The organism is Actinomadura oligospora ATCC 43269, assembly GCF_000518265.1.
Taxonomy (GTDB): Bacteria; Actinomycetota; Actinomycetes; order Streptosporangiales; family Streptosporangiaceae; genus Spirillospora; species Spirillospora oligospora.
The window spans coordinates 113,383-168,776 of record NZ_JADG01000008.1 but is presented as its reverse complement, the minus strand read 5'-3'; the positions used below and the strand labels follow the sequence as shown (position 1 = coordinate 168,776).

The window sequence follows — 55,394 nt, the reverse complement described above, 5'->3', positions numbered from 1 at the left end:
GCTGCCGAAGCGCTCTTCGGGGCGGGGGCGACCTTCGGGGCGGGCACGTCGTTCACGGGTCTGGGCACCGCCTTCAGGCACCCGGCGCCGTCCAGCAGCCTCGGCGGACGCACCGGATGCACCCCGACCAGCCGGACGTCCACCTTCCGCGCGCCCGAGCGCAGCCCGCCGACGTCCACGCTGGCCATGCGCCTGCCCACGACGCGGAACATCCCGCCCCGGTCGAAGAACGCCGCCGTCACGCGCCCCACCCCGAGCCGTCCGAACCGCTTGACGCGCCCGCTGCGCGGATCGATCCGGACGAGGTCGCCGCGCGCGTTGTCCACACCGAAGATCTGCCCGTCCTTCGGGCGCACCGCGAAGTCGTCCAGCCTCACCTCCCGTCCCACGTCGAACGACCGCACGACACGCCCCTTGTCCCGGACGTCCACGACCTGGACCGTGCTGCGTCCGCGCACGTAGAAGAGCCCGTCCGGGGCGACGGCCCCGGCGGTGTACACGTCCTGGGGCAGCTCCACGGACTCTTCGGCGCTCCCGTCCTTCGGATCGATCGTGAGGACGCTGGGCGCGTCGGGATCGTTCTCGACCCCGTACAACACCCCGCGTCCGACGTCGTAACCGAGCGCGTCGAGACCGGGCTTGGGGACGATCGGCCTGACCACGCCGGTCACCATGTCCATCCGTCCGAGGACACGCCGCCCGTCCCCCCGCGTTCGCCGCGTTTGCCGCGCCCCGGCGACGCGCATCTCGGCCACCACATAGGCGACGCCGTCACACCGCGCCGCGCTCTCGGCGGCGGCCACGTCCAGCCCCGCCCCGAGCACGGCGAGAACCGCACACCCACAAGCCGTCCGAACCGTCCGCACAAGCCCACGCAAGGTGTCCCCCCGCCACATGGAACGCTCTGCGGACGTGCTTCCCGATCAAGAAACCAAGCGAACCCAAGCCCCGGTCAAACCGTCCGCCGTCCTGTCGGACCCGCCTGCCACGATCCCCCCGTGACCGACCACGACGACCTTCTGGAACGCGTCGCGCGCCGAGCCGGCGGCGACCTCCCCTGCGCCACCGCCGCCCAGATCAAGGAAGCCGAAGCCGCCCTGGGCTTCCCCCTGCCCCCACTCCTGGCACGCCTCTACCAGGACGTCGGCAACGGCGGTTTCGGCCCGGACTACCAGCTCATGCCCCTCATCGGCCCGAAGCCGCCCACCGCCGTCGACGCCTACCAGGCCCAGCACGCCGAGGGCGACTGGCCCACCGGCGTCCTCCCCATCCTCGAGTGGGGCTGCGCCATGTACGCCGCCATCGACTGCACCGCCCCCGAAGCCCCCGTCCTCCTCTACGAACCCAACGCCGTCACCGACGACCGGGCCCACGCCTGGTTCCAGGACACCGGCTCCCTCGCCACCTGGCTCCACAACTGGCTGACCGGCGAAGGCTGGTACGAGAACGACGACCCCGACCTCCGCCTCTGGCCGGACGCCCGCCACCGCATCCCCTCAGCGCCGCCGACCAGCCATCACCAGCACCACGACCAGCACGACGACGAACATCACCCCGAGCCCGAGCCCCAACAGCAGAATCAGAATCTCAACCAACCCCAGCGACAAAACGACCTCCTCTAGGCCATTCCCACCGGACATTCCGGGATCCTAGCCACGCAGCCGCCACATGGCCCACCTCCGGCTAACCCCACCTGGGACCGGACGGCTAGCAGGCTTCTCCCGTCCACCGGAAGCCGGAAGTGTTGCCCCCAGGCACCATCACATCTATGGGGGCAATACGTGCGCAAGCAACCAGGGCACCGTTCGTCCGAGCGTAAGAGCAGCCGACGAGCGAGAGCGGCGGCCGCGGTCGCCGTCAGCGCCATCACGCTCGGCGTCCTGGCCTCACCCGCGACCGCCGCGACCAGGCCGCACACCATCCAGCAGGGCCTGGACGACCTGGTACGAACCGACGGCGTCCCGGCCGCGCTGGCGACCGTCCAGGATGGTGACGGCCGCTCCGACACCTACACCGCAGGAGTCGGCGATCTGTCCACCGGCTCACCGGTGCCTGTGGACGGCCAGGTCCGCATCGGCAGCAACACCAAGACGTTCACCGCCGTGGTCATGCTGCAACTGGCCGGTGAGCGAAAGATCCGCCTGGACGCCCCGGTCGACACCTACCTCCCGGGAGTCGTCCGCGGCGACGGAATCGACGGACGTGTCATCACCGTCCGGCAGCTCCTCCAGCACACCAGCGGCCTGCCCAACTACGTCTACTACCTCAGCGACGACGTCCGGTACTACGCGCCCCGCGACCTCCTCGGCCTCGCGCTCCAGCACAAGGCCGACTTCGCCCCCGGCACCGGCTGGAAGTACAGCAACACCAACTACGTCCTGGCCGGTCTGATCATCGAGAAGGTCACCGGCCACCCCATCGCGGACGAGATCACCCGACGCGTCATCGACCGCATCGGACTGCGCCACACCTATTTCCCCGCCGCCCACGAGCTGACCATCCGCGAGGCCCACGCCAAGGGCTACGACCGCGCCTCCCCGGACGTCCCCTACACCGACGTCACCAACCTGGACCCCTCGTGGGGCTGGGCAGCGGGCCAGATGGTCTCCACCAACTCCGACCTCAACCGCTTCTTCACGGCGCTCCTGGCCGGACGCCTGCTCCGTCCGGCCCAACTGGCCCAGATGCGGCACACCGTCCCCGCCGGCGCCCCCTTCGCCGAAGGCTCCCGCTACGGCCTCGGCCTGGTCAGCACACCGCTGTCCTGCGGCGGCGTCTACTGGGGCCACGGCGGCAGCACCACCGGCTACGAGACCCGAGGCGGCGTCACCAAGACGCTCCGCGCGGCCAACATCGCCGTGACCACCCAGCCGGGCACCCCCACCATGAAGCACGCCGAAACAGTCATCGACCAGGCCCTCTGCCGCTGACGCCGGGTCAGGCTTCCAACCCGGTCAGCAGGCGCGCCACGTCAAGCCCCGTGTTCAGGTAGTCCACGAACAGGGAGTTGTTCAGGGCCCACTTCGACCGCCGGTAGCGGACCAGGAAGATCGCGTCAGCGGTGTCGTACCCGAGCATCGTGAGCGCGTGGACGACGACGAGACCCGACCGGTTGTAACCCGAGTGACAGCGGACCAACACCCGCCGACCTCGCTCGACCGATCGCGCCACCGACTCGGCGGCGTCGGCGACGGCCGCGATCTGCTCGGCCGCGAGCGGCCCGTCCGGAACCTCCACGCGCCGATGCTCGACCCCTCCGCCGGGGCCATGTCCCTCACGCGCGTAGAGGCTGACCACCAGGTCGAACTCACCACCGACGACGACCGGCACCCGGCTCCCCGCCGCGTCCCGGTAGAAATGGCCGCCCATCCACAACGACGGAACGATCTCGTCCCAGGGAGATCCCGCGTCGGGCGCTCCCCTGCCCTCGGTCCTCATGGCCGCGCTCCTCGCGGAATCGCCCGGCCACGGGCCAGGCAAGATCAACCTGTCACACGTTCACCGTACAACCGGCCCGGCCGGTTACGGCACCGCCCACGAGCAAGGCGGCGCCGTCTACCCCTCGGTCGGATCCGACGGGGACACCGTTGGGCCGTCGACAGGTGAGGGGCCCGAACTAGACGGCCCTCCTGGCGGACGCGCGACCTGCACGTAGCTGGGCTTGCCCGGAAGGTTCTGGTGGATCACCACGCGGGTCGGCGGGCCATCGGCCACCAGCCACACCGCCAGGGTGCAGCTCGTCCCCCGCACGAATTCCTTGTGCGCGCACTCGTCAGCGGCGACCAGCACGCCCTCGCTCTCGGACGCGATGTTCCCGATCCGCAGCGGCGCGCCACCGGTGCTCTTGAGGATGACCGTCTTCAGGCAGCCCCGGCCACGACCGGCACAGGTGAGCTCCACGCTGTCCGGCGTCACCTCGATACCCGGCCGCGCGTCGGTCTCGGTGAGCACCGACCCACCCGTCTTGCCGGACGAGCCGCTGCTCTGCTTCGCCTCCCCCGGAAGCGGCAGGTTCTTCGGCTTGTCGCCGGAGAACCCATAGGTGATCGAAAAGCCGCTGTAGGCGATGGCCAATCCGATGGCCGCCGCCAGCACCGCCACACTGAGCCTGAGCGCGTGGAACGGCCCGGCGGTGGCGATCAGCGGCGGTATCGCCGCCCCCAGAATGGTCGCGAGCAACGTCCCCAACGGCGGCGCGCCCGCCCCGCTCGCCAGCAACGTGGTCAGGACCGACCCACAGACCGCCGTGAGCACCGCCACCACCACGGGCCGCATGCTCTGCCCGCCCGCCGCGGACCCTTGCCGAGTGCCGTTCATCCGCACCTACCCCAAGCCCGAGAGCGAGTCCCAACCCGCGAATCGCCTGCTTGGACGGGTGCCTACCACCCCCAGTTCAAGATCACCCCGGCCACTCCCGGACACCCCACCACCGAACCCCGCAACAAGGACGAAACCCACACACAACCGACGCCCCCACGCTCGCCAGCACCCGCAGCCCGGACAGGGCCGCCACCAATGCACACCCGAGCACGCCGAACAAAGGTCGCCACGACGCTCACCACCACCGCCCACCCCCGCTTCCCGGTCGCGACCACCACTGCCAGCCGCCACCACTCTCAGCAACTTGATCGCTACTATTCGCGATACATCGGTGACAGAAAGCCAACTCTCACGGGAGGTCCCATGCGAACACCAGTCCGCCTCACACTCGCCACGGCCGCCATCGGCGCCACAGCCCTGCTCGGCCCGACAGCCCACGCCCACGCCCCCACGTCCGTCAACTGCAGCCGCGAGTTCTGTGTCTGGACCGACGCCAACTTCAAGGGAGACAAGGAGGGGTTCGACACCGAGACGTCCGGCCGCGACCTGAGCGCGAAGGGGCTGGACATGAACATCAGCAGCGTCGTGAACCGCAGCAAGGAAATCTGGTGCCTGTTCGACGGCAAGGACTTCAAGGGAGAAGGCCGCATCATCCCCCCAGGGGCTGAGGTCGACTACCTGGGCACCATGGGCTTCAACGACAAAGCCCGCTCCCTGAAGGCCTGCAACTTCTGACCCGACCAACCTCGTTCGCCAAGCGTCCAGCCCCTGCACCAGCCGCACGGGCAGGACGGTCCGTCACGCGCAACGCACGCCACCGCGCCACGGACCTGACCGCACCCGCCAACCGTCCGGAGTGCCCGTTCACGCAATCGGCCCGCCGTCCACGCGACCGGGCACTCCGGCCCACAGCAGTCGTCTGACGACTGGATGCATATGAGGGTCCTGTCCAGGGCGCTCGTACTATGCGACCATCCCCGGATGGTTGACGTGACGTTGGATAAGGACGCCGATCCGGTGCCGCTTTTGATGCTGCAGGCCGACACATGGGAACTGCATGTCTGGGCACCACTTGCGGATCTGTCCCGGCTGAGCGACATCCATTCGGCAAACTGGGATGAGCGGCAATCACTTCAGGTCGGTACTTGCGGAGACTCGCCGGTGTTCTGGGTCGCCGAGGGTGAACAGGCGACGGTGCTGATCGGGCAGGATGACGAGACCTGGGACCTCGCGCTGACGATCCCACTCACGATCGTGGGCGAGATCGTTACCCTCGCGCGCTGACCTCGCCTGGCCGCCCACCCCATCAACTCCAAGCCGAGCGCCCCAGCGATCACCCTCCAGCCGAGCCGAAACCGGGACAGCGCCAAGGTGCAGTCGGTCGCACAGGGCCAGTGACCGGTACCCACGCCACACGCTCCGACCGCGCCAACGGCGCTAGGACTCCCCGACCTGACCCTTTTCAGGCCCTCTCTAGCCGGCCGTGGTTCCCGCGGTAAATACAAAGGCCCCTCCCGGTAATCGGAAAGGGCCTTTGGAATGTGCGCACCCGAAGGGATTCGAACCCCTAACCTTCTGATCCGTAGTCAGATGCTCTATCCGTTGAGCTACGGGTGCTCGCTTCAGGTTTTGGCCTGTTGCGTTGTCGCCGTGGGGAGTCTACCAGCTTCGGACCATGGGGCCGGAGTGGGCGGGTTCCGTCCTTGCGACATGCACCAGTGTAGGGCACCGGGGGATGTGGTCGCGCCGGGATGTGCGGGGAACCGAACGGGGGCGATGTGCGCCAAAGGGGGACCGAGTCGGATGTCGGACGGACAGGCCAGACTCGTCCAGGACTCCTGCTCCCCCCAACCAAGGAGAATCATTCAGATGCGTATGACCGCCACCCGGCTGATCGGGACCGTCGCCCTGGGCGGGGCCCTGCTCGCGTCCGCCGCCTGCGGGCCGCTCGACAGTGTCGCCGGCGGGAAGAAGAAGACCGCGTGCAACAACATCCAGTCGGAGCTGTCCTCGATCAAGAGCAAGATCAGCCAGCCGGACACCACCAACCTGCGGTCCAGCTCGGCGGCCAACGCCCGGCTGTACCGGAGCACCGCCAGCAAGATCCGGAGTGAGGGCGCCAAGGCGGGCGGGGACGTCGAGTCGTCCTCGGACAAGGTCGCGAGCGACCTGGAGTCGCTGGCCACGGTGCTCGGGAACATCGGGTCGGGCAGCACCCGGACCCCGGACATGAGCGGCAGCCGGAACTTCATCCAGGACGCGGCGGACCTCGGCCGGGCCTGCGGCTACACCGGCTGACGGCGACGTGAACGACCGGAAGAGGCTATCCTCGTATCGGCTTTGCCGGTTGGCCCGCCGACCGGTAGCCTGTGCTGAGCCTGAAGGGCTCATCTGGAGGATTCGCCTAGTCCGGTCTATGGCGCCGCACTGCTAATGCGGTTTGGGTTTACCGCCCATCCGGGGTTCAAATCCCCGATCCTCCGCCTCTGATCAGCGGGGTTGCGCCACACGGCGCAGCCCCGCTGATCGTTTTCCGGGGCCGAGTTGCAGTTCTAGTTGCGGTTGGGCTTCTCGGGGGTACCCCAGAGGGCTCCACCCATCCGCTGTCCGGCGTCCTGGACGAGTTCCTGGGGCGGCGTGACGTAACGCTGGGTGGTGGTCACTCGGGCGTGCCCAAGGATGTCCTGGATCACTCGGATGTGGACGTTCTGCGCGGCCAGCAGCGACCCTGCGGTGTGCCGTGCGTCGTGCAGTCGACCGTCATGGACGCCCGCGCGCTGCAGGAGCGCCTTCCACGCCTTCCAGTCCTCGGTGCGGTCCAGGGGCCGTCCGTTCGGCTGGCAGAAGATCAGCCCCCATTCCTCCCAGGCGTCGCCCATCCGAGCGCGCTCGGCTCGCTGGCGGTCGCGGTGCTCGCGCAGCTGCGGAAGCAGCTCGGGCGGGCAGATGAGGATCGGCTTGCGCTTGCCCTTTCGGCGGCGGAACACGGCCTCGCCGCCCTGGCGCTGTGGGCAGCGGTGGGCGTGACCGGTGCAGTCCTTCGGGCACGGCCGTTTGGGGCAGCGGTGCCCGCTCCTTGCGCAGTCCTTCGGACAGCCAGGCTCGTGCCGATGGACTCGGCAGTTCTTGCGGCACCGCGGCTTGTGCCACTGCTCGCCGCACGCGTGCGGGTCGGAACAGCCGTGCCGCCATGCGGCCTTGTTCAGCTGGAACCACGGTCGGATCTCGCCGGTCTCCAGGTCCACATACTCCCAGCGGAGGCCGATCACCTCGCCCTGGCGGAGGCCGAGGGCGAGCGCGACCGACCACCGCGCGCTGTTCCGCCTTCCCTCAGCGGCCTTCAGGATGCGACGGGCGTCCTCCAGGGCGAACGGCTTGGGCTCGAAGTCGGCGGGCTCCGGCGAGTCGATCAGGGTCGCCACGTTGCGCCCCAGGAGCTCCCGCCGGACGGCGATTTTCAGTGCCCGCGAAAGGATCCGATGAATCTTCAGGACCGTGCTGGACGAGAGGCCGGCGGCGTACATCTGCGCGTAGGCGGCCTCCATGTGCTCGGGCAGGAGCCGGTCAAGCCGGTGCATGCCGAGCAGCGGGACGATCCACAGCCGCGCCTTGCTGCGATAGTCGTCCAGAGTGCGGGGCGCGAGCTTCCCTGAGGCCACCAGCAGCGGACAGATCGTCTCCAGGTAGGTGGTCATCCACTCGGTAACCGTGGGGGCCTTCCCAGGCTTGCGGGTCTTGCCCGCGTCGCGCTGCCGCTCGAGCACGCGGACCTTCTCGGTGACCTCGGCTTCGTCTTTCCCGATCCGGTGGCGTCGGTCGGGTGACCCGTCGCTCTTGACGCCCATCGTCACCCAGCCGTGCCATTTGCCGTCGGCCTCGCTGAAGAAGATGGAGGAGCGACCGTTGGGCTTCCGCTTTGCCGGTTCATTCCGCGCCATGATCAAGCGATCTCGGGTGCGCCGAGGGCGCGGGCGCAGGGCGGGCAGGCTCCGAAGGTGACCAGGACGAAGCCGAGGCGGATGACGGCCGTGTCGATCTCGGGGGTGTGCCGGTTGCACCGGTCGCAGATGTGGTCTTCGCCGGGGTCGGGTTCCAGGGTGTCCAGGCACTGCGGGCAGGCCAGGGCGCCGGGCCGCCACAGCGCCGCGTAGGCCACGGCGGGGCCGGTGGCCAGGTGCTCGCAGCAGCGCACCGTCCCGGTCTCGACCGCGCGGCGCAGCGCAGCGATCTGGTCGTTCAGCCACGGGTCCTCGCTGACCGAGCTGCCGCTGCTGAGGAGCTGCATCTGGTCGACCTGGTGGGTGGCGTCGCCGATGGCGGCGTCGATCTGGTCGTTCAGCGCCACGCGCGCCGGGGACGGGACGGTCATGACGAGACTCCTTCGGGGGTGTCCGAATGCTGGGTTTGGTTCGCGGGGTGTGGTGACGGTTCGTGGTCGGGGTCGGCCAGTCCGGCCACAGTGCGGCCAGTGCGGCCAGGGCCCGGGGGTTGGCCGGACTGGCCGGACTGTGGCCGCACTGGGAACGCGGTCGACGGAGCGTGATCGACCGAAAGACGCCAAACGGTCTTGGCGGGGAACCCGGATCGCTCGGTCACCACCCCCGCCCGGGACCGCGCTCTGCGCAGGGTCCGTTCGCTGATGCCTTCGGCGCGGGCCGCCTTGAGCAGGTCGGGGAAGGCGTCTTCGCCGCCCTTGCTGGTCAGGTAGTCGCGGAGCCAGTCGGCGGCCTCGCGGCGTTCGGAGTGGTCGGCGGGGTCTCCGGCCGCGTCCGCCAGGATGTCGGATACGCCTCGCTCGGACTCGCCGGTGAACTCCAGCACACCGACCGACGCGTCGCCGTCGCTGGTGGGGACGGTGGCGGAGTTGATCCGGTAGCGCAGGTTCGCCACGTCCAGCCGTCCCAGGTTGCTCTTGGCCTGCGACAGCACGCACGAGCCGTCGTCGGCGTCGGGGTCGCGCGCGACCGCCAGGACGGCCCGGGCCACGGCCGAGAACGCCCGCGAGCCGGTGATCAGGTTCAGCGCGTCGCCGCTCCCGGACTTGTTGAAGTGCGCCAGCCCGACCACCGCGCACCCGGTGACGTCGGCCAGCCGCGCGAGCGGTTCCAGCGCGGTCCGCAGCTCCCGGTCTCGGTGGGTGTCGATCCGCGAATGGATCAGCGACAGCAAAGGGTCGGCGGCCAGCAGCGCCACCCCCAGCCGGGAGATCTCGGTGACCAGGGCGGAGGTGTCGCGCGGCAGGGTGAGCTGATCGACCGTTCCGTCGCGCTCGACGTCGACCCGGAACACCAGGTCCAGGTCCGCACCGGCCGCGAACAGGCGCGGCGCGATCGTGTAGGACCAGGAGTCCTCGGTGGCGGCGTAGATGACCGGGCGCGGGGTCCCGTAGTGCAGGCCGGGCAGCTCCCCGCGCGTGATCCGCGCGGTCAGCCACGCCAGCAGCAGCGACTTCCCGATGCCCTCCCGGCCCGGCAGCACCGAGATCGCGCCCCCGGGGATCCGGTCGCTCCACAGCCACTGAACGGCCCGCATCCGCACCTTGGACGCGGGAGTGAGCAGCAGCCGAGAGCCCTCCAGCCCGTCGGCGCCCTCGCTCTCGGCCGGGCCCTCCCGGTCAGGTCCGGGAACCGGTCCGCCCGGGGTGGGGGATGCATCCCCTCCCCCCAACGGGCGGAGGTCCGGACCGGTCCCGCTGGCCGACCCGCTGGGATGGCTTGCGGCCTCGGGGACCGGTCGCAAGCGCCGGGTCCCGGGACCGGTCCCGTCCTCGCACGGCTCGATGCCAGGGGCCCGGGGCGGGGTGTGGTCACTCATGCATGTCCCTTCGAACGGGAGGACCGAACCGGTGCCACGAACGCGGGCCGGAACTGTGCGGTGGAGGTGTGCGGTCTCGCGTGGGCGTGCGCGCGCGCACGCGTGTACGCCCGCGTTGGAGCCGCTGTGTGGCTTGCCGAGGACGCGGATCGCACTCTGCGATGCACAGTGTGGTTCCGGCCTCCCCGCCCCAGCCGATCGGGCGGCGCACACGCGGGCATCACGGGGCCTTGTTGTGTTCGTCGGCGGCGTCCCACAGCCGCCGGATGGCGTGTTCGGCGATCTCGACGGCCGCTCCGGACGGATCCGAACCCAGCGCAGCCCGGAGGTAGTCGACCGCGACCGTGAGCCGACGGCTGGCGTCGCCTGTCGCGTCCAGCTCGGTCCGAACCTGGGCGCGGTGACGTGCCACCCACGCGCGGTCTCCCGCCTGGAGCAGCTCCGCGACCACACCCGCGACCGCGGTCGCATCGGCGGACTTGCCGAACGTCGCACGCACGAAGTCGGCGGTCGCAGCGATCCGGTCCGGACTGGTGGTCGCATTCGCCAGCCGTCCCCAGTAGTGCTCTCGACGGCGGGCCGCTTTGAGCGCTTGCCGCGTCGGCTTGCCCGACGCACGACGGTGCCCTGCCACCTCAGATCGCTCCTTCTGCGGTCTGTGCGGCGGCTGCGGCTTCCAACCGAGCGACGTACTCGGTGATGGCGGCGGCCGGGACACGCCGGACGGTGCCGTCCATGACGTAGCGCAGGCGACCGGAGGCCATCCGCTCGTAGACCACCGTGCGGGACATGGAAAGGATCTCCATGACCTCGGAGATCTTGTAGAGCTGTTTGGTCAGGTTCGGGGCCTTGTCGAGAGCGCGGACCGTCATCATGGGTGAGCTCCTTCTGTGAGGGGTTGAGCCCGGCGCAGTGCTTTGGTCGGTAGTGCGCCGGGCTCGTCGTGAACACGGGCAGAGTCGAGATCGGGTCGCATGAAGAGCGGTCTGAAGAGCACCCTGAGGAGCGCGACAGAGGACGCGGTGACGAGCGCCGCTCTTCGCCTCGCATGAGCGCGGCAGAGGACACGTGGCCTGGCGTCTCAGGCCACCTCCGCAGCGGCGGCGGGCGCCGAGTAGCGGCCATGGGCGCTCTTGGTCAGTAGCCCGGCCTGCACGTCCTCGCGCAGCCACCGCCTCACGGTCGCGCGGTGGCTGGTGAGCTGGTCCGCCAACGCTCCGGACGTGATGCCCTCGGGACCGGCCTGGGAGACCAACTCCCGCATACGTAGCCGCGGATGCTTCGCGGGCAGCTCTCGTCGTGCGGCTGCGTGCCGCGTCTGGTCCAACCAGGCGGCCAAGATGATGTCGCAGGCGTCCGGTTCGGCAGCCACCTCAGGGTGCGCCTCGTCCAAGCCGCAGCGCTCGTAGCCCTGTCGGTACTGCCCATCGAGGGTGAACTGTCTGGATGGGGGAACGTCGCACAGGCGCAGTGCCTGCGCCATGTCGTAGGCGTCCCACGCCCCATAGATCTGCGGGCGGGCGGAAGCCAGCTCGGCCAAGAGCTTCTTGGAGTGCAGCCGCTCGGCCCCCAGCCGAGCGAACACCGCGCGGGCATCGGGCAATACGACCTGGGGGACCTGCTCGGCAGTCAGTACCGCCGCCACCCGGGGCCGGAGCCCGAACCCGTTGCTGCGCTGGTCCCTGCGCAACCCGTGCGGGGTCTCGTGCTGGTGCCACAGTTCCAGCACTGCCCGCCGCGCATTGTCGATCCGGCTGCTGAACGCGCTGTAGGTCAGTCCGAGCGCGCCTGCGGCCTTGCTCCGGTCCTGATACAGCGCAAGTGCCAGCACGGCTTCGCGCTGCGCCAGCGGCAGCTTCGCAAGTACCTGCGCCAACGCGATCCGGTCGGTGATTGCGGCCACAAACGGGGCCTCAGTCTGCTTGACCTGGCTGCCCAGCCAATAGCGGGCGAACTGGGGACGCAGCGACTTCTCACCGTCCGCCCGGCCCGACGACGGGACGCCGTGGGTGTGCAGGTTCGCGCTCGACAGTGCCCACAAGCCCTGCCGCGCCGCATAGATCAGGTCCTTCGCCGCTGGCGGTTCCGCGGCGGGGTCATACAGCCGCTCCACCACCGCGAACCAGGCTGCTTCCCAGCGGTCATCGGGGTCCAGTCCGCAACCGCTGGCGTCGGCCTTCATCCCGGCCCGCGCGTACCGCTCCAGGTCGTCCACGGTGAACCCGTGGCGAAGCACCTCACTCGCCGCCCGCGAATGGGCATGCGAAACTAGAGCCTGCATCGAGAGTCCTTTCCAAAGATCCGATGCATCGGCCCGAGATCGGCGGCTACCGATCTCGGCCACTTCCACGGCCCTGGCGGGCGGCTACCCGCCGGGGCCGTCTTACGGTGTCCGCGAGCGTCCGTATCCATCCGCTCGTAAACGCGAGCCTAACACATATGTTTTAAGTGGCAAGGCTTAGGGGGAAGTAAGCTCCTGACCTGCGAATACATGAATGTTCACCCTGGACAGCTATGGTCGGTGTTATAGGTCCAGCAGCCCCAAGGAGTCGCTCGTGCCCATTCAGCGCCCCAGATCCCGCTACGCGCAGGTGGCGGACGACCTGCGGGAGGCCATCAAGCGCGGGACGTATGGGCCAGGGGCAGCGCTCCCCAGCCAGCCAGAACTCGCGCGGAAGTACGGACTGACCCAGACTTCGATCAATCGCGCGATCGGACTTCTGGAGACCGAGGGCTTGATCCGCACCGAACGTGGCATCGGATCGTTCGTGCTGGACATCCCCACCGTCAAGCGCGTCCGGCGCATCCCGCCGCGAGGCCGCGGCTCCGGCAGCAGCTTCGCGGAAGGTCTACAGAAGGCCGGACTCAAGCCGACCACGAAGCTCGTTCAGGCAGAAGCCATCGTTCCCCCACCGGACGTCGCGAGGCGCTTGGAGCTGGGAGAGGGTGAGCTTGCCTTGATCCGCAAGCGCGAGATGTTCGCGGACGGACGGCCGGTCCAGCTGGCCGCTTCGTACGTGCCCATGTCTGCTGCGGGGGATGTGGGCATCGCGTTCCCGGACACTGGGCCATCTGGCCTCTACGAGCGCCTGGCGGAGCGCGGGCACCGCGTCGTGCGGTTCATGGAGGAGATCGAGTCCCGTCGGCCGACCGAAGAGGAAGCCGACTTCCTGAAGATCGGCAAGTCGCAACACGTGCTTGAAGTGGTCCGGTTCGCCTTCGACCGGGTCGGCCGCCCGCTGGACGTCGTGATCAACGTCTTCCCGACTCAGCTGTGGAAACTGACCTACGAATGGGCGGCTGAAGAGTGAGCGGCACCGACCTACCACGGCACTCGGTGAGCGTCACCGGCATCGTTCTGCGCGAGGACGGAAGGATTCTCGCGATCGAGCGGATGGACGACGGCCGGTGGGTGCCACCAGGCGGCGTCCTGGAGCTGGACGAGGATCCGCGCAATGGCGTCGTCCGGGAAGTCCTGGAAGAGACGGGCGTCAAGGTCGAAGCGGAGCGGCTGACCGGCGTTTACAAGAACATGAAGCTTGGCGTGGTGTCGCTGGCCTTCCTATGCCGCCCTGTGGGTGGAGAGGCGGGTCCCTCCGACGAGGCGGCTGAGGTGCGATGGGTGCTGCCGGAGGAAGCGGCGCGGATGATGCCAGAGGCGCGGGCCGCACGCGTGCTTGACGCTCTCGCGGACGGAGGCCCGTTCGTCCGCGTGCATGACGGAACAGTGCTGCTCTGAGAGTCACGGAGCGTGCATCTCACACCGGAAGCGGAATCGTCTCAATCGGATCGTCTCAATCGGCTCACTGGGAGTGGGGTCGTCCGCCACGCGCGCGCGTGGAGTGCCGGTGAGCCGATTCATGAGCCGATCGGGTGAGCCGATCGGTGAGCCGATTCCAGCCTCGCTCGTGGTTACTGTCCGTACTCACCAATCGGCCAGTCATGCCGAGCGGCACCCGAGACTGGTGCCGTCAGAGTTGCAGTTCTTGTTGCAATCCGGGGGTGTCCGCCCCTGTCCGCCGGTGGTCGTCACCGCAGGCGGTACACACTCACGGACGCCCACGGACCGGCGCAACGGTAACTGCTAATGCGGTTTGGGTTTACCGCCCATCCGGGGTTCAAATCCCCGATCCTCCGCCTCTGACCAGGGGCTTCGCCGAGAGCAAGATCCTCAGCGGAGCCCCTGTCGCGTTCCTGAATGTCGCGGTTTGATGGGACTGGAGTGCACAGGGTGTGCACAGGATGGCGCTTGACCGCCTCCCTCCCCACTTCGAGACCCGCTTGGGATCACCCGCAGACCGTCACTCAGCGTGTTCACACTTCCCCCTCAGGCATCGTCAGGACTCGTGCCGCCCGGGGCCGCGTGACTGAGTTCACCCAGGTCGGCGGCCATCTCTTTCGTGAAGGTCCAGGTGTCTCATGGCGCGAAACTCCTCGGGGGCCGGCCTCTGGCCGTGAACGATCAAGATGAGTTCACTCGTGTGCGGGGTGCAATGAGGCTTGAAGCTTGCATTACTGCCCGACCCTGGTCGATAGCCGATTCCCGACAGGAGCGGCCGAGATCTCCGGACAGGCCGTCGGCCACCGCTCCAACTGTGCCTGGCGCCAAGCCGCGGTTGCTCAAGTGAGCACCCAGCCGGGGAGTGGTGTGACGTCCACGGGTTCCTCGATCAGGTGCGTGCCCGCCCCGGCCTGTTCGTGGGCGCGACTTCCTGCAGGTGGCGCCGTCGTGGCGTCAGGGGTCGGCGCGGCTGCGCCGTGGACAGGTGGTTGGGGAACGGCCGCTGACAACATCGCCATGGGCGGCACGCTGGGCGACGATCAGGTGCGCCAGCCGTCGAGCACGCGGCGCAGGTGGCCGGAGCGGACGAGGTGATCGCCGAGCACTCGCAGGGGTCGGACACCCTGTTGGGCAAGCGGTTCGAGGGCGGCGGGGAGCTGTCAGGCAGCCAATGGCAACGGCTGGCGGCGGCGCGCGGCTTCTACCGGGACGCTCCCTTGCCGATCTGCGACGAGCCCGCCGCCGCTCTGGACGCCCGCGCCGAGCACCGCCTGTTCGAGCAGATCCGTGCCCACGCCGCCGCCACGGCCGCACCGCCCTGTTGATCATCCGCCGGCTCGCCGGTGTCCTCCACGCCGACCACATCCATGTTCTGGAACGCGGCCAGGTCACCGAGCACGGGACGCACACCGAGTTGATGGCACGAGCCGACCTGTGCGCCGAGTTCCAGGGTCTACAAGCCTCCGCCTACCGCGTCAGCGAGACCGATCCCGTCCCCGCCGCACCACCGGTCACGCGTACGGGCAGCCCATCCGCGGGCAACGGCCATGTTCGCTCGACGCCGACCATGTCCTGACATGCTCACGAGAGCCTTCACCCGCCCCGGCTGCCATACGAGCGAGGCGCGGCCACGTCTGGTCGACCAGCTTCGCGAACTTCGTACCTCGGCGAGCATCTCGGGGATCGCACATCGCCGCTAGTGGCTCCATCGCGCGCGCCTGCAGCGACGGGCCGCCGGCTGGTATGCGGCGGGCCGCGCCGTCGGGCAGCCAAGGGCCCCGGTGACGGCGGCCTGGTCGTCGGCGACCAAGTCATCGTTCGCCGTGTCCTTCTGCTGGACCGTGGTCGGCTCGCAGGTGGTCTGCCCGATCCGCTTCTGCGCCGCTGGTCGGTCCAGCGATGGGTTCCGGTGCGCTCGTTCAGCGGCTCGGGCGGGCGTCGATCCCGTTCCAACGCCCTTCCAATGCCGTTCCAACGCCCTGCCTCGATCGTCATCAGTACCCGAACAGGGACGAAAGAGGAGGTTTGAGATGGGGAAGGGCGCACAGGCCCGGATCCTGACGAAGACGGCGGCCGGGATCCTGGGCACCGCGGTCGCGAGCGGCATCCTGGCCGCCCCGGCGGCCGCCGCCACGGCCGCCGGCGGAGGTGCGGGCGGCGGGCGGCAAGGTGGTCCTCGACATCGCCTGGGAGCGCGAGCAGAAGGGAACCACTTCTACTCGACCATGAGCTGACGCGCGACAGCGCGTCCCACACCGCGCCGCGCCCACCGCGCGTCGCCGCGTCCCTGCCGACGGGCTACCGGCGCAGCCCTCACCACGACGGCTCGTGCTGTCTTCTCCCGGCATCGCCCGCCGTCGGCTTCGACCTGCCCGAAACAGGCGTTCCGCTTGCGATCCGCCCACCATCCGGCGTTGGAAGACGCCCATGAAAGGACATCCCATGAAGCAGTCCACCCGCTCTCGCCCGCGCCGTCTGACCGGCGTGCTCGCGGTCGCGGCCGCCGTTCCGGCGGCGGCGCTGGCCCTCCAGGCCATGCCCGCCACGGCCGCCCCCGCCGCCCCGCAGTCCCCGGCGCAGGCCGCCTCCGCGCTCCGGCGGCCGCCCGGCCCCGACATCTACACCCTCATCACCAACCGCGCCAAGGCCGAGGCGAAGAACACGTCGCGTAACAAGGCCAACAACAAGGGCCGCTACAACTGCAACTTCTACAGCGGCTACTGGCAGACGTCCGGCAGCGGCGGTTGCTCGACCAAGGGCTGGCGCGCCAACGAGTGGTGCGCCGACTTCGTCTGGTACGTGTGGCGGCAGGCGGGCGCGTTCCCCAAGCGCCCGCTGCCCAGCGAGGGCGTCTCCAAGACCTGGAAGTATTACGCCCCGACGTTCGCCGGGTCGTTCTACCGGGCGGGCAATGCCGAGCACCTCTACAGGAGCAAGGGCTACTACACCGGCGGCCGGATGCCCGTCATCGGGTCCGCGGTGATGTTCGACTGGGGCGGCGGCAAGCCGGGGAACGACGGCTGGGGCATCGACCACGTCGGCATCGTGGTCGCCACGGACTCCGCGGCCAACAAGATCACCACGGTCGAGGGCAACTCCTCGGGGCAGGCGATCCGCACCAACACCTACAAGCTGTCCGACCGCTACATCGTGGGCTACATGCTGCCCAGGTAGCGGCGGACGGGCGTCGGCGGGCGCGCTTCGCGGGGTTGCGCGCCCGCCGGTCCTTATCGGGGGTCACGTCGACAGAATCAGGCCCGGCGCGGTGTGCGTCGTCAGCGCCGGGTCGTGGCACAGGATCGCCGCCTCCAGGGCCGTCAGCTCCGGGCCGGGGTCCAGGCCCAGTTCCTCGGCCAGCAGGTGGCGGCCTTGGCGGCACACCTCCAGGGCCTCGGCGGTCCGGCCGGTGCGGTAGAGGGCCAGCGCGAGCCGCGCGCGGGGGCGCTCGCACAGCGGGGTCAGGCGTACCAGGTTCCGCAGCCTGCCGATCAGGTCGGCGTCGCAGCCGAGGGCCAGCCGGGCCTCCAGGGACTCCTCGACCGCGCTCAACCGCAGTTCCCCCAGCCGCAGGGCCTCCTGGTGGACCGGCGCCAGGTGGTCCTGCTCCTCGTAGGCGGCGCCGCCGCGCCACAGTGCCAGCGCCGTCTCGAACGCCTCGGCCGCCTCGCGCGGGCGGCCCGCCGCCCAGGCGTCCCTTCCCCGGCCGACGGCGGCGGTGAACGCGGCGGCGTCCAGTTCCCCGGCGGCGACGTGCAGCACGTACCCGGCCGGGTGGGACGCCAGCCGGCCGGGGCCCAGCGCCCGCCGCAGATGGTGGACGTAGCCGCGCAGCGTCTCGGCCGCCGCGCCCGGCGGCCGCCCGGCCCACAGCACGTCGGCCAGCCGTCCCGGCGAGACCGGGCGGCCCGCGTGGCACAGCAGCGTCGCCAGCAGATCGCGGAGCTTGGGCGACAGCGCCACCGGCCCCTCCGGGCCCTGGACGTCCAGTGGCCCGAGCACGCGGTATCTCATCGGCTCCCCCTCGGTGGGTCCCGGGGCGCTCCGGCGGCGCCCCACGACCAGGTCTAGGCAGCCGCCGGATTGTCCGAAATCCCTGGTCAGAGGGTCCGGACAAAGGCGTCTCAATCTGATTCGCGCAGCTCGCCCCGGTCCGGGCGGGAACTCCTTAGGATGATGCCGCCCAACTTGAACAACAGCGGTCGCCGGGGAGCAACCAGGCCATGGGGAGACCCGAACGCCCCCTGGACCCGCACGCGGGTCCCGTCGAACGGCTGGCGTGGGAGCTGCGCGGGCTGCGCGACCGCGCGGGCCGCCCCAGCTACCGGGAGTTGGCCGCGCGGGCCCACTTCTCCCGCAGCACCCTGGCGGAGGCGGCCACCGGGCTGCGCCTGCCGACCCTGGAGGCCACTTTGGCCTACGCCACCGCCTGCGGGGGCGACGCCGCCGGGTGGGAGGCCCGGTGGCGGGCGGCGGCCAAGGAGCTGGAACGGTCGCGCCGCCGCTGCCCCTATCCGGGGCTCGCGCCGCTGGAGGCCGCCGACGCCGACCTGTTCTTCGGCCGCGGCGACCTGGTGGAGCAGGTGCGCGCGGCGGTGGCGCGCGGGCGGTTGACGGCGGTGTTCGGGGCGTCGGGCAGTGGAAAGTCGTCGCTGCTGCGGGCGGGACTGGCACCGACGCTGACCGCCGAGGGAGTCCCCGTCGCGGTGCTGATGCCGGGCGCGCACCCCTGCGCCCCGCTGGACGAGGCGGTCGAGAGCCTGGGTGGGGACGGCGTGCTGGTCGTGGACCAGTTCGAGGAGGCGTTCACGCTCTGCGCCGACGCCGGTGAACGGGTGGCGTTCCTGGACGCGGTGGCCGCGCTCGCCGACGGCGGAGGGCCCCGCGTGGTGCTCGGGGTGCGCGGCGACTTCTACGGGCACTGCTCCCGGCACGCGGGCCTGGTGGCGGCGTTGCGGGCGGGCGCCCAGCTCCCGATCGGGCCGCTGACGGCGCGGGAGCTGCGCGCCGTCATCGTGGAGCCCGCCGCCCGCGTGGGGCTGGAGGTCGAGCCCGCGCTGGTGGAGGCGGTGCTGGCCGAGGCGGCGGGCGAGCCGGGCACGCTGCCGCTGGTGGCGCACGCCCTGCGGGAGTCCTGGCGGCGGCAGCCCGGCCAGGTGCTGCGGCTGGCCGACTACCGCACAGCGGGCGGGGTCCGGGAGGCCGTGGCGCGCACCGCCGAGGAGCTGTACGAGGACCTGGACCCTCCCCAGCGGGACCTGCTGCGCGCGGTGTTCCTGCGGCTGACCGCGCTCGGCGAGGGCACCGAGGACACCCGCCGCCGGGTGGACCGCGACGAGCTGGCGGGCCTGGCCGACCCCGGCGAGATCGACGCGCTGCTGGACCGGCTGGCCGCCGCCCGGCTGGTGGTGGTCGACCGCGGCACCGCCGAGCCCGCCCACGAGGCGCTGATCGACGCCTGGCCCCGGCTGCGGGGGTGGCTGGCCGACGACCGCGCCGCGCTGCTGCGGCACCGGCGGCTCACCACCGCCGCCGACGACTGGCACGACCACGGCCGGGACGCCGAGTTCCTGCTGCGCGGCGGGCGGCTGGCCGAGTGGGACGAAACCGACCCCGGACCGCTCAACGAGCGCGAACGCGCGTTCCTGGCCACCGGCCGGGCCCGCCGCGACGCCGAGCATGTGGCCGAGCGCCGCCGTGCGCGCCGCCGCTTCGGCGGGCTGAGCTTGGTCGCCACCGTGGTCGCCGTGCTGGCGGTCGTCGCGCTGGTCCAGGCCGATCGCAACGCCGACGCCCGCGACCGCGCCCGGTCCCGCCAGCTCGCCGCCGAGGCCCGCCGCCAGTTCACCCTGGACCCCGCCCTGGCGTTGTCGCTGGCGGCCGAGTCGCACCGGGTGGCGCCGACCGTCGAGGCGGACACGGTGCTGCGGCAGGCCCTGGCCGACGCCCGGCACCGGCCCGCCCCCGCCACGGGCCTGACCATCGTGACCGGGATGGCGGCCGCCCCCGACCGGACGCGGATCGCGGTGTGGGGTCCGGGGCGCGGCGGGGGGACGTCCGTGCGGACGTGGCGGTGGGAGGACGGCCGGCTGGTCCAGGACGGGCCCGGGCTGGAGATCCCCGCAGTGGTGAGCGACGCGGCGTTCGGTGCGGATGGCCGGACGCTGGCGGTGGGCGGTGGCAAGGGGGCCGTCGAGGTGTGGGACGCCTCCGGCGGTCGCGGGCGGATCCGGACGCTGTGGGACGAGGGCGGGTCGCCGGTCCAGACCGCGGTCGCGTTCGCGGGCGGCCGGGTGGCGGCGGCGCGCGGCAAGGAGGTGCGCGTGTGGGACCTGGACGAGCCGGACCGCGCGTTCGTCCGGCTCGGTGCGGCCCGTGACGTGGACGCGGTGGCGTTGAGCCCCGACGGGCGGCAGCTGGTGTGCGGCGGCTTCGGGATGGCCCAGCGGATGTTCACACTGACGCGGACCGGCGCCGAGACCCTGCGGACCGCTCTCGACAGCCGTCCGAGGGACCTGGCGTTCAGCCCGGACGGCGTGTGGATGGTCTCCACCCAAGGCCGGCAGGCGCGCCTGTGGCGGACGGACCGGGAGGCCGGACGCGGGGACTGGCAGGCCGAGGCCACCTGGCGGATGGGGGCCGAGACGTTCCGGGGCGCGGTGTTCAGCGCCGACGGCGGCCGCGTCGCGACCTTCGCCGACGACCGCGCGGTCCGTGTCTGGGACACCGGCAGCACGCTGGACCCGCTGACGCTGCGCATCCCATCGGGGGTCCTGCAAGCGGTCGCGTTCGCCCCCGACGGCCGCGGCCTGGCGGGCGTCACGGGCCAGGGCGCGCTGCACGTCTGGGACGTCACGGCGGGCACGGGCGAACGGTCGGCCCGGCTGGAGGGCCACGACGGGATGGCCGACCGTTCCCTCAGCGCCGACGGCGGGCGGGTCCTGGCCACCTCCGTCAAGGGCGACCGGTTCGCGGTCTGGGACGCCGGTCGGGGCGGGCGACCGCTGGCCGACCACCGCGTCCCCCCGGGCCAGGCCGACTACGCCGTGCTGAGCCCCGACGGCCGCCGCGCCGCCACGGGCGGGTTCTTCGGCGCCCCGGTCCGGCTGTGGGACCTGGCGGGCGGCCCGCCGTACGTGCTGGCGGAGAGCGGCTCGCGGACGACGGCGCTGGCCTTCGGCGGCGACGGCCGGACGCTGGCGGTCAGCAGCGGCGGCGCGGCCGACGTGCGCGTATGGCGGGTGCCACCGCACGGGCCTCCCACGGAGATGACCGGATGGCGGCGCGGCCGGGAGGGAGGCCGCGCCGACGGCGGACTGGCCGTCAGCGCCGACGGCCGGCGGCTGGCCAGCGCCCGCGACGACGGCTCGGTGTGGTTCTGGGACCTGTCCGGCCGGGTCCGGCCCCGCGTCCTGCGCGGCGGCCGGTCCAGCGTGACCGAGCTCGCCCTCAGCCGCGACGGGCGGTGGCTGGCCGGGGCCTGCACCGACGGGACCGTGCTGCTGTGGGACACCGCCGCCGACGGCGCGGCGGCCGCCGTCATGCGCGGCACCGGTGGCGAGATCCTCCAGGGCCGGTCGCTGGCGTTCACCGCCGACGGGTCCTGGCTGGCGGCCACCGAGCCGTCCGGCGGCCTGCGCGTGTGGCGGGTCGGCGAGGGGCCCGCCGAGCCGCTGACGTTCGGCGGGCTCGGCGGACCGGTCGGCCCGCTGGCGTTCCACGGCACCCGGCTGGTCGCGGCGTTCACCGGGCAGGTGGGCTCCGACGGGGCGGCCCGGTGGCGCTGGCCGTCCCGCGTGCGCACCTGGGAGTGCGAGGTCTGCGGCCCCGCCGACCGTCTGCCCGCCCTGGTCCGGAGTCACGCACCCCGCCCGTTCACCCCCGACGAGCGCCGCCTCTACCTGCGCCCCTAGCTAGGCGCCCCAAACACTGAACGCGGATTCATGAGTTGGCTCCAGTTGTGCCGAACCACTGAGCCGCCGTGCCAGCTCTAGAGGGCGACTTCGAGCACGGCGGCGATGACAGCGGCAGGCCAGGGCGTCTGTCAGCCGACTGAGGGGTACCGTCCACAGGAACACAACGACTCCGACGTGCGGAGCCGCGGCGTCAGAACGATTCGTAGACACTGCTTGCCCTGGATGCTCAGAACGAGCGACATGGTCATGGCCCCCAGCAAGTCGGCGGCGGCCCTGAGTATCTCCGGGGTGCTTGGTCAGTGGGGGGCGACGATCTTGACTGGGGTGTTGTAGGCGTTCCAGCCGTCTTCGGCTTTGAGGGTCGCGGATGCGGAGCGGCCGGTGAAGAGGAGCTTGGAGAGGCGGCCTCGTGAGTCGGTGTAGAGGTCGATCGTCAGGGTCTTGATGCCGCTGCCGTCGAGCATGTGCTGGGCGTAGTGGAGGTCCCAGGACGCGTAGGGGGCGAGCTTGGCCATCGAGCCCTTGATGCGCAGGTGGTGGGCGCTGACGCGCTTCCATCCGTGGGCGCGCAGGAAGACCGACTTCACGTAGGCGGGGTCGGCGTGCTGCCTCCAGATGCGGACGGTGTCGGCGTCGAGGCGGGTCTTCTTCCAGGCGCCGGAGTAGTTGTCGTAGTCGATGCCGTCCACGAGGACGTCCCTGCCGGACAGCGTGCCGTTCTTGACGCCCTTGATGCCCCGGGCCTCGCGCTTGCCCCAGCCGGCCTGGGCGAACTTCGGTGCGAGGCGGATGTCGGCTCCGCTGCTGAGCCGGTAGTAGGAGCCCTTCGGGCCCTTGTAGGCGAGGTGGGACCAGTTGTGGACGGTCTTGGTGACCGGGGGTTTGGCCGTGGTGGCCTGTGCCGTACCGGGGACGGTGACGGTCAGGGTGACGGCGATGATCGCGGTGAGGGAGGACGCGGTCGTCATTCGGGGACGGTTCATCGAATTCCTTTGCATGGGGGGATCGTGGTCGATGATCGCTTAGGGCGATCACCGACCACAACGGTGACGCTGGCCGGAGCAGGCCGTCCGACGCGGGCTGGGGGCGCGGCGTGGGTGGTTGTGTGGGGAGCCTGGCGGTGCCGGGATCAGTGGCGCCAGCGGGTTGTGGCGGTTATTTGTTCGGGGGTGGCGTCGTCCAGGAGGGCGATCTCGCCTCGGCGGACGACTGAGACGGTGTCGATGACGGCGTCGCCCAGGGCCTGGCGGAGAACGGGGTCGGCTTCGAATGCCTCGACGGACTCGCTCAGGGTCGTCGGCAGGGGGGTGATGCCGGCGTGATCGCGCTCCTGGGTGGGGAGGGCGGCGGGGTCGGTGGTCACCGGGGCGGGGAGGGTGGCGCGGGTGTCGAGTCCGGCTCGTCCGGCGGCCAGGAGGGCGGCGAGGGCGAGGTAGGGGTTGGCGGACGGGTCGAAGCACTTCACCTCGAGGTTGGCGGCCCGGTGCTGTTCGCCGTGGGCGCCGGTGATGAAGCGGAGGGCGGCCTCGCGGTTCTCCGGGCCCCAGCAGGCGTAGGCGCCGGCGCGTCCGGACGGGACGAGGCGCAGGTAGCTGGCCATGGACGGGGCGCCGATCGCGAGGAGCGCGGGGAGGTGTCGCAGGATTCCGGCGGCGAACGCCTCGCCGGACGGGGTCATGCCGGACGGGCCGTCCCCTCCGGCCATGGCGTTGGTGTCGGTGTCGCGGCGCCAGAGGCTGAGGTGGACGTGGCCGCCGTTGCCGAGGGACGCGAGTTCGGTCTTGGGTGAGAAGGACGCGACCAGGCCGTGGCGCAAAGAAGTCGCGCGGACGGTCTCGCGGACGAGGACGGCGGTGTCGGCGGCGCCCAGTGGGTCCTCGGCGGCGACGGTGAGTTCGTACTGGCCTGGGGCGTATTCGGGGTGGATCTGCTCGACCGCGACACCGGAGCCTTCGAGGGCGAGGAGGACGTCGCGGAGGTAGTCGGAGAGTTCGCTGACGCGGGTCATTCCGTAGGCGGGGCCGTTGCAGGCGGGGGTGAAGTCGTCCCCCCAGCCCTTCTTGGAGACGGCCCATTCCATTTCGAAGGCGGCGCGGGCCGACCAGCCCTGGGAGGAGAGGCGGGCCATCTCGCGGCGGAGCAGGGAGCGGGAGTCGAGGGGGTGGACGGCGCCGTCCTGGGCGTAGCGGTCCGCGGGGGCGAGGGCCCAGCCGGGGAGGGCGGCCAGGGGGACGAGGCGGTCCAGGTCGGGGTGGAGGCGGAGGTCTCCGACGGGCGCGCCGCCCGCGTAGCGTCCGGTGACGACCGAGTCGTCGAGGAGGAAGGCGTCCAGGCCGGGCGGGACGCCGACGCCCCAGGTCGCGGCGTGTTCGAGGCGGGCCAGCGGGACGGCCTTGACGCGGGCGATGCCGCTGGTGTCGACCCAGACCAGGATCACGGCGATGACGTCCTGGTCGGCCAGCCGGGTGGCCGCGGCGGCGGCGCGCGCGCCTTGCAGAGTGCGATCGTCGAGGTCCATGGCAGTCCTCCCTGACCACCTTATGTAGCTAATCGTTACGATATGTATCCGAGGCGTGGGCCGTCTAAGCGTCGGGCACTCGGCGGGGTGACTTGATCACCTGACGTGAGTGTCGGTCGATGGGCTCGTGTCCGCGGGTGGTGGGGTGCAGAATTCGGTCGGTTCCGCCCGGCCGTTTCGGGCCCGGGCTCTGGTCGGAGAGGGGTGTGGAGTGGCACGACGTCCTCTCGGGCGGCTGGAGGCCGAGGTTCTGGCCGTCCTGGCCGCCGCGGGCGCCTACATCAGCACCGTGGACCTGTGCGAGCGCATGATCGGCGCGCCGACGCGGTCGACGGTGAACACGATCCTGAACCGGCTGCTCGACAAGGGGATGGTGCAGCGCGTCCGGGTCGGGCGTCAGTACGAGTACCGGCTCGCGGTGGACGAGGCGGACGTCGTCGCCGGGCGCATGCACGAGCATCTGCGGCTGGCCAGTGACCAGCAGTACGTTCTGAGCCGGTTCGTCGAGACGTTGAGCGGGGAGCAGGCGCGGATGCTCCGGGTCGTCCTGGACGATCTGCCGCCGTCGTTGTCGGGCAAGGGCGGGGAGCATCCGTGAACCTGTTCACTTTCCTGCCGGTCGCGGTGACGCTGCCGCCCGCGATCCTGCTCGGGTGGGCGCGCGTGCCACTGCATCCGGTCTGGACGGCGCGGATCCTGGCGACGGTCGCGGCGAGCGCGACGACGTCGGTCGTCGGGACGGCCCTGTTCGTCGCGGTGAACTACGGGGCCACACTGGCTCCGGACGCCGCCGACCGGCTGCCCGAGTGGATGTTGTTCGGGGACGACTCGCCGGTTCCGTCGATGTTCGGTGTCTTGGCCGTGGCTGTGTTCGTGTTCGCGTGCGTTGTGGTGGGACGGGTCGTCCGGCGGAGTGTTTCGGGGACGCGGGAGGCGCGGCGGCTGAGCCGGGGAGTGCTCGAGTGCGACGAGCCGGTGGCGATGGCCGTCCCGGGGTGGCGTGACGGCGGGGTGCTGGTGTCGCGGGGGCTGCTCCGGAGGCTGAGCGGGCCCGAGCTGGCGATCGTCTTCCGCCACGAGGAGACCCATCTGCGGCACGCTCATCACCGGTATCTGCTGGTCGGGGCGTTGAGCAGGGCGGTCCTGCCGTTCCTTCGGCCGCTGGATCGGCGGTTGCGGCTGGCGGTAGAGCGCTGGGCGGACGAGGAGACGGCGGACGCGGTGGGCGATCGTGTTCTGGTCGCGCGGACGATCGCGAAGGTCGCCCTGGCGAGCACGACGAGTGCTGCGGGTGCGGCGGGCACGGCGGGTGCGGCGGCGCGGGATGCCGGGTGGGGGCGTGGGGTCGGGCGCGATCTTCCGGGGTTCGCGGAGTCGCAGACGGTCGAGCGGGTTCGGGCGCTGCTGGCCGCGCCGCCGGCGCGGAATCCGGTGACCGGTCCGATGGCGCTGCTGGGCAGCAGCCTGACGACCGGGCCGTTCGCCGCCGCCGCGTTCCAGCTGGACCAGGCGTTCGGGCTGCCCTTCATCTGACCGACACGAACTGGACCGATCGGATCGGCTTGATCATCTTCGGATGATCTACGACACTTGTCGCAGATAACTCGATCCGGGGAGTTCCCTCCATGACGTGTTTCTTCGACGCGGCGCACGGTCCGGGCGTCCAGGCCATCCTGTGGACGCCGCAGTGGGGCGCGGCGCGCAACGTGACCGCCTGTCCCGCGTGCGCGCAGCGCTGGGCCGTGCACCAGCAGCAGATGGCGTCCGGCCAGCCCGGATACGCCGCGGGCCAGCCGGGATATCCCGCGCCGCAGCAGGGATACCCGGCCGCGGGACATCCGCAGCCCGGCTACCCGGCGCCCGGCTATGCACAGCCTGTGTACGACGACCACCACCACTACGACCACCATGACCAGCACGAACGGCGTCGCGGTCCCGGTTGGGGCGGCGTCGCGGCTGCCGGCGCGGCGGGCCTGGTCGGCGGCGCGCTCATCAACGAGATGCTGGACGACGACGAGCCGCAGCAGGTGATCCAGGAGGTCACGAACATCGAGTACGAGGTAACCAACATCGAGTACAACGACTTCTCCGACGGCGGGGACGGCGGCGAAGACGGCGACAACGGCTGGTGACCAGCGCCGCGCGCGAGCGCCTGCGGTGATCGGCCGCAGGCGGTCGGCGTCGGAGTGAGGCGGGAGGCAACGGCCGCCTTGCGACCTCGGGGCACCGACGCGTCCTGACCGATGGGGGACGAGGCGCAGGGGCGCCCCGTCCCCCATCGCTGCCGTTCGTCGGGGTCACCGACCGCGCCCGCCGAGGACGTCTGCGCCACGGCGGGTCTGGTCTGTTGCGGAACCTCAGGTGTCCGCCGTTCCTGACGCGTCCTCAGATCTGGGGATCTGACCCTTCATTTGACTACTCTTAGTCATCAGATCATGACTGTTTGCATATGGTCGAGTGCATGAGTGATCTGCGCACGCGCAAGTACCAGCAGTGGTTCCAGGGCGCCGACATGGACGGGGACGGGGTCCTCAGCCGCGAGGACATGGTCCGGATCGCCGAACGGGCCGTGGAGGCGAAGGGGATCCCGCCGAACTCGCCGCACGCCCGGCAGCTCAACGAGTCGATGGACCGGTTCTGGACGGAGATCATCGCTCCGTACGACGTGGACGGCGACGAGGCGGTGGACGTCGCCGAGATGACCGAGGGGTTCCACGCCGCGCTCACCGACCGGTCCCGGTACGCCGAGCAGATCAAGTGGGTCGCCGACCTCATCTTCGACCTCGGCGACACCGACCGCGACGGCGTGATCTCGCTGGACGAGTTCAGCCAGGTCTTCGGGGCGGGGATGCGGGTCCCGGACACCGACTGCGCCCACGTCTTCGGCCTGCTCGACGCGGACGGGTCGGGCACGTTGGGACGTCCGGAGTACCACGACGCCGTCGTCGAGTTCTTCTACGGCGACGACCCCAACGCCCCCGCCAACCACCTCTTCGGCCGCATCTGACCACAGGGCCAGGAAGCCCCGACGGCAGGGTGTGCCGCCGGGGCCGTCTCCCTAGGACGCGTTCGGTTCGGGTTCGAGGACGAACCAGACGTTCAGGCGTCCGTCGGGGAGTTTGCGGCATCCCCAGGTGTCGGTCAGGGCCCGGATGATGACGAGGCCTCGGCCGGTCTCGCCGTCCGGGTCGTCCACGAGGTGCGGGAGCGTGTCGCCGCCCGCGTCCACGACCTCGACGCGGACGCGATGGTCATCGGCGTACGCGCTGACCTCGACAGTGTCGCCGTCGCCGTACCGGACGGCGTTGGTGAAGACCTCCGACACCAGCAACTCACAGTCCTCGTGGGCGGGATGGTTCGGCCCGAGCGCCTCGGACACCCACGCGCGGGCCCGGCTCGCCTGGTCGGGTTCGGACGCGAACTCCTTGGTTCCGAGGCACGGCAGGCCGCCGCGCGTGTCCACGCGCTCAGGCGGCATCCCGGCCTCCGTCCGAGAGGTGCAGCCGCCCGGCGATCCGTCCGATGAGGCCAGGCCGGGCGTCCTCCTGCATGCAGCCGCACCCGCAGAACCCGCCGCCGGACGACCTCAGACCCGGGACGCCCGCGACCAGCGGCAACGCCGCCCCGTCAACGCCCGCCCCCGCGAACGACGACGCGGGCCGTCCGACTGCGGCGTCCGCGAACGACGACGCAACCCGGCCGAGTGCTGCGTCCGCGACCGGCGTCGACATCGCCCTGTCGATCGCGGGTCTTGCGACCGGCGGCGACGTCGTCCGGTGGATGGCGGCTTCGAGCTCCCAGGGCGTGCACGCCTCCAGAAGCCGGTCCCCGACCACGGCCCACCAGTGGCCCGTGCTCCTGCCGTACCACGCGACGACCTGCGGATACCGCGCGGCGATCCGTCCGACGGCCGCATGCACGGAGTCGTCCTGAACCTCGCCGCGTGGGACGGTCGCCGCCTGGAAAGTGACCGGTCCGCGTATGCTCATCCTCGCCTCCCGAGTGGGGGTGAAGCCGTGTGGCCGGGCGGGCCTGGACTCCTGCACCCGGCCACACGGCGGCTCTTTTTCTCCTGGTCATGAAGCCGAGACAGCCAAGGTGCGGATCTGGCTTCACGCTTCTTCCGGACACGTGTGGCGCGCGTCACTAAACTCAGAGTGTGCCTGTCAGACTGCGCTCTGTAAACCTTCTTCGTTGCACTAGTGCGAATTGGCCCGTGCAATCTGGCTGACGAAGACCGCCACAAGGGAGTGAAACGTGTCGACTCGGACAAGCCCCACGGTTCGTCGCCGCCGCTTGGCGGGCGAACTGAGCAAACTCAGGAAGGCGACGGGCCACACGCGCGAGGAGGTGGCCGAGCATGTGGGGGTCGCGCCATCCACGATCACTCGGTTCGAGAACGCGACGGCGTCCGCGCCCGCGATGGTCGTGGCCGCGATGCTCGACCTCTACGGCGTCGACGGTGCCGAGAAGGACATGTGGGTCATGGTCGCCAAGCAGGCGCGGCGGCGGGGTTGGTGGTCCCGTTTCGGCGCGGTCATCCCCGACTGGTTCAAGTTCTACATCGGGCTGGAAGAAGAGGCGTCCGCGATCAGCTCCTACCAGCCCGAGGCGATCTTCGGCCTGCTCCAAACCGAGCGCTACATGCGCGGTCTGACGGCCGAGGAGATCGGTTCACCGTCCGACGAGGAACTCGACCGGCGGGTCAGACTTCGGCTGAAGCGGCAGGAGCGACTCACCCGTCCGGACGCGCCCAAGCTCTGGATCATCCTCAGTGAAGCCGCCATCCGGCGTGAGGTCGGCGGCCCAGACGTCATGTCCGAGCAACTGCGCCACCTTGCTGAGATGGCGTCGCCAACCGGCTCGGTCATCGTCCAGGTGCTGACGTTCACTGCGGGCGCGCATCCAGCGATGGACGGCCCGTTCACCATCCTGGGCTTTCCCGAATCCCAGGATCCCGACGTTGTGTACGTCCAATCCCGTACGGGCGGCCTCTATCTTGAGGAACCCACACATGTCGAGGAGTACACCGACATCTTCAACCACCTGCGTGCGCGCGCCCTGAGCCCCGAAGAGTCGCGTGAGATGATCGTATGGATTGCGGACGAGATGTCCGCGCGGTCGGCGTGAGGAACGGAAGGTTCGATGCCATGACCAGCGACAACCCCCGTCTCGTCTGGCGTAAGAGCAGCCGTAGCACTCAGCAGGGCGAGTGTGTTGAGCTCGCCCGCACCACAACGTCGGTCCGTGTCCGCGACTCCAAGGACGCTGACGGTCCTGCGCTGGTCTTCTCGCCTGTGGAGGCGCGGGCGTTGGCCGTCCGGATCAAGGGTGGCGAGTTCGGGCTGTAGGGCGGGCGGCCCTAGGTGCGGCGTCTGTGGGACATCCAGGAGATGTCTTGGCCCAGGTTGCCTGCTGAGCCTCGTTCCCAGGCTTTGATGTCGCGGCGGTTGTTGCGGAAGGCCACCAGGAGTCTCTCGGTGTCGCGCACGCGGTGTCCCAGGCGGCGGCTGCGTCTGTCGTACAACACGCCGAACAGGAGCAGTCCGGCGTAACTCGCGACGAAAGCCAGCAACAGGCCCATGTGGCCATCATCGTCCCGCCGGAAGCGTGCCGCCAGTCTTCATGTGGGTTGTGGTGATGAGACCGCTGGGTGCTCCCGGCGTGAGATCTCAGTGTGGGGTCAGGTCGTGGGGGAGGACGACCGTGTGGCGGCTGATGCCGCCGGGGACGAGGAGGAAGACCCTGGACTCGAGGCGTTCCATGTCGCCGCCGCGGCCGAAGACCATGCCCGCGGCGAAGTCGACGAACTGGCGGGCGACGTCGGGCGGGAGGTCGTTCAGGTCCATCACCACGGGCACACGCTTGTTGCGGAAGAAGTGCCCGACATGCAGGGCCTCGTTGTAGTCGCGGGGCCGCAGCGTCTTGACCATCACCCCGCCAGTCTCCCCGAGCCCCGCGACACGTCAAGCCGCGATCAGGAGAAGCTCGCGTGGTAGGTGGCGGCGATGTCGAGGTCGCCGTGGCCCTGCTCGATGGCGCGGCGGAACCGCGCGCGGGCGGCCTCGGCCATGTCGAGACGGACGTTGGCGGACGCGGCGGCCTCGGTGATGAGGCGCATGTCCTTCTCGCCGTTCCGGACGGTGAAGCTCGGCGTGTAGTCGCCGGTCAGGACGGCCTGGAGCTTGGCCTGGAGGTAGGGGCTGTCGAGCGGGCCGCCGGTGACGATCTCGCCGAACAGGGCCGGGTCGAGGCCGAGCGCCTTGGTGAGCGCGAGGGACTCGGCGGCGATCGAGGTCAGCGTGATGCCGTAGGCGACGGCGGCGAGCTTCAGCCGCGTGCCCGCGCCGGACGCGCCGTCCTCGTCCAGCCAGACGGTCTTGCTGCCGACGGCGTCGAACAGGGGCGCGAGGGCGGCGCGGGCCTGCTCGGGACCGGCGGCGAGGATGACGAGTTCGCCCTGCTCTGCGGGCTGGCGGGTGCCCTGGACGGGGGCGTCCACGAAGGTCAGGCCGTGCTCGGCGGCGAACGCGGCGAGCGGACCGACCGAGTCCGCGCCGACGGTGCTCATCTGGGCCCAGATCTGGCCGGGGCGCAGGGCGGGGGCGGCGGCCCTCATCGCGGCGAGGGCGGCGTCGCCCTCGGTCAGCATCGTGATGATCACGTCGGCGTCCCGGACGGCCTCGGCGGGCGTGTCCACGACGGTCGCGCCGTGCCCGGCGAGCGGCTCGGCCTTGGCGCGGGTGCGGTTCCAGACGGTCAGGTCGATGCCGGCGCGGGTGAGGTTCGGGGCCATCGCGGCGCCCATGATCCCGGTGCCGAGGAGGGCTGCGGTCGTCATCGGTACGACTCCATTCTTGACTGTTCGTTACACAAAAAGGGCATGCCAAAACGCGGCGGGTCAGAGGACGGCCAAGGCGGTGTCGACGACGGAGGTGAGGCGGCGGCGGTCGGCGCCCGCCTTGCCCTGGACGCGCAGTCCCTGGATCGTCGTGACGAAGAAGTCGGCGATCGCGGTGACGTCGGCGTCCGGGCGCAGGTCGCCGCGTTCGCGGGCGCGCCGCAGGACCAGGGCGATGGCCTCGGCGTTGCCGTCCAGGGAGAAGCCGACGACGCGCGCCGCGGCGCGGTCGCGCGGCAGGCGCTCTACCGCGCTGTTGGTGATGAGGCAGCCCCGCCGGTCTGGGTCGTCCACGGTGTCGTCGACCAGGTGGAGCAGCAGGTCGCGCAGGACGACGCGGACCGGTTCGTCCCGGTCCAGGCGTGCGGCCATGGCCGCGCCGGAGCGCTGCGCGTACTGCTTCAGCGCGGCCTCGTACAGGCCGTCCTTGCTGCCGAACGCGGCGTAGAGCGACCCGCGGCCGAGGCCGGTGGCGGCGACGAGGTCCTGGATCGACGTGGCCTCGTAGCCGAGGCGCCAGAAGACCTCCACGGCGCTCTCGACCACGGCCTCGGTGTCGAACTCCCTGCTGCGTCCCATGGCCGGGACGCTAGCCGATTCTGGAATGAATGGTCAAGTTAGGCGGAGGCGGGACGGAGCGGGTTGTCGTGGGCGCGCTTCTCGTAGTCGACGGCCAGGTCCTCGGGCATGCGCTCGAAGTCGGTGGCGCGGACGAAGTCGCGCAGGGTGGTCCCGGTGCAGGCGGCGTCGACGTTCGGCGCGCCGCGGTGGGCGCGGACGTCGTCCAGGTGGACGGTGCGGAAGTCGATGCTGAAGCGCGTCCGGCCGGAGGTGTTCGGGACGGTCGAGTGGAACTGCGCGCCGGAGAAGATCAGCAGGCCGCCCGCCTCGGGGACGATCCGGATCTGCGGGTCGAGCTCGACCGGCTCCTCGGGTTTCGGCTGGTCGCGGGTGTCGGTGCCGATGTGGCTCGCGGCGGACTGGCGGCTCGTCCGGTTCCATTCGGCGTAGTCGTAGCGCGCGCTGCCGTTCCTGACCGGCCGGTCGAAGTAGCGGGGATGGAAGGCCATCGCGTTCTCGGGGACGATGCCGAAGACCGGAATCCACCAGTTGACCTGGTTGAACGGCGCGGAGTACCAGCAGTCCCGGTGCGGGTGGAAGGCGTAGGAGATGCCGGTCGTGAGGTAGTCGTCGGACGTCGAGGTGCGCAGCCGGGGCACGTCGAAGTAGGTCCGGGACGGGTCGCAGCCCATCTCCTCGAGCAGCGCGGGCAGCAGGACCCGGCAGCGCGGGTGGTGGATGAACCGGGGTTTGAGGTCGGCGAGCAGGGCGGCGAACGCGCCGACCTCCATCTCGTGCTGCGCCGTCTCCGGATCGCGGTCGCCGAACGCCTCGGCGACCAGCTCGCGGGCGAACCCGACCAGCGCCCGCGACGCCGGAGTGGCCGAGTGGACGAACAGCTCGCCCTGGAAGATCAGCCCCCGCCGGGTGTCGTCGTCCAGCGCGGCGTTGGAGAATACAGAAGTCACCGCAATACGCCCCCTTGCCCCCGTTCACCATCGTTCCGGACGAATAGTGACTCAGGTCCCGACGATTTTCTGCTCTGCGGCCGGGAAATGACCAGATCAGGTCAGTAGCGGCCTGAGCTGCGCGAACGGGCCTGGTGGCAGGCGGCGTGCGGGGGCGTTAGGTCCCGACCGGCAGGGGTTTTCCGGACGGCCTCGATTGACCATTCGTAATCGGTTTCGCCATTTCCGTAACCGAAATCGGCCGCCGGGACGTCAGGTGTGTTCGGAGATGAGCGTGGCGCGGGTTCCGGGCTCCAGGGCCTGGAAGGTGTGCGGGAGGTCGCCCGGGTAGGCGATGTAGTCGCCGGGGGCGAGCTCGACGGGCTCGTCCAGGAGGCCGACGAGGGCGCGGCCGGTGCTGATCACGACGTGTTCGACGACGCCGGGCATGTGCGGGTCGGACGTGCGGGGCGCGCCGGGCTCGGCGGTGATCTGGTAGATGTCCCGGCGCGCGCCGGGCGGGCAGGACGCGAGGACGGTCGCCTGGTAGTCGGCGCGGTCGGCGGCCAGCGTCGGCCCCTCGCCCGCCCGGATCACCGTGACCCGGGGGACGGGCTGCGCGACGAGCTGCGCGAACGGGACGTCCAGCGCGACGGCGAGCGCCCACAGCGTCTCCACGCTGGGATTGCCCGCGCCCGACTCGAGCTGGGACAGCGTCGACTTGGCGACCCCGGCGCGGCGCGCGACCTCGGTCAGCGACAGGCCGGCGCGGGCGCGTTCGCGGCGCAGCGCTGCGGCGATGAACTCCATCGGCGGACGGGCGGGCGGCTCGCTCATGGGCGTTCATCTTAGAGAACAAGGTTCGATTTGACGAACACGCGCGAATCGTTCATTTTGGACTACGTGCGTTCGATATGGAGAACAGTCGACCGGGACATCGCGCTGGTGTGCCTGGCCGTGGGCGTCACCTCGGTGTCCTACGGCGCGATCGCGGTCGCGTCCGGGCTGCCGTTCTGGTTCCCGGTGGTGATGGGGACGCTCGTCCTCGCCGGATCGTCGGAGTTCCTGTTCGTCGGGATCGTCGGCGCGGGCGGCTCGCCGATCGCGGCGGTGCTCGCCGGGCTGCTGGTCAACTCGCGGCACCTGCCGTACGGGCTGGCCCTGCCGGACGTCCTCGGGGGCGGCTGGCGGCGCTGGCTCGGCGTCCACCTGATGAACGACGAGTCGGTCGTGTTCGCGCTCACCCGCAAGGACGCGGCGCGCTCCTACTGGACGTGCGGTTTCGGAATCCTGCTGTGCTGGCCGCTCGGGGCGCTGCTCGGCGCGGGCCTCGGCTCGGCGGTCAGCGATCCGAACACGTTCGGGCTGGACGCGATGTTCCCGGCGGTGATCCTCGCGCTGATCCTGCCGTCGCTGCGGGACACGCGGGCCCGCCGTCCGGCGCTGCTCGGCGCCGTCATCGCAGTCGCGTGCGTCCCGGTCCTCCCCGTCGGACTCCCCCTCCTGGCCAGCCTCGCAGCACTCGCCGCGCTTCCCCTGCTCAACCGCGGTTTGCGGACGGAAGCGCCCACGGCCGAGCAGGGACCAACGGGCGTGGTCGAGCAAGAACCGCAGGGATCAGCGGGCGTGGCTGAGCAGGAGCGGCAGGGGCCAGCGGGCGTGGTCGAGCGCGAGGGGCGTGGTCGGGCTGGTGCGGGCATGGGTGAGCGGGGGCAAGCATGATCGTCGTTGCGATGCTCGCGCTCGCTGCCGGGACGTACCTGATCCGCCTGGCCGGGCCGCTGCTGCGGACGCGGATCACGTTCCCGCCCGGAGCCGAGAAGCTGCTCGACGCGTCCGCCGTCGTGCTGCTGACCGCGCTGGTCGCGGTGACCGCGCTGACCGAGGGCGACGGGGCCGCGGACGCCGCGCGTCCCGCCGGGGTGCTGGTCGGAGGCGTCCTGGCCTGGCGCAAGGCCCCGTTCATGGCGACCGTCCTGGCCGCCGCGGCGACGACGGCCGTGCTGCGCCTGCTGTGAGGGGACAAGAGGGAGTGGCACGGGTTTGTCGGGTGCCGCATTGCCGCAGGTCGGGCGGACGGCCAAGGATCGTCCCATGAGGCGTTTCGCGAGTGTGGACGAGTTCACCGCCGCCAAGGGCGAGCATCTGGGATACAGCCCGTGGCGGACGGTGGAGCAGAAGCAGATCGACCTGTTCGCCGAGGCGACCGACGACCGGCAGTGGATCCACGTGGACCCCGAGCGGGCGGCGAAGGAGGGCCCGTTCGGCTCGACGATCGCCCACGGCTTCCTCACGTTGTCGCTGGTCAGCGCGCTCGTTCCGGAGATCTTCCAGATCGAGGGGCTGTCCATGGCCGTCAACGTCGGGCTGAACCGGGTGCGCTTCCCGGCGCCGGTGCGGGTGGACTCGAGGATCCGCGGCGGCGCGGAACTGGTCGACATCAAGAACTCCCCGGCCGGGAGGCTCGCGACGATCAAGGTGACCGTCGAGGTCGAGGGCGAGCGGCGCGCCGCCTGCGTCGCCGAGACACTCTCCCTCTTCGTCCCCTAGGGGGTGTCTCAAAGTTGGCGCCCGTGGCGAGCGGCGTCCGGGTGCGTGCATCGTGGGGGCGGAGGAGGGAGTCGGCCCGGGTTTGGCCGTCGACCGACGACAACCCCGCGAGGTGCGTGCCTGGGCGTCGCGCAGTAGGGCAGGTGGCTTTGAGCCACGCCCTAGCCCAGGCTGCACGGGTAGTGGCCGGTCAGCGGTGCGCTAGCGTCCCGGGGGTGACCGAACCGAAGGAGCGGATCGAGCCCCCGCACACCGCGGACGAGCGCGCCACGCTGGCCGGGTTCCTCGACTGGCAGCGCGCCACGCTCGCGTTGAAGTGCGAGGGGCTGGACGCTGGTCAGTTGCGGCGCAAGGAACTCGCGCCCTCCGGGCTCTCGCTGCTCGGGCTCGTCCGGCACATGGCCGAGGTCGAACGCAGCTGGTTCCGGCACGTGGTCTGCGGCGAGGAAAACGGCGGTTACTGGCCGCGGGTGAACGGCGAGATGGCCGACTTTCTCGTCGATGACGCCGACCCGGACGAGGCGTTCGCGGTGTGGCGCGCCGAGTGCGAGAACTCGCGCGCCATCGTCGCCGCCCACGACCTGGACGAGCGCGCCGAGTGGAAGGGCGACACGTACGCGCTGCGCTGGATCGTCACGCACATGATCGAGGAGTACGCGCGGCACAACGGGCACGCCGACCTGCTGCGCGAACGCATCGACGGCGTCACCGGCGAATAGCGCCCGGCCGCCCGGGCTTTGGTGCTTGCAGGGTCAGTGGGTCGCGGGGACGGGGACGTCGTCGATTCCCGCGCGCAGGGCCTCGGCGTGGCCGTTGTGGCGGGCGTACTCCTCGATCATGTGGCAGAGGATCCAGCGCAGCGAGACCTCGCCGCGCCGGGGGTGGCGGCCCGTCGCGTCCAGGCCGGGCGCGGTGGCCACGAGCTCGCGGGAGCGCGCGCACTCCTCGTACCAGGCGTCGTAGGCGGCCTCGGCCGGGCCGTCGAAGCCGAAGTCGTCGCCCGGGAACCGGGACCAACGCAGAGGCACGTCCTCACCTGCGAAGACGCGGCGGAACCAGGCGCGTTCGACCTCGGCCATGTGACCGACGAGACCGGCGAGCGTGAGCGTCGACGGGTCCACGGAGGCCGTCGCCATCTGCGTGTCGCTCAGGCCCGCGCACATCATCGCGAGCGCGTCGCGCTGGCCTTCGAGGACGGCGGCGAGCATGGTCCGCTCGTCCTGCCCCGCACCGGTTCGATCCACTCGTCCAGCCTAGTCGCGGGGTCTGCGCGGCCCCGACGGAGGACGGTCAGGGGAGGATGCCCCTCAGGAAGTCGGCCGTGGCGAGGCGGAGGTCGGTGAGGGACGGCACGTCGCCCGCGCCCGCCAGCGCGTCGAAGAGGACGCCCTCGTGGAAGGCGACCAGGCGCCGGGCGTGGCGGGCGGGATCGGGGGAGCCCGCGGCGGCGACGAGGGCGATGAGCGGTTCGCGGAAGCGTCGTCCGGCACGGCCGTAGATCTCGCGGAGTTCGGGGCGGCGATTGGCCTCGAGGGCGAGTTCGTAGCGGGCGAGCGCGCGGCGGCGGGCGCTGGTGAGCTGGACGTTCAGGGCGTGCGCGACGATCTCGGTCAGCTCGTCGCGGGTGAGGCTCGGGGGGACGGCCAGGTCGGCGAGCAGGGCCGCGTCGTCCAGTTCGGTGAGCCGGGTGAGGGTGAGTTCGAGGAGCGCGAGCCGGGTCCGGGCGATGTTGGAGGTCGAGCCCGGGGCGAGCCCGGCCGCCTCGTCCACGGCGCGGTGGGTGAGGCCGCGCATGCCCCGGTCGACCAGCAGGGCGATGGCGGCGTCGGCGACCAGCTCGGCTCGTGATGTCACCCCCCCCAAACTACCGGTGTAGTGACCCCCGGGCTACAGTGCCCACAGGAGACGAACTACAGGCGTAGTGTTCGGGAGGCGGGCATGGCCACGCGTACGGCGATCGTGGTGGGCGGCGGCATCGGCGGGCTGACCTCGGCGGTGGCGCTCATGGACAAGGGGTGGGAGGTCACGCTGGTCGAGCGCGCGCCCTCGCTGGACCCGGTCGGCGCGGGCATGGCGCTCGGGCCGAACGCGCTGCGCGCCCTGGACACGCTCGGGCTCGGCGATCCGGTGCGGGAACTGGCGGCGTTCCAGGGGGACGCCGGGATACGGAGGGCGGGCGGGGCCTGGCTCAGCCGGACGAGCGCGGAGGCCGCCGCCGCCCGGTACGGCGACCCGACCGTCCTGCTGATGCGGTCCGCGCTCGTGGACCTGCTCGCCGCGCGGCTGGACCGGGCCGAGACCCTGCTCGGCACGTCCGTGACCGGCGTCGATCCGGAGGTCGGGATCGTCCGGACGGGCGACGGCCGGGAGCGGCGGGCCGACCTGGTCGTGGCGGCGGACGGCATCCACTCGGCGACCCGCGCGACCGCGTTCCCGGACCATCCCGGGCCCCGGTACGCGGGCCTGACGGCGTGGCGGTTCGTCGTGGACGCCGACGAGCCTCCGACGCCGTCCGAGACCTGGGGCCGCGGGCTGGTCTTCGGGGTCATGCCACTCGCCGGGAACCGCGTGTACTGCTACATGACGGCCGTCGCGCCCGCGGGCGCGTCCGCGCCGGACGGGGAGAAGGCCGAGCTCACACGGCTCTTCGGGACCTGGCACGCGCCGATCCCTGAGCTGGTCGGGAGGGCCGGGCCGATCCTGCGCAACGACGTCTTCCACCTGACGCGGCCGCTGCCCGCGATGCACCGGGGCAGGGTCGCGCTGCTCGGCGACGCGGCGCATCCGATGACGCCGAACCTCGGGCAGGGCGCGTGCCAGGCCGTCGAGGACGCCATCGTCCTCGCGCACGAGATGACCGGCGGCGGCGGGCTTCCCGCGTACACGCGGGCGCGGCTGACGAGGACGTCCGCGATCGTGAAACGGTCGGCGGGGATCGCGCGGCTGACGAGGATGAGCGGTCCACTCGTCGTCGCGGCGCGGGACGCGGCGATCCGCGCGATGGGCCTGCTCGGCCCGACGGCGCTGCTGCGGCAGGGCGACTCGGTCTTCGACTGGACGCCGCCGGGCGACACGGTGACGCGGTCGTCGGCAACACGGTGACACGGTCGCCGGGGGCCGTGGTGACCGGGTGAGACGGCCATCACCTGGACGGCGGTTGACCTCAACCAATGTTGAGGTCCCAGAGTGGAGCGCGTCGTCCCGACCGGCGGGGCGCGCTACCCCTGGAGCACCACCATGAGCGAGACCCCTGACACGGCCCCGTCACCGTCACCGGCTCCGCCGTTGCGGGTCGCGGCGATCATCGGCAGCACCCGGCGCGGACGGTACGGGCCGACGATCGCCGAGTGGTTCACCGAGGTCGCGCGGGCCCGGGACGACATGGAGACCGAGGTCATCGACCTCGCCGAGACGACGGCGTCCGAGGACGGGCGGCTCCCGGCGGGCGAGGCGGCGCGGGCGTTCGCCGAGGCGGGCGCGACGCTGGAGCGCGCGGACGCGTTCGTGGTCGTGACGCCCGAGTACAACCACAGCTACCCGGGCGGGCTGAAGGAGTTCATCGACGCGCACCGGACGCAGTGGCTGGCCAAGCCCGTCGCGTTCGTGTCGTACGGGGGGATGTCGGGCGGGCTGCGCGCGGTGGAGCACCTGCGCCAGGTGTTCGCCGAGCTGCACGCGACGACCGTCCGGAACGTGGTCAGCATGCACAACCCGTGGACGACCTTCGACGCCGCCTGCCCGCACGCGCGGGCCGCCGCGGACCAGATGCTGGACCAGCTCGGCTGGTGGGGGAGCGCGCTGCGCGACGCCCGCGCCGTCCGTCCGTACGAGGTGGCGTGACGATGGCGGCCACGATCGCGCGGAGCGGCGCCGCCACGGCGTCGCGCGCGCCGAAGCCGATGACGATCGCGCTGGTCCTGGTGCTCGGCGGGGTGATGGTCTCGCTGGACACCACGGTCGTGAACGTCGCGATCAACCGGCTGTCGCAGACGTTCGACGCGTCGCTCGCGACGATCCAGTGGATCGCCACCGGGTACTCGCTCGCGCTCGGCGCGATGGTGCCGACGGCGGCGTGGGCGGTCGGACGGTTCGGGGCGAAACGGCTGTACCTGACGGCGGTCGCGGGCTTCGCGCTCGGGTCCGTGCTGGCCGGGCTGGCCTGGGACGTCCCGTCGATGATCGCGTTCCGGGTGGTGCAGGGCCTGGCGGGCGGGCTGGTGATGCCCGCCGGGATGACCATCCTGATCCGCGCGGCGAAGCCCGAGGAACTCGGCAAGCTGATGGGCACCAACGGCCTGGCGATCCTCGTCGGGCCGCTCGCCGGGCCCGCGCTCGGCGGCTGGCTGATCGACCAGGTGTCGTGGCGCTGGATGTTCTTCATCAACCTGCCGGTCGGGCTGGCGATCCTGCTGCTGGCGGGACGGCTGTTCCCGGCGGACGCGCCCGGCGTGCGGCGTGCGCTGGACGTCCCGGGGCTGCTGCTGCTCTCCCCCGGTCTCGCCGCGCTGATCTACGGCGTGACCCGGTTCGGGGACGGCGCGTCCGGCGCGGTGCCGCTGGTGTGGATCGCGGTCGGGCTGGCGCTGGCGGCGGCGTTCGCGGTGCGGGCGCGGTTCGCCGCGCATCCGCTCATCGACCTGCGGCTCTTCCGGTCCCGGACGTTCTCCGCCGCGACCGTCACGATGGCGGTGTTCTGCTGCGGGTACTTCGGCACGCTGATCCTCGCGCCGCTGTACTTCCAGCTGGTGCGCGGCGAGTCCGCGCAGGTCGCGGGGCTGCTGGCGATGCCGGGCGCGTTCGCGTCGGGGGTGGCGATGCAGGTCGCCGGGCGGCTGGCGGACCGGGTCGGCCCCGGACGGATCGTGCCGGTGTCGATCGCCGTCTCCGCGTCCGGGTTCGTGCTGATGGCAGTCCAGCTCACCGCGGACGGCTCGTACTGGGGCATCGCCGGGGCGACGATGCTGATCGGCGCGGGCGGCGGTGCGACGATCATGCCCGCGATGACGGCCGCGACCAAGGGCGTCTCGCATGACCAGGCGCCCGCCGCGAGCACCACTGTCAACCTGGTGACGACCACCATGGCAGCGGTCGGGACGGCCTCGGTCACCGCGCTGCTGTCGTCCCGCTTGCCGGACGGCGGGATCCAGGCCATCCACGGCATGACCGAGGCCGCCCGCGCGTCCGCCGCGGCGACCCTCGCGCACGCCTTCCAGCTCACCTACCTGCTGCCGCTGACACTGGTCGTGGCCGCGCTCCTGCCCGCTTTCCTGATCCACCGCCGCTCGCCCGGGAAACATTCGTCATGACAGGGGTTCGAGGACCGGGTTCCGGATGTGCTCGAAGACGACCGACGTCCGGAACCCGGCGATCTCGTGCCGCGTAGGGGCGGCCTACGGACCGGATGGGGTCCGTCACATATCGCACCTAAAGGACAACTTCGTCTGCTAGAACATCCCCGTGGAAGCCCTGCGGCCCGGTGACCCCCGGCAGATCGGACCCTACCGGCTGGAATCGCGCCTCGGCTCGGGCGGGATGGGCCGCGTGTTCCTCGGCGTCTCGCCCGGCGGACGGCGCGTCGCGGTGAAGGTCATCGAGGCCGCGCACGCCGAGGATCCGCGCTACCGCCGCCGCTTCGCGCGCGAGATCGAGTCGGCGCGGATGGTCGGCGGGTTCCACACCGCGCAGGTCGTGGACGCCGATCCGGACGCGCCGGAACCGTGGCTGGCCACCGCGTACATCCCCGGCCCGTCGCTGCGCCGGGTGGTGGCCGAGCGGGGCCCGCTGGACCGGGACGACCTGCGGGCGCTCGCCGCCGGGCTCGCCGAGGGCCTGGCCGCGATCCACGCCCACGGCCTGGTCCACCGCGACCTCAAGCCGGAGAACGTGATCATGGCGGCGGACGGCCCGCGGATCATCGACTTCGGCGTCGCGCGGGCCGCCGACGCGACGTCCCTGACCTCGCACGGCGTGGTCGTCGGCACGTACGCGTTCATGGCGCCCGAGCAGGTGCTCGCCGGGCCCGCCGGGCCGCCCGCCGACGTGTTCTCGCTGGGCTGCCTGCTCGCGTTCGCGGCGACCGGGAAGGGGCCGTTCGACGCCGAGAGCATCCCGGCGATCGTGCACCGCGTCCTCAACGACGCGCCCGAGGTGGACGGCGTCCCGGAGCCGCTGCGCGCGCTGATCCCGGTCTGCCTCGCGAAGGACCCGGCGGCGCGTCCGACCGTCGGGCAGGTGCTCGCGCATCTCACCGATCCGGACGCGGGCGCGCTCCCGAAGCCGAGCCTGGCCGCCCTCCTCACCACGCCCGCGGACGCGGCCGTGCCCGTCGCTGAGGAAGGCGCGACGCAACCGGCGGCGACGATGGTCGCGACGCGCGCGTACGTCCCGCCGCCGCCCTTCGCACCGTCGCCGCCCGTTCCCTCCTTGCCGAGGCCGGTGGACGTGCGGAGGCGGGGGCTGCTGATCGGGGGCGGCGCGGTCGTCGCGGCTGCGGCGCTCGGCATCCCGGCGGCGCTGCTGCTCGGCGGCGGCGACGGCGAGGGCGACACGAAGAAGGCGAAGACGGACAACCGGACGCCGCGCCTCGCGTCCTTCACCGCGCCGTCCGGCACGCTCAGCGGGCACACGCAGGGCGTCCGGAGCATCGCGTTCAGCCCGGACGGACGGTACCTGGTCAGCGGCAGCGACGACTCGACCGTCATGATCTGGGACGTCGCGGGCAGGCGCTCCGTCCAGACGCTGCGCGGGCACACCTCCAGCGTGCTCGGCGTCGCCTTCAGCCCGGACGGGCGGACCGTGGCCAGCTCGGCGCTCGACGGGACCGTCCGGCTGTGGGACGCGGGGACCGGCTCGCCCAAGCACACCCTCCGCACCGACCAGTTCGGCGTGAGCGGGCTCGCGTACAGCCCGGACGGGCGTTTCCTCGCGGGCTGCAACCCCGACATCCGCATCTGGGACGCGGCGAGCGGACGCAAGCTGCGCACGCTCACCGGCAGCGGGAACGCGGGCGTCGACGACGTCGCGTTCAGCCCGAACGGACGGACCGTCGCGGCCGTCACCGACGGCTTCTACAAGAAGGCGCCCGGCAGCAGCGTCCTGCTGTACGACCCGGCGACCGGGCGGCGCACCGGCACGCTCGCCGGGCACAAGGACAGCGTCCGCGCGCTCGCGTTCCACCCCGACGGACGGACGCTCGTGAGCGCCGGAAACGAGGGGATCGTCCGCATCTGGGACTACCCGGCCGGACGGACGACCGCGACGATCACCGTCGGCGGCGGCGTGATCCACGGCCTCGCGTTCACCCCGGACGGCCGCAGGCTCGTCGTCGGGAACACCGACCGGACCGTCCGGCTGTTCGACCTCGCGACCCGCGCCCCGGCCGGGACGCTGACCGGCCCGGCGTCCGCGATCGAGTCGGTGAAGGTCAGCCCGGACGGCTCGCTCATCGCGGCGGGCTCCGGCTCGGGATCGACCTCCGACACCAACGTCTACCTGTGGAAGGCCCGCTGATGCAGCCGCTGCGCCCCGACGATCCGCGCGAGGTCGGCCAGTACCGGCTGGAGGGACGGCTCGGCGCGGGCGGCATGGGCGAGGTGTTCCTCGGCGTCTCGCCGGGCGGACGGCGCGTCGCGGTGAAGCTGATCCGGGCCGAGTTCGCGACGGACGCGCAGTTCCGGTCGCGGTTCGCGCGCGAGATCGAGGCGGCGCGGAAGGTCGGCGGGTTCCACACCGCGCAGGTCGTGGACGCCGATCCCGACGCGGAGTCGCCGTGGATGGTCACCGCGTTCGTCCCGGGGCCGTCACTGCGGCAGGTGATCGTCCGGCAGGGGCCGATGCCACCGCACGAGGTGCGCCGCCTCGGCGCGGGCCTGGCCGAGGGGCTGGCGGCGATCCACGCCAGCGGGCTGGTCCACCGCGACCTGAAGCCCGGCAACGTGATCATGTCGCCGGACGGGCCGCGGATCATCGACTTCGGCATCGCGCGCGCCGCCGACGCGACGTCCCTGACCTCGGCGGGCGTCGTCGTCGGGACGTTCTCGTTCATGTCGCCCGAGCAGGTGTGCGCCGAGGAGACCGGTCCGCCCGGCGACGTGTTCTCGCTCGGCTGCCTGCTCACCTACGCCGCGACCGGGCACGGGCCGTTCGACGCGCCGACCATTCCGGCGATCGTCCACCGCATCACCAGCGGCCCGCCCACCCTGGACGGCCTGGCCGGTGACCTGCGGGAGATCGTCGCCGCGTGCGTCGCGAAGGACCCGGCGGCACGTCCGGCCGTCCCGCACCTCCTCGAACGCCTGACCGCCCCCGAGCCGCACGGCCCTCCGGCCGTTCCGACGCCGCAGCCCGGCGCGGTGCCGCAGCCCGGCGCGGTGCCGCAGCCCGGCGCGGTGCCGCAGCCCGGCGCGGTGCCGCAGCCCGGCGCGGTGCCGCAGCCCGGCGCGGTGCCGACGCAGCCTGTGGAAACTCCCCGTCCCTCTCGGCGAGGGCTGCTGATCGGGGGTGCGGCGGCTGCCGCCGTCGCGGTCGTGGGCGTTCCGGCGGCCGTGCTGCTCTGGCCGGAGAAGGGCGCGGCGGGCGGGGGCGGCGTCCCGGCGACGCCGATCGGGGTGCCCGTCCCGGTCACGCTGCCGAACACGGCGATCGACATGCTGCAGCTCGCCTACAGCGCGAACGGCAAGCAGCTCACGGGCGTGGCGTTCGACCAGATCTGGCACTGGGACCTCGCGACGGGCAAGGGCACGTCCACCGCCTTCGGGTTCGACGACTGGGAGCGTCCGCAGACGCTCAGCGCGGACGGGCGGATCGCGGCGGGCGGCACCCGGAACGGCCCGTTCAATGTGCGGGACGCGCTGACCGGCAAGGTGATCAGCAGCCTGCCGTCCGGGACGCGCCCCCGGACCGTCGCCCTCGGCCCGGACGGACGGCTGCTCGCCTACGCCGGTGACGACGGCGCGCTCCAGGTCTGGGACGTCGCGGCGAAGAAGATCGTCAAGTCCGCGCCCGCCGCGGGCGGCAATCCCTTCCGCCTGCTGTTCAGCCAGGACGGACGGGACGTCCTGCGCGTGGCCGGAGGGAAGATCACGCGGACGAGGGTCACCGACACAGCGGTCAGGGGCGCGTCCCTGGGCGTCCCGAGCCTGGCGAGGGAGATCGGGAGCCCCGCCGTGGCGATCAGCCCGGACGGCGCGACGCTCGCGACCACGAGCGGCTACGACTCCACGATCTCCCTCGGCCCGGCGGACGACTCGTCCCCCGGAAGCTGGAGGGCCACACGAGCGAGGTCACGTCGGTCGCGTTCAGCCCGGACGGCACGATCCTCGCGAGCGGCGCGGAGGACGGCACGATGCGCCTCTGGCACGTCCCGACCGGGCGGCAGTTCGCGTCCGTGAGCGGCGATCCGAAGAAGGTCGAGTGCGTGACCTTCGCCCCGGACGGCCAGTCGCTCGTCAGCGGCGGCGCGAGCGGCGTCACCAGGCTCTGGACCTTCCCGGCCCACTAGAACCACCGTTCTACTCAACAAATTGAATAATCACCGGGTACGATCAGACGCATGTCCCTGCGCAACGCGGTGCTGGCCTCCCTCCTGGACGGTGAGGCGTCCGGGTACGACCTGGCCAAGAACTTCGACGCGGGCGTCGCCAACTTCTGGATGGCGACGCCCCAGCAGCTCTACCGGGAGCTCGAGCGGATGTCCGGGGAGGGGCTGATCGAGGCGCGGGTCGTCCAGCAGGAGCGGCGGCCCAACAAGCGGCTGTTCTCCCTGACCGAGGCCGGGCGGCGCGCGTTGCGCGAGTTCACCGCCGCGCCGCCGCGTCCGGGCGCGATCCGGGACGAGCTGATGGTCAAGGTCCAGGCCGTGGACGACGGGGACGTCGAGGCCGTGATGGAGGCCGTCCGGGAGCGGATGACCTGGGCCGAGGCCAAGATCGCGCGGTTCGAGCGGCTGCGCGCGCGGCTGCTCGCCGGCCGCACCGAGGACGAGCACCTCGCCGGGGCCGAGCGCGTCGGCCCCTACCTGACGCTCATGCGCGGCCTGGAGCTCGAACGCGAGAACCTGCGGTGGGGCGAGCGGACCCTCGCGATCCTCGCCCGCCGCCGCGACGCCCGAGTGGAGTGAGGAAGATGTCCTACCTGCGTTACGTCGCGGTCGGCGACAGCCAGACCGAGGGGCTGATGGACGGCGACGAGACGTCCGGCTACCGGGGCTGGGCCGACCGGCTCGCCGAGAAGCTCGCCGCCGTGTCCGGGCCGGACTTCCGGTACGCGAACCTGGCCGTCCGGGGACGCCTCGCGGCGGGGATCCGCGCGGAGCAGACGGGCCCGGCGCTCGCCCTGAAGCCCGACCTCGTCACCGTCCTGGCCGGGATGAACGACCTGATCAGGCCGGGGTGCGACGCGGACGCGGTCGCCGCCGACCTGGAGGCGATGCTCGTCGCGTTCACCGGGTCCGGGGCGACGACGGTCACCTTCACCCTCCCGGACGTCGGCGCGATCTCGCCGCTGGCGGCGCGGCTGCGACCCCGGGTCATGGGGTTCAACGACCAGGTGCGCGCGATGGCCGGGCGGCACGGCGCCGTCCTCGTGGACACCTGGAACCAGCCCGTCGTCACCGACCCGCGTATCTGGAACGCCGACCGCATCCATGCCTCGCCCGCCGGGCACGCGCGGATCGCCGCGGCCGTCGCGCAGGCGCTGGACCTGCCGGGCAGCTCGATGAGCTGGGCCGATCCGCTGCCGCCGATGCCGGTCCGGCCCGCGTGGCGGCGCGCCGGGGCCGAGGTGATGTGGGCCGGGGCCTTCCTCGGCCCGTGGGTGTGGCGGCGGGTCCGGGGACGCTCGTCCGGCGACGGCCGCACCGCCAAGCGTCCCGAGCTGCTGCCCGTCACCCTCGTTTAACGGATGCCCGCGAACAGGTCGTCCTCGGGGAGTGCGACGGGGACGATCGCCTTCGCTAGGAAGTAGTCCTCGGTCGGCCACACGTCGCGTTCCACGTCACGGTCGTGCAGCATGAATCCGCTGTTCGGATCGACCTGCGTCTCGTGCGCGAGCAGCGCCTTGTCCCTGGTGGCGAAGTGCTCCGAGCAAGGGACGCGCGTGGTGAACTCCGGCGCGGGCACGTCTGCGGGGAACTCCTTCAGGACGTCCGCCATCGGCGATTCCAGGCTGCGCGCGGTCATCCCGTCGTGCAACGCCTGGAACCACGCCTTCGACAAAGCGCCATGGTAGTAGAGCTTGAGCGGCTGCCACGGCTCACCCGCTTCAGGAAAGCGGTCGCCGTCGCCCGCTGCGTCGAACGCCGCGACGGTCACCTCGTGCGTGCGCACGTGGTCGGGATGCGGATAGCCGCCGGTCTCGTCGTACGTGACGACCACGTGCGGACGGAACTCGCGCATGGCGGCGACGAGCCGTCCGCTGGCTTCCGCCAAGGGCGTGAGTGCGAAACAGTCGTCCGGTAGCGCTTCGCCTGGCGCGGGCAAACCGGAGTCGACGAAACCCAGGAATCGCTGCTGGACGCCCAGGATCGTCCGGGCCGCGTCCATCTCCGCGCGCCGGATCGCGGCCAGGCCCTCCCGGACGCCCGGACGGTCCATCGCGGGGTTGAGGACGTCGCCGCGCTCGCCGCCCGTGCAGGTGACGACCAGCACGTCCACGCCCTCGGCCGCGTACCCGGCCAGCGTCGCGGCGCCCTTGTTCGACTCGTCGTCGGGGTGGGCGTGCACGGTCATCAGTCTCAGCGTCATGGGCAAAATCTTAGGTCGGGCCTAATTATCCCGCAAGGCCATTTTTAGGTTCGACATAAGCACCCGCCCTGGCGGCACAGCAGGCGGCGTGCGCGGCGAGGTCGGCGACCTCCTCGCTCAGGGGATCCCCGCTGGCCAGGAAGCGGTAGTAGAGCGGGGCCGAGACCGCGCGGATGACCTCGGACGCGTCCGTGCCCTCGGGGACCTCGCCGCGCTCGACGGCCTGCGTCACGCACGGCGCCCACTCGGCGATGCGCGTGGCGTAGAAGCGGTGCAGCGCCTCGGCGGTGCGCTCCTCCCCGGTCGCGGCGGCGATCACGGCCTTGAACAGCGCGCCCTGCCGCTCGTCGGTGAGGGTCTGGACGACCAGCCGGGCGTTCGCGCGCAGGTCGCCGTCCAGCGATCCGGTCTCGGCGCGCGCGACCGACTGCTCGGCCATGCCCTCCAGCAGGTCGGCGACCAGCGCGCTCGGGGTGCCCCAGCGCCGGTAGACGGTCGTCTTGCCGACCTCGGCGCGGCGCGCGATCTCCGCCAGGTCGATGCCGTCGAAGCCGCACTCGATCAGGGCGTCCTCGGCCGCGCGCAGCACGGCGAGGCGCACCCGGGCGGTCCTTCCACCGGGACGCAGAGTGCCGGGCGGGGTCTCCATCGCGGACATAACGGGTCTCCAGTTCCATTTAGCGCGGACGGGTGATACCGTCGGTCCCATCCTAACGGAACTACAGATCCGTTAACAGCTCGGAGGCATCCCATGGCCGCGTCCGCGACCGCGTCCCGCAAGGCGACGCCCACACCCCTTCCCACCCCTTCCCCGACCCGCATGACCGGACGTCAGCGGCTGCTGCTCACCCTGCTGCTCGGCGCGCAGTTCATGGTCGCCGTGGACTTCTCGATCCTGAACGTCGCGCTGCCCGAGGTCGGCGCGGGCCTCGGCTTCTCGCTGGCGAACCTCCAGTGGATCGCCACCGCGTTCGCGCTCTCCGCCGCCGGTTTCACCCTCCTGTTCGGACGCGTCGCCGACATCGTCGGACGCAAGCGGCTGTTCATCGGCGGGATGGCCGTCCTCGGGGCGTCGTCCCTGCTCGGCGGGCTCGCCACCGGCCCCGAGGTGCTGCTGGCCGCGCGCGTCCTGCAAGGGCTCGCGACCGCCGCCGTCACCCCGGCCGGACTGGCCCTGCTGACCACCGCGTTCCGCGAGGGACCGCTGCGCGAGCGCGCGCTCGGGCTGAACGGCGCGCTGATGTCGGCCGGGTTCACCGCCGGGGCGATCCTGGGCGGGCTGCTGACCAGCCTGCTCTCCTGGCGCTGGGCCTTCCTGATCAACGTCCCGGTCGCCGTGCTGGTCGTCGCCCTGTCGCCCCGCATGATCCGTGACGAGCGTCCGTCCGACCGTCCCCGCCTGGATCTGCCCGGCGCCGCGTCCGTGACCGCCGGTCTGCTGCTGCTCGTGTTCGGCCTCACCCAGGCCGGTGAGCACGGCTGGACCTCCCCGTCCACCCTGGTCTCGCTCGCCGTGGGCGCCGTGCTGGTCGTCGCGTTCTGGTTCGTCGAGAAGCGCGCCGCCGAGCCGCTCGTCCCGACCGCGCTGCTCAGGCTCCGCACGGTCGTCTGGGGCAACACCGCCGGGCTCGTCGCCTTCGTGACCGAGACCTCCCTGGTCTTCCTGCTCACGCTCTACCTGCAGAAGGTCCTCGGCTACTCGCCGCTCATGACCGGGCTGGCGTTCGGGGTCCTCGGCCTCGGCACCGTCCTCGGCGGCACCTTCGGCGGACGCGTCGTCGGACGGATCGGCACCCGCGCCACCATCCTCACCGGCGGGCTCGTGCAGGCGGCGGCGACCGCCACGCTGATCGCGCTCGGCGCCTCGGACGCCTGGATCGTCCTGCTGCTCGCCGCGACCTTCGTCGGCGGCGTCGGCAACATGCTGATGATCGTCGCCTTCATGGTCACCGCGACGTCCGGGCTGCCGGACGCCGACCAGGGCCGCGCCACCGGCATCGCGACCATGACCCAGCAGATCGGCATCACGCTCGGCACCCCGATCATGAGCGCGGTCGTCATCGCGAGCTCCACCACCGCGGACGTCCTGCCCGGCCTGCGGGTCGCGATCGGCGTCAACGCCGCGCTGGTCGCCGCCGGGGCCGTCCTCGCCGCCGCCTGCCTCAAGCGTGCGCGCTGACCTGGGCCCACTCTCGTCTCGTCCCGGCCCCCAGCCCCCTCAGCCCCGCGCTCTTCCCGGCCCCCAGCCCCCTCAGTCCCGCCCTCTTCCCGGCCCCCAGCCCCCTCAGTCCCGCCCTCGTCCCGGCCGTCAACCGGCCGGGTCGAGGGCGTTCGCGCCGAGGAGGGACTTCACGTCCGCGGCGAAGGCCGGGCCGGGCTCGACGGTGAAGTCCGGCAGGTCGAACAGCACGTCCTTCGCGCCACGCCGCCGGAGGAGCAGATGCACCGGAGCCCGTCCGGGATGCGCGGTCAGCACCTGCCGCAGCTCCCGGACGAGGCGGAGCGTCACGCGCGGCTCGGCGACCGAGAGCCGCACGGGCGGATGCCCGGAGGCGGTGTCGATCTCCAGGACGGCGACGTCCTCCACGTAGACGCTGATCGCGTCGTCCCGCGCGTTGACCTTGCCCTGGAGGGCGACCACCCGGTCCTCGGCCAGCAGGTCCCCGTACAGCGTGTACGTCTTGGGGAACACGAGGCATTCGAGCGCGGCGTGATGGTCCTCCAGCGTGACGACGGCCCACGGCGAGCCCTGCTTGGTCACCCGCCGCTGCAACCCCGCGATGATCCCGCTCACCCGGACGGGCCCGTCCGTCCGCCCGGACGCGAGCAGGTCCGCGAGCGACAGGTCGCGGTGCGCCTGGAGCACCGGCTCCGCGCCGTCCAGGGGATGGCTGGAGACGTAGAGGCCGAGCATGTCGCGCTCGTGCGCGAGCAGCGTCGCCTTCTCCCATTCGTCCAGGTCGGGGACGGTGACGAGCGGGCCGCCAGAGTCGCCGGGGCCCGTGTCGCCGCCGAACAGCGCGTCCTGGCCGTGCGCCTGGTGGCGTTTCAGGTCGAGGACGGCGTCCACGGCCTGCTCGTGGACGGCGACGACCGCCCGCCGCGCCTGCCCGGACGAGTCGAACGCGCCGGCCTTCGCCAGCGACTCGATGACCCGCTTGTTGCAGACCGCCGCCGGGACGCGGGCCAGGAAGTCGGCGAACCCGCCGAACGGGCCGCCCTCCCGGCGCGTCCCGGTGATGGCCTCGACGACGCCCGCGCCGACGTTGCGGATCGCGCCGAGCCCGAACCGGATGTCCTCACCGACGGCGGTGAAGCCGAGTTCGCTCTCGTTGACGTCCGGCGGCAGCACCCGGACGCCGAGCCTGCGGCAGTCCGACAGGTAGACGGCCATCTTGTCCTTGTCGTCGCCGACGGATGTGAGCAGCGCGGCCATGTACTCGGCGGGGAAGTTGGCCTTCAGGTAGGCCGTCCAGTAGGAGACCAGGCCGTATCCGGCGGTGTGCGACTTGTTGAAGCCGTATCCGCTGAACGGCACCAGCACGTCCCATACGGCCTTGACCGCGTCGTCCGAGAAGCCGCGCTCGCGCATGCCCGCGGAGAACCGCTCCCATTCGGCGTCCAGGACGTCTTTCTTCTTCTTGCCCATGGCCCGCCGCAGCATGTCGGCCCCGCCGAGCGAGTACCCGGCGAGCTGCTGCGCGATCGCCATGACCTGCTCCTGGAACACGACCAGGTGGTAGGTGTCGCCGAGGATCGGTTCGAGCGCGTCCTCCAGCTCCGGGTGGATGGGCTCGACCTTCTGCCTGCCGGTCTTGCGCAGCGCGTAGTTCGTGTGCGCGTTCATCTCCATCGGGCCCGGCCGGTAGAGCGCCGACACCGCAGCGATGTCGGTGAACGTGGTCGGGCGCATGAGCTTCAGCAGCGTCCGCATCCCGCCGCCGTCGAGCTGGAACACGCCGAGGGTGTCGCCGCGCGCGAGCAGCTCGTAGGTCGCCGGGTCGTCCAGTGGGACGTCGTGGACGTCCACGTCCAGGCCCCGGTTGGCGCGGACGCCCTCGATCGCGTCGTTGATGACCGTCAGGTTGCGCAGGCCGAGGAAGTCCATCTTGAGCAGGCCCATGTCCTCGGCCTGCGTGAACGGGAAGCCGGTGACGACCGGGCCGTCCGCCTTCGGCCGCACGAGCGGCAGCACGTCCAGCAGCGGCTCGGACGACAGGATCACGCCCGCCGCGTGGACGCCGGTGCCGCGCGTCAGCCCCTCGACGCCGCGCGCGGTGTCCATGACGCGCCGGACGTCCGGTTCGGTGTCGTACAGGTGGCGCAGTTCGGCGGCCTCGCCGTGCCGGGGATGCGCCTCGTCGTGGACGGCCGAGAGCGGGATCTCCTTGCCCCCGGCCGCCGCCGGGAACGCCTTGGTGATCCGGTCGCCGAGCGCGTACGGCAGGCCGAGGACGCGGCAGGCGTCCTTCACGGCGGCCTTGGCCTTGATGGTGTTGAACGTGACGATCTGGCAGACCCGGTCCGCGCCGTACGTCCGGGTGACGTAGTCGATCATCTCGTCGCGGCGGCGGTCGTCGAAGTCCAGGTCGATGTCGGGCATGGTGACCCGCTCGGGGTTGAGGAACCGCTCGAAGATCAGCCGGTGACCGATCGGGTCCAGCTCGGTGATGCCCGTGCAGTACGCGACGATCGAGCCGGTCGCGGAGCCGCGTCCCGGGCCGAGGCCGATGCCGTTCCTCCGGGCGTGCTCGCAGATGTCGGCGACGACGAGGAAGTAACCGGGGAACCCCATGTCCTCGATGACCGAGAGTTCGTAGTCGATGCGTTCCAGCACCTCGCGCGCCGGTGCGTCGCCGTACCGCCTCCGCGCGCCGCGCAGGGTCTCGGCGCGCAGCCAGGACGCCTCGGTCTCGCCGTCCGGGACGGGGAACTCGGGCATCAGGTCGCGGTGCGCGAACACCGGGCCGTAGTCGCCCACGCGTTCCGCGATCAGCAGGGTGTTGTCGCAGGCCCCGGGCACCTGGTCGTCCCACATCGCGCGCATGCGCGCCGCGTCCTTCAGGAAGTAGCCGCTGCCGGAGAACCGGAACCGGTCGGCGTCCGCGAGCCGCTTGCCGGTGCCGATGCAGAGCAGCGCGTCGTGCGCGTCCGCCTGGTCCTCGGTGACGTAGTGCGAGTCGTTGGTGGCGAGCGGCGGGATCCCGAGGTCGCGTCCGACGCGCAGCAGGTCGTCCCGGACGCGCCGTTCGATCGGCAGGCCGTGGTCCATGAGTTCGAGGAAGTAGTTGTCCGCCCCGAAGACGTCACGGTGGCGGGCGGCGGCCTCGACCGCCGCGTCGTACTGGCCGAGGCGCAGCCGCGTCTGCACCTCCCCGGACGGGCAGCCGGTCGTCGCGATCAGGCCCGGCGCGTACTCGGCCAGCAGCTCGTCGTCCACGCGCGGGTACTTCGCCGCGCGGCCCTCCAGCCAGGCGCGCGACTGGAGCCGGAACAGGTTGCGCAGGCCGTCGGCGTGCTCGGCCCAGACCGTCATGTGCGTGTAGAGGCCGCGTCCGGACACGTCGCCGCCCGCGCCCGTCCGCTCGTCCGATTTCCGCAGGGACGGGTCGTCGCTCCAGAACACCGGCTCGCGGCGGTGCCGCGACGCGGGGGCGACGTACAGCTCCGCGCCGACGACCGGGCGGACGCCCGCCTTCTCCGCCGCCCGGTGGAACTCGTACGCCCCGTGCACGTTGCCGTGGTCGCTCATCGCGACGGCGGGCATCCCGAGCCGCGCGGCCTCCGCGACCAGCGCGCCGACCTTCGCCGCCCCGTCCAGCATCGAGTACTCGGTATGGACGTGCAGGTGCACGAAGGAGTCCACGCTTCCACTCCCCCAGGTTGTAGATTCGGTCCGCTCACGCCATCTCACCCGCCTGAAGAACGCGCTGTCCAACAATGGACATGCGGGCCGATCACAACCGCAGGTTGTACGAGGAGCTGAATGGACCTGGACGTCGCGGCGGTCCGCGCCTTCGTGGCCGTGGTCGAGGAGCGCTCGTTCGGGCGCGCGGCCGACCGGCTCGGCGTCAGCCAGCAGGCGGTGTCCAAGCGCGTCGCGAAGCTGGAGGACCGGCTCGGCACGCCGCTGATCGTCCGGGGGCGCGGCGGGGCCGACCCGACCTCCACCGGACGCGCGATGCTCGACTCCGCCCGCGCGCTGGTGGGGCTCTCCGACCGGATGGCGGCGCTCGCCGGGGAGCGGCTGCGCACGCTGCGCGTGGACGTCCACCACACCTGGCTCGCGTCGATCGACCTGGTGCGGGGCTTCCACGAGACCGCGTCCGCCACCGGCCTGTCGATCGTGTCGTCGGGCGGGCTCGCGGCCGGGCTGCCCGCCCTGGTCGCGGGCGACACCGACGCGCTGTTCGGCCGCGCCACCGCGCTGCCGGACGGGGTCCGCCGCGTCCCCGCCCTGCTCGAACCGCTCCAGATTCTCGTCAGGCGCGATCATCCGTTCGCCGGGCACTCCCGGTTGCCGTTGTCGGCGCTCGCGGGCACGACGGCGTGGATGCCGAGCATCGAGGAGGACAGCGAGTGGGCGTCGTTCTACCGCGCCCTGGGGGCGGAGTTCGGCATCGCGTTCGACACCGGCGGGCCCGATTTCGGGCTGGAGGGCCTGGTCGAGCGCATCGCCTCCGAGCCGTCCCGGTACACCTTCGCCGGGGAGGGGACGCGGCTGCCCTCGCACCGGGACGTCGTCCGCGTCTCGTTCACCGACCCGGCTCCCGTGTACCCGTGGTCGCTGATGTGGCACGAGCTGGACCGGCACCCCACGTTGCCGCTGCTCGTCGCGCACATCGAGGACTCCTACGTCCCCTGGGCCGCCGACCGGTTCTGGATCCCCTCGGAAGACCGTGCCGCCTTCGCCAGCGCGAGGACGGCCAGGACCGCCACGAGCACGCACACGCCGTTCCAGCCGAAGCGCGCGAACGCGTTCGCGCCGAGCCAGGAACCGAGGCTGCCGCCGAGATAGGCGCAGGTCATGTAGGCCGTGTTGAGACGGCTGCGCTCGGAGTCGCGCAGCGCGTAGATGCGCACCTGGTTCGCGACCATGCCGGACTGCATCGCGACGTCCAGGACCAGGAACCCGGCGACGAGCGCGGCGAGACCGGTCGTCCCGCCGAGGCCGCCGAACGCGAGGACCAGCGCGGACGCGGCGACGGCGAGCATGCTCACGCGGTTGACGAGGTCCGGGCCGCGCCGGTCGGCGAGGCGTCCCGCGAGCGGCGTGCAGAACATCGTCGCCGCGTTGACCAGCGCCAGCAGCCCGACCGCCCGGGTCGTGAGGCCGTAGGCGGGGCTGGTCAGCAGCAGCGCGACTCCCGTCCAGGCGGCGGAGAACCCGCCGAAGATCGCGGCCTGGTAGAAGCAGGACCGGCGCAGGTCCGGTTCGGCGCGCAGGAGGCGGACGGACGCCGCCAGCAGGGACGGGTACCGCTCACGCGAGGACGGCCGCGTTCGCGGCAGCACCCGGGCCAGGACGAGCGCCGACGTGAGGGTGAGCACGGCGGCGGCGAGGTAGGGGGCGCGCCAGCCCAGCGACTCGCCGACGAACCCGCCGAGCGTCCGGGACAGCAGCATGCCGCCGATCGAACCGCCGAGCAGGATCCCGCTGACCGTCCCGCGCCGGTCGGACGCGACCAGGCCCGCCGCCATCGGACCGAGGACCGGCGCGACGACCGTGGCCGCGCCGACGAACGCGGACGCGGCGGCCAGCGGCGTCACCCCGGGCGCGGCCCCGGCGGCGAGCAGCCCGAGCCCGGTCAGCGCGAGCAGCGCCACGACCAGCCGCCGGTGCGGGACGCGGTCGCCGAGCGGCACCAGCAGGAAGATCCCGGCCGCGTACCCGAACTGCGTCGCCGTCACCACCATCGCCGCCGCGCCGGGCGAGACGCCCAGCCCGGACGCGACCGCCGGGCTGATCGCCTGCGGGAAGTACACGTTCCCCACGGCGACGCCGCAGGTCAGCGCCAGGAGCAGGATCACGCCACGGCCCGCGTCCGCCCTCGGATCCGCTCGGGGGAGAGTCAACGTCATGCCCCCGAGTTCACGGGTTCGGGGCGCGCGGGCCAATCGATGTAGCCTGGGGCTTAATGATCAGTTTCGAGCTGGACGTCGAGGACCTCGCCGACACCCGGTTCGCCGTCTCGCCGCTGCACGAGACCGTCGTCAGCCTGCGCGTGCTGCGCGACCCGGGCCTGTCGGCCCTGCACCTGCCGTGGCGGCGGGCCGTCCTCGCCGAGCTGGACGCGCCTGACCTGCGGCTTCTGTGCGCGCTGGTGAGCGACCGGCGGACGCTGCCC

At 71.7% G+C, this 55,394-nt stretch carries 57 protein-coding genes, 2 tRNA genes and 2 pseudogenes (2 of these 61 only partly in view); 34 read left to right on the top strand and 27 right to left on the bottom strand.

Features of this window, described 5'->3' with window-relative positions; all coding sequences use genetic code 11:
* Window positions 1-824 carry the 5' portion of a DUF6923 family protein gene (locus P696_RS0112630; protein WP_026412626.1) on the bottom strand. It extends 16 nt beyond the left edge of the window, so only the first 824 of its 840 coding nucleotides appear in the window; its start codon is at window positions 822-824; its stop codon lies off the left edge, out of view.
* 174 nt (window positions 825-998) lie between these two features.
* Between P696_RS0112630 and P696_RS45055 the strand changes: the two genes are divergently transcribed.
* Window positions 999-1,622, top strand: a complete 624-nt coding sequence (locus P696_RS45055; RefSeq protein WP_026412625.1) for an SMI1/KNR4 family protein — start codon at window positions 999-1,001, stop codon at window positions 1,620-1,622.
* A gap of 159 nt (window positions 1,623-1,781) precedes the next feature.
* A complete protein-coding gene (locus P696_RS0112620) occupies window positions 1,782-2,930 on the top strand; it encodes a serine hydrolase domain-containing protein (protein WP_051467433.1) in 1,149 nt (382 codons plus the stop codon).
* Between the two features lie 7 nt (window positions 2,931-2,937).
* Here the strand turns inward: P696_RS0112620 and P696_RS0112615 are convergent, their stop codons facing one another.
* The gene (locus tag P696_RS0112615; RefSeq protein ID WP_026412623.1) at window positions 2,938-3,438 is read right to left on the bottom strand and encodes a protein-tyrosine phosphatase family protein; all 501 of its coding nucleotides are present in this window, start codon (window positions 3,436-3,438) and stop codon (window positions 2,938-2,940) included.
* 117 nt (window positions 3,439-3,555) lie between these two features.
* Window positions 3,556-4,266, bottom strand: a complete 711-nt coding sequence (locus tag P696_RS0112610; protein ID WP_157429659.1) for a hypothetical protein — start codon at window positions 4,264-4,266, stop codon at window positions 3,556-3,558.
* 417 nt (window positions 4,267-4,683) lie between these two features.
* Here P696_RS0112610 and P696_RS0112605 point away from each other — a divergent pair, with 417 nt between their 5' ends.
* Window positions 4,684-5,055: a peptidase inhibitor family I36 protein gene (locus P696_RS0112605; protein ID WP_026412621.1), complete on the top strand. Its 372-nt coding sequence runs from the start codon at window positions 4,684-4,686 to the stop codon at window positions 5,053-5,055.
* 246 nt (window positions 5,056-5,301) lie between these two features.
* On the top strand, window positions 5,302-5,604 hold the full coding sequence (locus tag P696_RS0112600) for a hypothetical protein (RefSeq protein ID WP_157429658.1): 303 nt from the start codon (window positions 5,302-5,304) through the stop codon (window positions 5,602-5,604).
* Window positions 5,605-5,864: 260 nt separating this feature from the next.
* Here P696_RS0112600 and P696_RS0112595 read toward each other — a convergent pair.
* Window positions 5,865-5,937, bottom strand: a tRNA-Arg gene (locus P696_RS0112595).
* Window positions 5,938-6,189: 252 nt separating this feature from the next.
* Between P696_RS0112595 and P696_RS0112590 the strand changes: the two genes are divergently transcribed.
* Complete coding sequence (locus tag P696_RS0112590) at window positions 6,190-6,618, top strand: hypothetical protein (protein ID WP_026412619.1); 429 nt, start codon at window positions 6,190-6,192, stop codon at window positions 6,616-6,618.
* 95 nt (window positions 6,619-6,713) lie between these two features.
* Window positions 6,714-6,803, top strand: a tRNA-Ser gene (locus tag P696_RS0112585).
* A gap of 69 nt (window positions 6,804-6,872) precedes the next feature.
* On the opposite strand, the gene P696_RS45050 is transcribed toward P696_RS0112585, so the two are convergent.
* The 6 genes from P696_RS45050 to P696_RS52335 form a co-directional block, all read right to left on the bottom strand.
* Window positions 6,873-8,258 carry a tyrosine-type recombinase/integrase gene (locus tag P696_RS45050; protein ID WP_211245718.1) on the bottom strand — a complete coding sequence of 462 codons (1,386 nt, stop codon included), beginning with the start codon at window positions 8,256-8,258 and terminating at the stop codon, window positions 6,873-6,875.
* 2 nt (window positions 8,259-8,260) lie between these two features.
* A complete protein-coding gene (locus tag P696_RS0112575; RefSeq protein WP_026412618.1) occupies window positions 8,261-8,689 on the bottom strand; it encodes a hypothetical protein in 429 nt (142 codons plus the stop codon).
* Entirely contained in the window at window positions 8,686-9,852 is a 1,167-nt protein-coding gene (locus tag P696_RS45045; RefSeq protein WP_157429657.1) for an AAA family ATPase, read from the bottom strand. Before P696_RS45045 ends, P696_RS0112575 begins: the two co-directional genes overlap by 4 nt.
* Before the next feature lie 502 nt (window positions 9,853-10,354).
* Entirely contained in the window at window positions 10,355-10,768 is a 414-nt protein-coding gene (locus tag P696_RS0112565) for a hypothetical protein (RefSeq protein WP_026412617.1), read from the bottom strand.
* A 1-nt stretch (window position 10,769) separates the two neighbouring features.
* Window positions 10,770-11,009 carry a helix-turn-helix domain-containing protein gene (locus tag P696_RS45040; protein ID WP_245627633.1) on the bottom strand — a complete coding sequence of 80 codons (240 nt, stop codon included), beginning with the start codon at window positions 11,007-11,009 and terminating at the stop codon, window positions 10,770-10,772.
* A 206-nt stretch (window positions 11,010-11,215) separates the two neighbouring features.
* Window positions 11,216-12,349, bottom strand: coding sequence for a hypothetical protein (locus P696_RS52335; RefSeq protein WP_157429656.1), 1,134 nt, complete (start codon window positions 12,347-12,349; stop codon window positions 11,216-11,218).
* Window positions 12,350-12,689: 340 nt separating this feature from the next.
* Between P696_RS52335 and P696_RS0112550 the strand changes: the two genes are divergently transcribed.
* From P696_RS0112550 to P696_RS0112535, 6 genes are all read left to right on the top strand, one after another.
* On the top strand, window positions 12,690-13,445 hold the full coding sequence (locus tag P696_RS0112550; protein WP_026412616.1) for a GntR family transcriptional regulator: 756 nt from the start codon (window positions 12,690-12,692) through the stop codon (window positions 13,443-13,445).
* A 26-nt stretch (window positions 13,446-13,471) separates the two neighbouring features.
* Window positions 13,472-13,873: an NUDIX domain-containing protein gene (locus P696_RS0112545; RefSeq protein WP_026412615.1), complete on the top strand. Its 402-nt coding sequence runs from the start codon at window positions 13,472-13,474 to the stop codon at window positions 13,871-13,873.
* Between the two features lie 1,115 nt (window positions 13,874-14,988).
* On the top strand, window positions 14,989-15,240 hold the full coding sequence (locus P696_RS59045; RefSeq protein ID WP_026412614.1) for a hypothetical protein: 252 nt from the start codon (window positions 14,989-14,991) through the stop codon (window positions 15,238-15,240).
* Entirely contained in the window at window positions 15,237-15,491 is a 255-nt protein-coding gene (locus tag P696_RS59040; protein ID WP_157429655.1) for a hypothetical protein, read from the top strand. The genes P696_RS59045 and P696_RS59040 overlap by 4 nt, the downstream gene beginning before the upstream one ends.
* Window positions 15,492-15,945: 454 nt before the next feature.
* Window positions 15,946-16,149 (top strand): hypothetical protein, encoded by a 204-nt coding sequence (locus tag P696_RS55815; protein WP_157429654.1) that lies wholly within the window; start codon window positions 15,946-15,948, stop codon window positions 16,147-16,149.
* Between the two features lie 208 nt (window positions 16,150-16,357).
* Window positions 16,358-17,089, top strand: coding sequence for a CHAP domain-containing protein (locus P696_RS0112535; RefSeq protein WP_026412613.1), 732 nt, complete (start codon window positions 16,358-16,360; stop codon window positions 17,087-17,089).
* Window positions 17,090-17,152: 63 nt separating this feature from the next.
* Here the strand turns inward: P696_RS0112535 and P696_RS0112530 are convergent, their stop codons facing one another.
* Window positions 17,153-17,926, bottom strand: coding sequence for an AfsR/SARP family transcriptional regulator (locus tag P696_RS0112530; RefSeq protein WP_026412612.1), 774 nt, complete (start codon window positions 17,924-17,926; stop codon window positions 17,153-17,155).
* Window positions 17,927-18,135: 209 nt separating this feature from the next.
* Between P696_RS0112530 and P696_RS45030 the strand changes: the two genes are divergently transcribed.
* Window positions 18,136-21,825 carry an nSTAND1 domain-containing NTPase gene (locus P696_RS45030; RefSeq protein ID WP_051467427.1) on the top strand — a complete coding sequence of 1,230 codons (3,690 nt, stop codon included), beginning with the start codon at window positions 18,136-18,138 and terminating at the stop codon, window positions 21,823-21,825.
* A 299-nt stretch (window positions 21,826-22,124) separates the two neighbouring features.
* On the opposite strand, the gene P696_RS0112520 is transcribed toward P696_RS45030, so the two are convergent.
* Window positions 22,125-22,811 carry a hypothetical protein gene (locus P696_RS0112520; protein ID WP_157429653.1) on the bottom strand — a complete coding sequence of 229 codons (687 nt, stop codon included), beginning with the start codon at window positions 22,809-22,811 and terminating at the stop codon, window positions 22,125-22,127.
* A gap of 146 nt (window positions 22,812-22,957) precedes the next feature.
* On the bottom strand, window positions 22,958-24,346 hold the full coding sequence (locus P696_RS0112515; RefSeq protein ID WP_026412610.1) for a type I glutamate--ammonia ligase: 1,389 nt from the start codon (window positions 24,344-24,346) through the stop codon (window positions 22,958-22,960).
* Between the two features lie 211 nt (window positions 24,347-24,557).
* Here P696_RS0112515 and P696_RS0112510 point away from each other — a divergent pair, with 211 nt between their 5' ends.
* From P696_RS0112510 to P696_RS0112495, 4 genes are all read left to right on the top strand, one after another.
* On the top strand, window positions 24,558-24,944 hold the full coding sequence (locus P696_RS0112510; protein ID WP_026412609.1) for a BlaI/MecI/CopY family transcriptional regulator: 387 nt from the start codon (window positions 24,558-24,560) through the stop codon (window positions 24,942-24,944).
* Entirely contained in the window at window positions 24,941-25,879 is a 939-nt protein-coding gene (locus tag P696_RS0112505; protein WP_026412608.1) for a M56 family metallopeptidase, read from the top strand. Before P696_RS0112510 ends, P696_RS0112505 begins: the two co-directional genes overlap by 4 nt.
* A 92-nt stretch (window positions 25,880-25,971) precedes the next feature.
* On the top strand, window positions 25,972-26,478 hold the full coding sequence (locus tag P696_RS0112500) for a hypothetical protein (RefSeq protein WP_026412607.1): 507 nt from the start codon (window positions 25,972-25,974) through the stop codon (window positions 26,476-26,478).
* 329 nt (window positions 26,479-26,807) lie between these two features.
* Entirely contained in the window at window positions 26,808-27,353 is a 546-nt protein-coding gene (locus P696_RS0112495; protein ID WP_026412606.1) for an EF-hand domain-containing protein, read from the top strand.
* 51 nt (window positions 27,354-27,404) lie between these two features.
* Here P696_RS0112495 and P696_RS45025 read toward each other — a convergent pair whose 3' ends face one another.
* Window positions 27,405-27,824, bottom strand: coding sequence for an ATP-binding protein (locus tag P696_RS45025; protein ID WP_051467426.1), 420 nt, complete (start codon window positions 27,822-27,824; stop codon window positions 27,405-27,407).
* A complete protein-coding gene (locus P696_RS55810) occupies window positions 27,814-28,335 on the bottom strand; it encodes a hypothetical protein (protein WP_157429652.1) in 522 nt (173 codons plus the stop codon). Before P696_RS55810 ends, P696_RS45025 begins: the two co-directional genes overlap by 11 nt.
* Window positions 28,336-28,642: 307 nt before the next feature.
* On the opposite strand from P696_RS55810, the gene P696_RS0112480 reads away from it, so the two are divergent.
* Window positions 28,643-29,476: a helix-turn-helix domain-containing protein gene (locus tag P696_RS0112480; RefSeq protein WP_245627632.1), complete on the top strand. Its 834-nt coding sequence runs from the start codon at window positions 28,643-28,645 to the stop codon at window positions 29,474-29,476.
* Between the two features lie 20 nt (window positions 29,477-29,496).
* The gene (locus tag P696_RS0112475; protein ID WP_026412604.1) at window positions 29,497-29,697 is read left to right on the top strand and encodes a DUF397 domain-containing protein; all 201 of its coding nucleotides are present in this window, start codon (window positions 29,497-29,499) and stop codon (window positions 29,695-29,697) included.
* 11 nt (window positions 29,698-29,708) lie between these two features.
* Here the strand turns inward: P696_RS0112475 and P696_RS0112470 are convergent, their stop codons facing one another.
* From P696_RS0112470 to P696_RS0112445, 6 genes are all read right to left on the bottom strand, one after another.
* Entirely contained in the window at window positions 29,709-29,930 is a 222-nt protein-coding gene (locus P696_RS0112470; RefSeq protein ID WP_026412603.1) for a hypothetical protein, read from the bottom strand.
* A gap of 88 nt (window positions 29,931-30,018) precedes the next feature.
* Entirely contained in the window at window positions 30,019-30,279 is a 261-nt protein-coding gene (locus tag P696_RS45015; RefSeq protein ID WP_051467424.1) for a cell division protein SepF, read from the bottom strand.
* Window positions 30,280-30,323: 44 nt separating this feature from the next.
* Window positions 30,324-31,187, bottom strand: coding sequence for an NAD(P)-dependent oxidoreductase (locus tag P696_RS0112460; RefSeq protein ID WP_026412602.1), 864 nt, complete (start codon window positions 31,185-31,187; stop codon window positions 30,324-30,326).
* Between the two features lie 60 nt (window positions 31,188-31,247).
* Complete coding sequence (locus P696_RS0112455; protein ID WP_026412601.1) at window positions 31,248-31,826, bottom strand: TetR/AcrR family transcriptional regulator; 579 nt, start codon at window positions 31,824-31,826, stop codon at window positions 31,248-31,250.
* A gap of 38 nt (window positions 31,827-31,864) precedes the next feature.
* On the bottom strand, window positions 31,865-32,776 hold the full coding sequence (locus tag P696_RS0112450; protein ID WP_026412600.1) for a 2OG-Fe(II) oxygenase family protein: 912 nt from the start codon (window positions 32,774-32,776) through the stop codon (window positions 31,865-31,867).
* Window positions 32,777-33,028: 252 nt separating this feature from the next.
* Window positions 33,029-33,592: a helix-turn-helix domain-containing protein gene (locus P696_RS0112445; RefSeq protein WP_026412599.1), complete on the bottom strand. Its 564-nt coding sequence runs from the start codon at window positions 33,590-33,592 to the stop codon at window positions 33,029-33,031.
* Window positions 33,593-33,658: 66 nt separating this feature from the next.
* Between P696_RS0112445 and P696_RS45010 the strand changes: the two genes are divergently transcribed.
* The 4 genes from P696_RS45010 (at window position 33,659) to P696_RS0112425 (ending at window position 36,024) form a co-directional block, all read left to right on the top strand.
* On the top strand, window positions 33,659-34,477 hold the full coding sequence (locus P696_RS45010) for an AzlC family ABC transporter permease (RefSeq protein ID WP_084337449.1): 819 nt from the start codon (window positions 33,659-33,661) through the stop codon (window positions 34,475-34,477).
* Complete coding sequence (locus P696_RS0112435) at window positions 34,474-34,773, top strand: AzlD domain-containing protein (protein WP_026412598.1); 300 nt, start codon at window positions 34,474-34,476, stop codon at window positions 34,771-34,773. The genes P696_RS45010 and P696_RS0112435 overlap by 4 nt, the downstream gene beginning before the upstream one ends.
* A gap of 76 nt (window positions 34,774-34,849) precedes the next feature.
* The gene (locus tag P696_RS0112430) at window positions 34,850-35,305 is read left to right on the top strand and encodes a MaoC family dehydratase (RefSeq protein ID WP_026412597.1); all 456 of its coding nucleotides are present in this window, start codon (window positions 34,850-34,852) and stop codon (window positions 35,303-35,305) included.
* 215 nt (window positions 35,306-35,520) lie between these two features.
* Window positions 35,521-36,024, top strand: coding sequence for a DinB family protein (locus P696_RS0112425; protein WP_034484547.1), 504 nt, complete (start codon window positions 35,521-35,523; stop codon window positions 36,022-36,024).
* Between the two features lie 33 nt (window positions 36,025-36,057).
* On the opposite strand, the gene P696_RS0112420 is transcribed toward P696_RS0112425, so the two are convergent.
* Together P696_RS0112420 and P696_RS0112415 are read right to left on the bottom strand one after the other, a co-directional pair.
* Window positions 36,058-36,549 (bottom strand): DinB family protein, encoded by a 492-nt coding sequence (locus tag P696_RS0112420; RefSeq protein ID WP_026412595.1) that lies wholly within the window; start codon window positions 36,547-36,549, stop codon window positions 36,058-36,060.
* Window positions 36,550-36,595: 46 nt separating this feature from the next.
* On the bottom strand, window positions 36,596-37,159 hold the full coding sequence (locus P696_RS0112415; RefSeq protein WP_026412594.1) for a TetR/AcrR family transcriptional regulator: 564 nt from the start codon (window positions 37,157-37,159) through the stop codon (window positions 36,596-36,598).
* Between the two features lie 84 nt (window positions 37,160-37,243).
* On the opposite strand from P696_RS0112415, the gene P696_RS0112410 reads away from it, so the two are divergent.
* From P696_RS0112410 to P696_RS0112375, 8 genes and pseudogenes are all read left to right on the top strand, one after another.
* Entirely contained in the window at window positions 37,244-38,407 is a 1,164-nt protein-coding gene (locus P696_RS0112410; protein WP_026412593.1) for an FAD-dependent monooxygenase, read from the top strand.
* Between the two features lie 135 nt (window positions 38,408-38,542).
* The gene (locus P696_RS0112405; RefSeq protein WP_026412592.1) at window positions 38,543-39,145 is read left to right on the top strand and encodes an NADPH-dependent FMN reductase; all 603 of its coding nucleotides are present in this window, start codon (window positions 38,543-38,545) and stop codon (window positions 39,143-39,145) included.
* A 2-nt stretch (window positions 39,146-39,147) separates the two neighbouring features.
* The gene (locus tag P696_RS45005) at window positions 39,148-40,611 is read left to right on the top strand and encodes an MDR family MFS transporter (RefSeq protein ID WP_034484541.1); all 1,464 of its coding nucleotides are present in this window, start codon (window positions 39,148-39,150) and stop codon (window positions 40,609-40,611) included.
* Between the two features lie 151 nt (window positions 40,612-40,762).
* Window positions 40,763-42,814 carry a WD40 repeat domain-containing serine/threonine protein kinase gene (locus P696_RS0112395; protein ID WP_026412591.1) on the top strand — a complete coding sequence of 684 codons (2,052 nt, stop codon included), beginning with the start codon at window positions 40,763-40,765 and terminating at the stop codon, window positions 42,812-42,814.
* A complete protein-coding gene (locus P696_RS58730; protein WP_051467420.1) occupies window positions 42,799-44,694 on the top strand; it encodes a WD40 repeat domain-containing serine/threonine protein kinase in 1,896 nt (631 codons plus the stop codon). Before P696_RS0112395 ends, P696_RS58730 begins: the two co-directional genes overlap by 16 nt.
* Window positions 44,607-44,804 (top strand): annotated as a pseudogene (locus P696_RS57400) (WD40 repeat domain-containing protein); the annotation flags it as partial. The gene P696_RS58730 and the pseudogene P696_RS57400, both read left to right, overlap by 88 nt.
* A gap of 51 nt (window positions 44,805-44,855) precedes the next feature.
* Entirely contained in the window at window positions 44,856-45,422 is a 567-nt protein-coding gene (locus tag P696_RS0112380; protein ID WP_026412590.1) for a PadR family transcriptional regulator, read from the top strand.
* A 5-nt stretch (window positions 45,423-45,427) separates the two neighbouring features.
* A complete protein-coding gene (locus tag P696_RS0112375; RefSeq protein ID WP_026412589.1) occupies window positions 45,428-46,201 on the top strand; it encodes an SGNH/GDSL hydrolase family protein in 774 nt (257 codons plus the stop codon).
* On the opposite strand, the gene mca is transcribed toward P696_RS0112375, so the two are convergent.
* Together mca and P696_RS0112365 are read right to left on the bottom strand one after the other, a co-directional pair.
* Window positions 46,198-47,052, bottom strand: a complete 855-nt coding sequence (gene mca, locus P696_RS0112370) for a mycothiol conjugate amidase Mca (protein WP_211245716.1) — start codon at window positions 47,050-47,052, stop codon at window positions 46,198-46,200. The genes P696_RS0112375 and mca overlap by 4 nt on opposite strands.
* A 19-nt stretch (window positions 47,053-47,071) precedes the next feature.
* Window positions 47,072-47,695 (bottom strand): TetR/AcrR family transcriptional regulator, encoded by a 624-nt coding sequence (locus tag P696_RS0112365; protein WP_211245743.1) that lies wholly within the window; start codon window positions 47,693-47,695, stop codon window positions 47,072-47,074.
* A 102-nt stretch (window positions 47,696-47,797) separates the two neighbouring features.
* On the opposite strand from P696_RS0112365, the gene P696_RS0112360 reads away from it, so the two are divergent.
* On the top strand, window positions 47,798-49,225 hold the full coding sequence (locus P696_RS0112360; protein WP_026412586.1) for an MFS transporter: 1,428 nt from the start codon (window positions 47,798-47,800) through the stop codon (window positions 49,223-49,225).
* 129 nt (window positions 49,226-49,354) lie between these two features.
* Here P696_RS0112360 and dnaE read toward each other — a convergent pair whose 3' ends face one another.
* The gene (gene dnaE / locus P696_RS0112355) at window positions 49,355-52,912 is read right to left on the bottom strand and encodes a DNA polymerase III subunit alpha (RefSeq protein WP_026412585.1); all 3,558 of its coding nucleotides are present in this window, start codon (window positions 52,910-52,912) and stop codon (window positions 49,355-49,357) included.
* 120 nt (window positions 52,913-53,032) lie between these two features.
* Here dnaE and P696_RS59035 point away from each other — a divergent pair.
* A pseudogene (locus tag P696_RS59035) lies at window positions 53,033-53,635 on the top strand (LysR family transcriptional regulator); the annotation flags it as partial.
* A gap of 263 nt (window positions 53,636-53,898) precedes the next feature.
* Here the strand turns inward: P696_RS59035 and P696_RS0112345 are convergent.
* Window positions 53,899-55,128, bottom strand: coding sequence for an MFS transporter (locus tag P696_RS0112345; RefSeq protein WP_026412584.1), 1,230 nt, complete (start codon window positions 55,126-55,128; stop codon window positions 53,899-53,901).
* A gap of 56 nt (window positions 55,129-55,184) precedes the next feature.
* On the opposite strand from P696_RS0112345, the gene P696_RS0112340 reads away from it, so the two are divergent.
* On the top strand, window positions 55,185-55,394 hold the 5' portion of the coding sequence (locus P696_RS0112340; RefSeq protein WP_026412583.1) for an ArsR/SmtB family transcription factor. Its footprint extends 750 nt past the window's final position; the window shows 210 of its 960 coding nt (coding positions 1-210); it begins with the start codon at window positions 55,185-55,187; its stop codon lies off the right edge, out of view.

What these genes read in the sequence shown, in the direction of transcription:
- P696_RS0112530 (WP_026412612.1), bottom strand. Translation starts at nt 17,926, where the DNA reads ATGAGATACCGCGTGCTCGGGCCACTGGACGTCCAGGGCCCGGAGGGG.
- P696_RS0112615 (WP_026412623.1), bottom strand. Translation starts at nt 3,438, where the DNA reads ATGAGGACCGAGGGCAGGGGAGCGCCCGACGCGGGATCTCCCTGGGAC.
- P696_RS0112520 (WP_157429653.1), bottom strand. Translation starts at nt 22,811, where the DNA reads ATGAACCGTCCCCGAATGACGACCGCGTCCTCCCTCACCGCGATCATC.
- P696_RS45050 (WP_211245718.1), bottom strand. Translation starts at nt 8,258, where the DNA reads ATGGCGCGGAATGAACCGGCAAAGCGGAAGCCCAACGGTCGCTCCTCC.
- P696_RS0112590 (WP_026412619.1), top strand. Translation starts at nt 6,190, where the DNA reads ATGCGTATGACCGCCACCCGGCTGATCGGGACCGTCGCCCTGGGCGGG.
- P696_RS0112365 (WP_211245743.1), bottom strand. Translation starts at nt 47,695, where the DNA reads ATGGAGACCCCGCCCGGCACTCTGCGTCCCGGTGGAAGGACCGCCCGG.
- P696_RS0112495 (WP_026412606.1), top strand. Translation starts at nt 26,808, where the DNA reads ATGAGTGATCTGCGCACGCGCAAGTACCAGCAGTGGTTCCAGGGCGCC.
- P696_RS0112500 (WP_026412607.1), top strand. Translation starts at nt 25,972, where the DNA reads ATGACGTGTTTCTTCGACGCGGCGCACGGTCCGGGCGTCCAGGCCATC.
- P696_RS0112360 (WP_026412586.1), top strand. Translation starts at nt 47,798, where the DNA reads ATGGCCGCGTCCGCGACCGCGTCCCGCAAGGCGACGCCCACACCCCTT.
- P696_RS0112475 (WP_026412604.1), top strand. Translation starts at nt 29,497, where the DNA reads ATGACCAGCGACAACCCCCGTCTCGTCTGGCGTAAGAGCAGCCGTAGC.
- P696_RS0112445 (WP_026412599.1), bottom strand. Translation starts at nt 33,592, where the DNA reads ATGAGCGAGCCGCCCGCCCGTCCGCCGATGGAGTTCATCGCCGCAGCG.
- P696_RS45015 (WP_051467424.1), bottom strand. Translation starts at nt 30,279, where the DNA reads ATGGTCAAGACGCTGCGGCCCCGCGACTACAACGAGGCCCTGCATGTC.
- P696_RS0112605 (WP_026412621.1), top strand. Translation starts at nt 4,684, where the DNA reads ATGCGAACACCAGTCCGCCTCACACTCGCCACGGCCGCCATCGGCGCC.
- P696_RS0112345 (WP_026412584.1), bottom strand. Translation starts at nt 55,128, where the DNA reads ATGACGTTGACTCTCCCCCGAGCGGATCCGAGGGCGGACGCGGGCCGT.
- P696_RS45005 (WP_034484541.1), top strand. Translation starts at nt 39,148, where the DNA reads ATGGCGGCCACGATCGCGCGGAGCGGCGCCGCCACGGCGTCGCGCGCG.
- P696_RS45030 (WP_051467427.1), top strand. Translation starts at nt 18,136, where the DNA reads ATGGGGAGACCCGAACGCCCCCTGGACCCGCACGCGGGTCCCGTCGAA.
- P696_RS45045 (WP_157429657.1), bottom strand. Translation starts at nt 9,852, where the DNA reads ATGCGGGCCGTTCAGTGGCTGTGGAGCGACCGGATCCCCGGGGGCGCG.
- P696_RS0112455 (WP_026412601.1), bottom strand. Translation starts at nt 31,826, where the DNA reads ATGGGACGCAGCAGGGAGTTCGACACCGAGGCCGTGGTCGAGAGCGCC.
- P696_RS55815 (WP_157429654.1), top strand. Translation starts at nt 15,946, where the DNA reads ATGGGGAAGGGCGCACAGGCCCGGATCCTGACGAAGACGGCGGCCGGG.
- P696_RS0112380 (WP_026412590.1), top strand. Translation starts at nt 44,856, where the DNA reads ATGTCCCTGCGCAACGCGGTGCTGGCCTCCCTCCTGGACGGTGAGGCG.
- P696_RS0112535 (WP_026412613.1), top strand. Translation starts at nt 16,358, where the DNA reads ATGAAGCAGTCCACCCGCTCTCGCCCGCGCCGTCTGACCGGCGTGCTC.
- P696_RS45025 (WP_051467426.1), bottom strand. Translation starts at nt 27,824, where the DNA reads ATGCCGCCTGAGCGCGTGGACACGCGCGGCGGCCTGCCGTGCCTCGGA.
- P696_RS0112430 (WP_026412597.1), top strand. Translation starts at nt 34,850, where the DNA reads ATGAGGCGTTTCGCGAGTGTGGACGAGTTCACCGCCGCCAAGGGCGAG.
- P696_RS0112460 (WP_026412602.1), bottom strand. Translation starts at nt 31,187, where the DNA reads ATGACGACCGCAGCCCTCCTCGGCACCGGGATCATGGGCGCCGCGATG.
- P696_RS0112375 (WP_026412589.1), top strand. Translation starts at nt 45,428, where the DNA reads ATGTCCTACCTGCGTTACGTCGCGGTCGGCGACAGCCAGACCGAGGGG.
- P696_RS0112470 (WP_026412603.1), bottom strand. Translation starts at nt 29,930, where the DNA reads ATGGGCCTGTTGCTGGCTTTCGTCGCGAGTTACGCCGGACTGCTCCTG.
- P696_RS45040 (WP_245627633.1), bottom strand. Translation starts at nt 11,009, where the DNA reads ATGATGACGGTCCGCGCTCTCGACAAGGCCCCGAACCTGACCAAACAG.
- P696_RS0112435 (WP_026412598.1), top strand. Translation starts at nt 34,474, where the DNA reads ATGATCGTCGTTGCGATGCTCGCGCTCGCTGCCGGGACGTACCTGATC.
- P696_RS0112575 (WP_026412618.1), bottom strand. Translation starts at nt 8,689, where the DNA reads ATGACCGTCCCGTCCCCGGCGCGCGTGGCGCTGAACGACCAGATCGAC.
- P696_RS55810 (WP_157429652.1), bottom strand. Translation starts at nt 28,335, where the DNA reads ATGAGCATACGCGGACCGGTCACTTTCCAGGCGGCGACCGTCCCACGC.
- P696_RS0112600 (WP_157429658.1), top strand. Translation starts at nt 5,302, where the DNA reads ATGGTTGACGTGACGTTGGATAAGGACGCCGATCCGGTGCCGCTTTTG.
- P696_RS0112405 (WP_026412592.1), top strand. Translation starts at nt 38,543, where the DNA reads ATGAGCGAGACCCCTGACACGGCCCCGTCACCGTCACCGGCTCCGCCG.
- P696_RS0112410 (WP_026412593.1), top strand. Translation starts at nt 37,244, where the DNA reads ATGGCCACGCGTACGGCGATCGTGGTGGGCGGCGGCATCGGCGGGCTG.
- P696_RS0112515 (WP_026412610.1), bottom strand. Translation starts at nt 24,346, where the DNA reads ATGGACCTCGACGATCGCACTCTGCAAGGCGCGCGCGCCGCCGCCGCG.